65 protein-coding genes and 1 pseudogene (2 of these 66 running past the window's edge) are annotated in these 57671 nt (G+C 39.5%); 55 read left to right on the top strand and 11 right to left on the bottom strand.

Features of this window, described 5'->3' with window-relative positions; translation table 11 throughout:
* The 10 genes from ascB to T546_RS0115405 form a co-directional block, all read left to right on the top strand.
* On the top strand, positions 1-591 hold the end of the coding sequence (ascB, locus tag T546_RS0115450; protein ID WP_026892400.1) for a 6-phospho-beta-glucosidase. The gene continues 852 nt to the left of window position 1, outside the view; 591 of the gene's 1443 nt are visible here — the last part of the coding sequence; the start codon falls outside the window, past its left edge; the stop codon is at positions 589-591.
* 31 nt (positions 592-622) lie between these two features.
* Positions 623-1111 (top strand): PTS sugar transporter subunit IIA, encoded by a 489-nt coding sequence (locus T546_RS0115445; RefSeq protein ID WP_026892399.1) that lies wholly within the window; start codon positions 623-625, stop codon positions 1109-1111.
* Between the two features lie 251 nt (positions 1112-1362).
* A complete protein-coding gene (locus T546_RS0115440) occupies positions 1363-2754 on the top strand; it encodes an aldehyde dehydrogenase (protein ID WP_026892398.1) in 1392 nt (463 codons plus the stop codon).
* Between the two features lie 36 nt (positions 2755-2790).
* Positions 2791-3555 (top strand): sugar phosphate isomerase/epimerase family protein, encoded by a 765-nt coding sequence (locus tag T546_RS0115435; protein ID WP_026892397.1) that lies wholly within the window; start codon positions 2791-2793, stop codon positions 3553-3555.
* Positions 3556-3636: 81 nt separating this feature from the next.
* Positions 3637-4068 carry an Rrf2 family transcriptional regulator gene (locus T546_RS0115430; protein WP_026892396.1) on the top strand — a complete coding sequence of 144 codons (432 nt, stop codon included), beginning with the start codon at positions 3637-3639 and terminating at the stop codon, positions 4066-4068.
* Between the two features lie 103 nt (positions 4069-4171).
* A complete protein-coding gene (locus T546_RS0115425; RefSeq protein WP_026892395.1) occupies positions 4172-4780 on the top strand; it encodes a DsbA family oxidoreductase in 609 nt (202 codons plus the stop codon).
* 12 nt (positions 4781-4792) lie between these two features.
* Positions 4793-5431: an NAD(P)-dependent oxidoreductase gene (locus T546_RS0115420; RefSeq protein ID WP_026892394.1), complete on the top strand. Its 639-nt coding sequence runs from the start codon at positions 4793-4795 to the stop codon at positions 5429-5431.
* 309 nt (positions 5432-5740) lie between these two features.
* Complete coding sequence (locus tag T546_RS0115415; protein WP_330371935.1) at positions 5741-6346, top strand: DUF4256 domain-containing protein; 606 nt, start codon at positions 5741-5743, stop codon at positions 6344-6346.
* Between the two features lie 263 nt (positions 6347-6609).
* A complete protein-coding gene (locus T546_RS0115410) occupies positions 6610-7128 on the top strand; it encodes a hypothetical protein (RefSeq protein ID WP_026892392.1) in 519 nt (172 codons plus the stop codon).
* Between the two features lie 13 nt (positions 7129-7141).
* Positions 7142-7783, top strand: a complete 642-nt coding sequence (locus T546_RS0115405; RefSeq protein ID WP_026892391.1) for a hypothetical protein — start codon at positions 7142-7144, stop codon at positions 7781-7783.
* A 280-nt stretch (positions 7784-8063) separates the two neighbouring features.
* Here the strand turns inward: T546_RS0115405 and T546_RS0115400 are convergent, their stop codons facing one another.
* Entirely contained in the window at positions 8064-8831 is a 768-nt protein-coding gene (locus T546_RS0115400; RefSeq protein WP_026892390.1) for an EFR1 family ferrodoxin, read from the bottom strand.
* Between the two features lie 137 nt (positions 8832-8968).
* Here T546_RS0115400 and T546_RS0115395 point away from each other — a divergent pair, with 137 nt between their 5' ends.
* From T546_RS0115395 to T546_RS0115350, 11 genes are all read left to right on the top strand, one after another.
* The gene (locus T546_RS0115395) at positions 8969-9310 is read left to right on the top strand and encodes a winged helix-turn-helix transcriptional regulator (RefSeq protein WP_026892389.1); all 342 of its coding nucleotides are present in this window, start codon (positions 8969-8971) and stop codon (positions 9308-9310) included.
* Between the two features lie 38 nt (positions 9311-9348).
* Positions 9349-10047, top strand: coding sequence for a response regulator transcription factor (locus tag T546_RS0115390; protein ID WP_026892388.1), 699 nt, complete (start codon positions 9349-9351; stop codon positions 10045-10047).
* Complete coding sequence (locus T546_RS0115385; protein WP_207641325.1) at positions 10044-11441, top strand: sensor histidine kinase; 1398 nt, start codon at positions 10044-10046, stop codon at positions 11439-11441. The genes T546_RS0115390 and T546_RS0115385 overlap by 4 nt, the downstream gene beginning before the upstream one ends.
* A 67-nt stretch (positions 11442-11508) precedes the next feature.
* Positions 11509-11637, top strand: coding sequence for a histidine phosphatase family protein (locus T546_RS26360; protein WP_084326457.1), 129 nt, complete (start codon positions 11509-11511; stop codon positions 11635-11637).
* A 35-nt stretch (positions 11638-11672) separates the two neighbouring features.
* Entirely contained in the window at positions 11673-12209 is a 537-nt protein-coding gene (locus T546_RS0115380) for a GNAT family N-acetyltransferase (protein WP_242842245.1), read from the top strand.
* A 156-nt stretch (positions 12210-12365) separates the two neighbouring features.
* Positions 12366-12908, top strand: coding sequence for a cysteine hydrolase family protein (locus T546_RS0115375; protein WP_026892385.1), 543 nt, complete (start codon positions 12366-12368; stop codon positions 12906-12908).
* Between the two features lie 101 nt (positions 12909-13009).
* Positions 13010-13591, top strand: a complete 582-nt coding sequence (locus tag T546_RS0115370; RefSeq protein WP_034599507.1) for a type 1 glutamine amidotransferase family protein — start codon at positions 13010-13012, stop codon at positions 13589-13591.
* A 1-nt stretch (position 13592) separates the two neighbouring features.
* The gene (locus tag T546_RS0115365; RefSeq protein ID WP_026892383.1) at positions 13593-14339 is read left to right on the top strand and encodes an alpha/beta fold hydrolase; all 747 of its coding nucleotides are present in this window, start codon (positions 13593-13595) and stop codon (positions 14337-14339) included.
* Positions 14340-14457: 118 nt separating this feature from the next.
* On the top strand, positions 14458-15054 hold the full coding sequence (locus T546_RS24700; RefSeq protein WP_051629882.1) for a GNAT family N-acetyltransferase: 597 nt from the start codon (positions 14458-14460) through the stop codon (positions 15052-15054).
* Entirely contained in the window at positions 15051-15383 is a 333-nt protein-coding gene (locus T546_RS0115355; RefSeq protein ID WP_026892382.1) for a hypothetical protein, read from the top strand. The genes T546_RS24700 and T546_RS0115355 overlap by 4 nt, the downstream gene beginning before the upstream one ends.
* Before the next feature lie 85 nt (positions 15384-15468).
* Positions 15469-16140, top strand: a complete 672-nt coding sequence (locus T546_RS0115350; protein ID WP_026892381.1) for an epoxyqueuosine reductase — start codon at positions 15469-15471, stop codon at positions 16138-16140.
* A gap of 802 nt (positions 16141-16942) precedes the next feature.
* On the opposite strand, the gene T546_RS0115345 is transcribed toward T546_RS0115350, so the two are convergent.
* Together T546_RS0115345 and T546_RS0115340 are read right to left on the bottom strand one after the other, a co-directional pair.
* The gene (locus T546_RS0115345; RefSeq protein WP_026892380.1) at positions 16943-17167 is read right to left on the bottom strand and encodes a DUF4318 domain-containing protein; all 225 of its coding nucleotides are present in this window, start codon (positions 17165-17167) and stop codon (positions 16943-16945) included.
* Between the two features lie 304 nt (positions 17168-17471).
* A complete protein-coding gene (locus T546_RS0115340) occupies positions 17472-18143 on the bottom strand; it encodes a hypothetical protein (RefSeq protein ID WP_026892379.1) in 672 nt (223 codons plus the stop codon).
* Positions 18144-18269: 126 nt separating this feature from the next.
* Here T546_RS0115340 and T546_RS0115335 point away from each other — a divergent pair, with 126 nt between their 5' ends.
* Together T546_RS0115335 and T546_RS0115330 are read left to right on the top strand one after the other, a co-directional pair.
* The gene (locus T546_RS0115335; RefSeq protein ID WP_026892378.1) at positions 18270-18479 is read left to right on the top strand and encodes a hypothetical protein; all 210 of its coding nucleotides are present in this window, start codon (positions 18270-18272) and stop codon (positions 18477-18479) included.
* Positions 18480-18618: 139 nt separating this feature from the next.
* Positions 18619-19173: a GNAT family N-acetyltransferase gene (locus tag T546_RS0115330; RefSeq protein WP_026892377.1), complete on the top strand. Its 555-nt coding sequence runs from the start codon at positions 18619-18621 to the stop codon at positions 19171-19173.
* A 181-nt stretch (positions 19174-19354) separates the two neighbouring features.
* Here the strand turns inward: T546_RS0115330 and T546_RS26465 are convergent, their stop codons facing one another.
* Complete coding sequence (locus T546_RS26465; RefSeq protein WP_207641324.1) at positions 19355-19546, bottom strand: putative quinol monooxygenase; 192 nt, start codon at positions 19544-19546, stop codon at positions 19355-19357.
* 110 nt (positions 19547-19656) lie between these two features.
* On the opposite strand from T546_RS26465, the gene T546_RS0115325 reads away from it, so the two are divergent.
* The 14 genes from T546_RS0115325 to T546_RS0115245 all read left to right on the top strand — a co-directional run bounded on the left by T546_RS0115325 (position 19657) and on the right by T546_RS0115245 (position 33541).
* Positions 19657-20274 carry an alpha/beta hydrolase gene (locus T546_RS0115325; RefSeq protein WP_034599504.1) on the top strand — a complete coding sequence of 206 codons (618 nt, stop codon included), beginning with the start codon at positions 19657-19659 and terminating at the stop codon, positions 20272-20274.
* Between the two features lie 194 nt (positions 20275-20468).
* Complete coding sequence (locus tag T546_RS0115320) at positions 20469-21032, top strand: HD domain-containing protein (RefSeq protein ID WP_026892375.1); 564 nt, start codon at positions 20469-20471, stop codon at positions 21030-21032.
* Positions 21033-21252: 220 nt separating this feature from the next.
* Positions 21253-21564: a DUF3601 domain-containing protein gene (locus tag T546_RS0115315; RefSeq protein ID WP_026892374.1), complete on the top strand. Its 312-nt coding sequence runs from the start codon at positions 21253-21255 to the stop codon at positions 21562-21564.
* A gap of 409 nt (positions 21565-21973) precedes the next feature.
* Positions 21974-22351 (top strand): nuclear transport factor 2 family protein, encoded by a 378-nt coding sequence (locus T546_RS0115305; protein WP_034599501.1) that lies wholly within the window; start codon positions 21974-21976, stop codon positions 22349-22351.
* Positions 22352-22473: 122 nt separating this feature from the next.
* Complete coding sequence (locus T546_RS0115300) at positions 22474-23244, top strand: nucleoside phosphorylase (protein ID WP_026892372.1); 771 nt, start codon at positions 22474-22476, stop codon at positions 23242-23244.
* 333 nt (positions 23245-23577) lie between these two features.
* On the top strand, positions 23578-24021 hold the full coding sequence (locus tag T546_RS0115290; RefSeq protein ID WP_026892371.1) for a hypothetical protein: 444 nt from the start codon (positions 23578-23580) through the stop codon (positions 24019-24021).
* A gap of 105 nt (positions 24022-24126) precedes the next feature.
* Positions 24127-24675 carry a GNAT family N-acetyltransferase gene (locus tag T546_RS0115285; RefSeq protein ID WP_026892370.1) on the top strand — a complete coding sequence of 183 codons (549 nt, stop codon included), beginning with the start codon at positions 24127-24129 and terminating at the stop codon, positions 24673-24675.
* Positions 24676-24800: 125 nt separating this feature from the next.
* The gene (locus T546_RS0115280; RefSeq protein WP_026892369.1) at positions 24801-25628 is read left to right on the top strand and encodes a pentapeptide repeat-containing protein; all 828 of its coding nucleotides are present in this window, start codon (positions 24801-24803) and stop codon (positions 25626-25628) included.
* Between the two features lie 151 nt (positions 25629-25779).
* A complete protein-coding gene (locus tag T546_RS0115275) occupies positions 25780-26487 on the top strand; it encodes a hypothetical protein (RefSeq protein ID WP_026892368.1) in 708 nt (235 codons plus the stop codon).
* A 150-nt stretch (positions 26488-26637) separates the two neighbouring features.
* Entirely contained in the window at positions 26638-28089 is a 1452-nt protein-coding gene (locus T546_RS0115270) for a DEAD/DEAH box helicase (RefSeq protein ID WP_026892367.1), read from the top strand.
* A gap of 52 nt (positions 28090-28141) precedes the next feature.
* Positions 28142-28666 (top strand): YehS family protein, encoded by a 525-nt coding sequence (locus tag T546_RS0115265; RefSeq protein WP_026892366.1) that lies wholly within the window; start codon positions 28142-28144, stop codon positions 28664-28666.
* A gap of 50 nt (positions 28667-28716) precedes the next feature.
* Positions 28717-30201 carry a DEAD/DEAH box helicase gene (locus T546_RS0115260; RefSeq protein ID WP_026892365.1) on the top strand — a complete coding sequence of 495 codons (1485 nt, stop codon included), beginning with the start codon at positions 28717-28719 and terminating at the stop codon, positions 30199-30201.
* A gap of 511 nt (positions 30202-30712) precedes the next feature.
* Positions 30713-32455, top strand: a complete 1743-nt coding sequence (locus T546_RS23710) for an RICIN domain-containing protein (protein ID WP_084326451.1) — start codon at positions 30713-30715, stop codon at positions 32453-32455.
* A 474-nt stretch (positions 32456-32929) separates the two neighbouring features.
* Entirely contained in the window at positions 32930-33541 is a 612-nt protein-coding gene (locus tag T546_RS0115245; protein WP_026892364.1) for a hypothetical protein, read from the top strand.
* A 98-nt stretch (positions 33542-33639) separates the two neighbouring features.
* Here T546_RS0115245 and T546_RS0115240 read toward each other — a convergent pair whose 3' ends face one another.
* Entirely contained in the window at positions 33640-34983 is a 1344-nt protein-coding gene (locus tag T546_RS0115240) for an FAD-binding oxidoreductase (protein ID WP_026892363.1), read from the bottom strand.
* 262 nt (positions 34984-35245) lie between these two features.
* On the opposite strand from T546_RS0115240, the gene T546_RS0115235 reads away from it, so the two are divergent.
* The 6 genes from T546_RS0115235 to T546_RS0115210 all read left to right on the top strand — a co-directional run bounded on the left by T546_RS0115235 (position 35246) and on the right by T546_RS0115210 (position 38695).
* Complete coding sequence (locus T546_RS0115235) at positions 35246-35527, top strand: YciI family protein (protein WP_026892362.1); 282 nt, start codon at positions 35246-35248, stop codon at positions 35525-35527.
* Between the two features lie 96 nt (positions 35528-35623).
* Complete coding sequence (locus T546_RS0115230; RefSeq protein WP_026892361.1) at positions 35624-36544, top strand: helix-turn-helix domain-containing protein; 921 nt, start codon at positions 35624-35626, stop codon at positions 36542-36544.
* Between the two features lie 15 nt (positions 36545-36559).
* Entirely contained in the window at positions 36560-37114 is a 555-nt protein-coding gene (locus T546_RS0115225; protein WP_026892360.1) for a GNAT family N-acetyltransferase, read from the top strand.
* A 112-nt stretch (positions 37115-37226) separates the two neighbouring features.
* Positions 37227-37682, top strand: coding sequence for a MarR family winged helix-turn-helix transcriptional regulator (locus T546_RS0115220; RefSeq protein WP_026892359.1), 456 nt, complete (start codon positions 37227-37229; stop codon positions 37680-37682).
* Positions 37660-37938: a transporter suffix domain-containing protein gene (locus T546_RS26460; protein WP_034599499.1), complete on the top strand. Its 279-nt coding sequence runs from the start codon at positions 37660-37662 to the stop codon at positions 37936-37938. Before T546_RS0115220 ends, T546_RS26460 begins: the two co-directional genes overlap by 23 nt.
* Before the next feature lies 1 nt (position 37939).
* Positions 37940-38695, top strand: coding sequence for an EFR1 family ferrodoxin (locus T546_RS0115210; RefSeq protein WP_026892358.1), 756 nt, complete (start codon positions 37940-37942; stop codon positions 38693-38695).
* Between the two features lie 33 nt (positions 38696-38728).
* Here the strand turns inward: T546_RS0115210 and T546_RS0115205 are convergent, their stop codons facing one another.
* On the bottom strand, positions 38729-39394 hold the full coding sequence (locus tag T546_RS0115205) for a CatA-like O-acetyltransferase (protein ID WP_026892357.1): 666 nt from the start codon (positions 39392-39394) through the stop codon (positions 38729-38731).
* 813 nt (positions 39395-40207) lie between these two features.
* Here T546_RS0115205 and T546_RS23700 point away from each other — a divergent pair.
* The 4 genes from T546_RS23700 to allE all read left to right on the top strand — a co-directional run bounded on the left by T546_RS23700 (position 40208) and on the right by allE (position 45632).
* Positions 40208-41689, top strand: coding sequence for a glycoside hydrolase family 43 protein (locus tag T546_RS23700; protein ID WP_051629880.1), 1482 nt, complete (start codon positions 40208-40210; stop codon positions 41687-41689).
* 132 nt (positions 41690-41821) lie between these two features.
* Positions 41822-43405 (top strand): glycoside hydrolase family 43 protein, encoded by a 1584-nt coding sequence (locus T546_RS23695; RefSeq protein WP_242842244.1) that lies wholly within the window; start codon positions 41822-41824, stop codon positions 43403-43405.
* A 26-nt stretch (positions 43406-43431) separates the two neighbouring features.
* A complete protein-coding gene (locus T546_RS0115190) occupies positions 43432-44700 on the top strand; it encodes a glycoside hydrolase family 30 beta sandwich domain-containing protein (RefSeq protein WP_084326449.1) in 1269 nt (422 codons plus the stop codon).
* Between the two features lie 140 nt (positions 44701-44840).
* Positions 44841-45632, top strand: a complete 792-nt coding sequence (allE, locus tag T546_RS0115185) for a (S)-ureidoglycine aminohydrolase (protein WP_026892355.1) — start codon at positions 44841-44843, stop codon at positions 45630-45632.
* Between the two features lies 1 nt (position 45633).
* Here the strand turns inward: allE and T546_RS0115180 are convergent, their stop codons facing one another.
* From T546_RS0115180 to T546_RS0115155, 5 genes and pseudogenes are all read right to left on the bottom strand, one after another.
* The gene (locus T546_RS0115180) at positions 45634-46917 is read right to left on the bottom strand and encodes a sensor histidine kinase (RefSeq protein ID WP_166429826.1); all 1284 of its coding nucleotides are present in this window, start codon (positions 46915-46917) and stop codon (positions 45634-45636) included.
* Between the two features lie 4 nt (positions 46918-46921).
* A pseudogene (locus T546_RS26455) lies at positions 46922-47628 on the bottom strand (response regulator transcription factor).
* Between the two features lie 78 nt (positions 47629-47706).
* The gene (locus T546_RS23685; RefSeq protein WP_051629877.1) at positions 47707-49101 is read right to left on the bottom strand and encodes a CotH kinase family protein; all 1395 of its coding nucleotides are present in this window, start codon (positions 49099-49101) and stop codon (positions 47707-47709) included.
* A 10-nt stretch (positions 49102-49111) separates the two neighbouring features.
* Positions 49112-49783 carry a DUF4956 domain-containing protein gene (locus T546_RS0115160; protein WP_026892352.1) on the bottom strand — a complete coding sequence of 224 codons (672 nt, stop codon included), beginning with the start codon at positions 49781-49783 and terminating at the stop codon, positions 49112-49114.
* 23 nt (positions 49784-49806) lie between these two features.
* Positions 49807-50478 (bottom strand): polyphosphate polymerase domain-containing protein, encoded by a 672-nt coding sequence (locus tag T546_RS0115155; RefSeq protein WP_026892351.1) that lies wholly within the window; start codon positions 50476-50478, stop codon positions 49807-49809.
* A gap of 245 nt (positions 50479-50723) precedes the next feature.
* Between T546_RS0115155 and T546_RS0115150 the strand changes: the two genes are divergently transcribed.
* The 8 genes from T546_RS0115150 to T546_RS0115115 all read left to right on the top strand — a co-directional run.
* Positions 50724-51296, top strand: coding sequence for a GNAT family N-acetyltransferase (locus tag T546_RS0115150; RefSeq protein ID WP_026892350.1), 573 nt, complete (start codon positions 50724-50726; stop codon positions 51294-51296).
* Between the two features lie 7 nt (positions 51297-51303).
* On the top strand, positions 51304-52236 hold the full coding sequence (locus T546_RS0115145; protein WP_026892349.1) for a helix-turn-helix transcriptional regulator: 933 nt from the start codon (positions 51304-51306) through the stop codon (positions 52234-52236).
* Entirely contained in the window at positions 52233-52859 is a 627-nt protein-coding gene (locus T546_RS0115140) for a DJ-1/PfpI family protein (protein ID WP_026892348.1), read from the top strand. The genes T546_RS0115145 and T546_RS0115140 overlap by 4 nt, the downstream gene beginning before the upstream one ends.
* A 237-nt stretch (positions 52860-53096) precedes the next feature.
* On the top strand, positions 53097-53945 hold the full coding sequence (locus tag T546_RS0115135) for a MurR/RpiR family transcriptional regulator (protein WP_026892347.1): 849 nt from the start codon (positions 53097-53099) through the stop codon (positions 53943-53945).
* Positions 53946-53947: 2 nt separating this feature from the next.
* On the top strand, positions 53948-54841 hold the full coding sequence (gene murQ / locus T546_RS0115130; RefSeq protein ID WP_026892346.1) for an N-acetylmuramic acid 6-phosphate etherase: 894 nt from the start codon (positions 53948-53950) through the stop codon (positions 54839-54841).
* A 38-nt stretch (positions 54842-54879) separates the two neighbouring features.
* Complete coding sequence (locus T546_RS0115125; RefSeq protein ID WP_026892345.1) at positions 54880-56313, top strand: PTS transporter subunit EIIC; 1434 nt, start codon at positions 54880-54882, stop codon at positions 56311-56313.
* 3 nt (positions 56314-56316) lie between these two features.
* Positions 56317-57381 carry a MupG family TIM beta-alpha barrel fold protein gene (locus tag T546_RS0115120; RefSeq protein WP_026892344.1) on the top strand — a complete coding sequence of 355 codons (1065 nt, stop codon included), beginning with the start codon at positions 56317-56319 and terminating at the stop codon, positions 57379-57381.
* Positions 57382-57553: 172 nt separating this feature from the next.
* Positions 57554-57671, top strand: the 5' portion of a protein-coding gene (locus T546_RS0115115) for a tyrosine-type recombinase/integrase (protein WP_026892343.1). It continues 770 nt past the right edge of the window; only the first 118 of its 888 coding nucleotides appear in the window; the start codon lies at positions 57554-57556; its stop codon lies beyond the right edge, outside the window.

The following is a 57671-nucleotide window of genomic DNA, read 5'->3' as shown; positions in this document are numbered from 1 at the left end:
TCAAACAGAATGTTTGAAGAGATGGGCATTTCAATCACCATGGAAGAGGGAGATGCTGACATCCTAAAGGAAGGAACGGTTGACTTCTACAGCTTCAGCTATTACATGAGTACCTGTTCTACCGTTGACAGTGAAGCCCTGAAAGCCGCCGGAAATGTGGTCATGGGCGTAAATAATCCCTATTTAAAATCAAGTGACTGGGGCTGGCAGATTGATCCTAAAGGCTTGAGATATCTCTTAAATGAGCTGTATGGCAGATATCAGATTCCTATGATGGTAGTTGAGAATGGACTGGGAGCGGTTGATAAAGTAGAAGAGGATGGCAGCATCCACGATCACTACCGAATTGATTATCTTCGTGAGCATATCAAACAGATGGAGGAAGCCATTGGGGACGGTGTGGATCTCATTGCGTTTACTCCATGGGGCTGTATCGATCTGGTGAGTGTCTCCACCGGTGAGATGAAGAAGCGGTATGGATTTGTATACGTGGATAAAGATAACGATGGAAATGGTACCTTAGACCGGATTCGTAAGGATTCCTTTTACTGGTATAAAGAAGTGATTGCAACAAATGGGGAAACGCTATAATATTACCTTATAAAAAGACAAAGGAGATAAGATGGGATTATTTGATAAATTAACAAAGAAATTTTCCAATACCACAACCGTTTACACTCCTGTTCACGGGGAAGTGATCTCTCTTAAGGACATCGCAGACGGCATATTTTCGGAAGGGATTCTGGGAAAAGGGGTTGGTATCAGACCGGCGGATGGTGTTGTATATGCTCCCTTTGACGGAAAGGTAGTCCAGATCGCAGACACCAAGCATGCCATCTGTATCGAGAATCATGCTGGCGTACAGCTCATGATCCATGTAGGGCTGGACACTGTCAATATGGAGGGAAATGGATTTGAGCAGCAGGTAAAGGTTGGCGATACGGTTACCTGCGGGCAGCAGATCATGACATTTTCCATAGATGAGATTCAGAAAGCAGGATACCCAACAACTGCAGTGGTGGTAATTTTAAATTCCAATGATTACAGCTCCATTGAACTATTAGGGGAAGGTCAAATGACCAAGGCAGACAAGCTGATTCAGATTTCATAAGAGAATATAATTATAAAGGCCAGGGAAGCAAAAGAACGTTTCTCTGGCCTTTATTTATGCAATTTCATGAATGCGATGGTACGTCGAATCAGGGAGAAAGTTCGCTATTGACATGGGACAGGTTAACGGATAGGATAAAAGCAATAAAGAGTCATGACAGCATGAGCGTTACACTGCAATCGAATACATATTTTTCAGTTTTTGACTGATACTGGCTTATAAAGCGATTACTGTGAAAAAGGAGAACGAATATGGAAACATTTGATTCAAAAAGTTTAAAGGAGCTCTTGCGCATGCAAAAAGAGTTCTATCATAAGGGGCATACCCATAGCATTTCCTTCCGAATCAATCAGCTGGTAAAGCTGAGAGCAGCCCTTCACCGGTATGAGGATGCCATTAAAGAGGCGTTATATCAGGATTTGGGAAAAGGGGAGTTTGAAGCCTATGTAACGGAAATCGGATTTATTTACCACAGCATCGGCTACATGATGAAGAACCTTGGTAAATGGGCCAGGCCTGAAGCCGTAAAAACGCCCCTCCATCTTCAGCCTTCCAAAAGCTATATTTTAAATGAGCCATATGGAACCGTACTAATTATTGGACCATTTAACTATCCGTTTCAGCTCCTGATTGAACCGTTAATCGGTGCCATAGCAGGGGGAAACTGCGTTATTTTAAAGCCATCGGAGCATACCCCTCACCTGTCTTCCGTCATAGAAAAGCTTATTGGTGAGACATTTCATAAGTCATACATTCGTGTGGTCCAGGGAGGAGTCGAGGAGACCTCACTACTCATTCATGCGCCCATGGATTATATCTTTTTTACCGGAAGCCCAGGAGTGGGGAAAATTGTCATGGAAGCGGCAGCTAAAAATCTGGTACCAGTCACATTGGAGCTTGGAGGGAAAAGTCCTGTCATTGTGGATTCCACCGCCAATTTAGACCTGGCTGCGAAACGAATCATCTGGGGGAAATTCTTAAACGCGGGACAGACCTGCATTGCGCCGGATTACGTTTTGGTAGAGGAAGGTGTAAGGGATGAGCTGGTTCAGAAGATGAAAGCTGTCCTCTTGAACTTCTTTGGCAGATCGCCTTTGAGATCCAAAGATTTTGGCAGAATCGTAAATGAAAAACAGTTTGACCGTCTTGTCTCCATTCTTAATAAGGACAGGGTCCATATTCTTCATGGGGGACATTATAAGAAGGAGAAGCTGTTTATCGAGCCAACGCTGACAGAGGCGGTTTCCTGGGATAACGCTGTGATGAAGGAGGAGCTTTTCGGGCCGATTCTTCCCATTATGACCTACAAGTCTCTGGATAAGGCAATTCGTATGATACAGCAGCACCAAAAACCATTGGCCCTTTATCTCTTTACCAGAAATAAACGGGTGGAACGGAAGGTATTTGCCCAGGTTTCCTTTGGCGGAGGTTGCGTCAATGATACCATTTCCCATGTGGCGAACCATCATCTTCCGTTTGGGGGAGTAGGAAATTCGGGAATGGGAGCTTATCACGGAAAATACAGCTTTGATTTATTTACCCATAAGAAAAGTATCATGAAGAAAAGCACCCTGCTGGAGACAGGTCTTACCTTTCCGCCGTATAGGAATAGGCTGAATCTGATTAAAAGGATATTAAAGTAGCAGGAAAAACAATTACAAATGCGGGAGGTAACGTTTATGTTTACGATTTATGACTGGTTTGGCTATGAATTACCGATCAAAGAACGGTATCGGCTCATCAAGGAGGCTGGTTTTGACGGGGTTCTTTTATGGTGGAGTGAAGGATTTGGCCGAAATCATTACCTTGACGCACCAGAAATGGCGCGGGAAGCCGGTCTTTTTATAGAGAACATTCATGCTCCAATGCAAAACCAGGATCATATCTGGCTGGATAATCTGGACGGGGAAGCGTTGACTGACTGTTATTTAAAATGCATTTCAGATTGTGCAGAATTTAAGATTCCCACCATGGTGGTGCATCTGCCCAATGAGAATAAACCTTATAATCAGCTGGGACTGGATCGGATTAAGAGAATGGCTGAGAAGGCAGAAAGGCTGGAGGTCAATGTGGCGCTTGAGAATTTATGGAATCTTTCTAATCTATCCTATATGCTGGAACAAGTGGATTCTCCCCGCATTGGATTTTGCTATGACTGCGGCCATCACTACCATTACTATCCGGACAAGGATTTGTTATCCATGTATGGGCCGCGGTTAAAGGCTCTTCATTTACATGACGATAATGGAAGCTATGGCATGCATGGGATACCCTTTGATGGCTCCATTGACTGGGCTGTTGCCATGAAAAATATTGAAAAAACCGGGTATACAGGCCCCACAGCCATTGAGGCCATGTACTGGGATTACGAACATTTAACCGCCAGAGAATATTTACATAGGGCTTATGAAAGCGGAAAACGGCTGGAGGCTCTAAGAAAATAAAAAATTAAAAAAGAAAATTTAAAATCTGATACTTGACAAAAAAAGCTGTTGTAACTATAATGGTTACATGAGGTGATGCAAATGAAAATCAGTAGCCGGTTCACAGTAGCGGTTCATATCTTGTCTCTCATTTCCATTCAAAAGAATGTGTTATGCACTTCTGAATGGATTGCTGGAAGCGTGAATACCAATCCGGTGGTAATCCGAAGGATTATGGGAATGCTGAAAAAAGCAGGCATGGTCAGTGTTACCTCTGGAACGGGAGGAGCCTCTCTGATCAAGAATCTAAATGCGATCACCCTCCTTGATGTTTACAAAGCTGTGGAGGTCGTAGAGGAAGGGGAACTGTTTCAGTTTCAGGAGAATCCCAACCCCGATTGCCCGGTAGGATCAAATATCCAGGGAGTCTTAGAACTGATACTAATCAGTGCCCAGGAAGCCATGGAGCAGGTTTTGAAAGAAGTGACCATGGAAGAGCTTGTGAATCATTTAAGTAAGAAAATTGAATCGTAAAAAGTTCAATTTTTTTTAAAACCTTGTTGTAACAATTTCGGTTACAACAAAACGACAGATACATTAATTGCTTGATTTAATCATAGATAGGAGATGAATGGATATGAAGTTGAAAGTAAAGGTGTACTCAGATTACGTCTGTCCCTTTTGCTATTTAGGGAAAGATCAATTTGAAAAAGCGATGGAAGGAAAAGAAGTTGATGTGGAATGGATGCCTTACGAACTGCGCCCAAGACCTACTGAGCAGCTGGACCCGGCAAATGATCCAGATAAATTACAACTATGGGACAATGCCATAACCCCCAGAGCAAAGGCCTGGAACATTGATATGAAGCTTCCCAATGTTTCCCCTCACCCTTATACAGACCTGGCACATCAGGGATTTCTATATGCCAGGGACATGGGAAAGGGAGCAGCTTACAATAAACGGGTATTTAATGCCTTTTACCAGGAAGATAAAAATATTGGTGAGATAGAGGTTTTGGCAAAGCTTGCAGCAGAAGCAGGACTTGATGAGGTAGAGTTTAAGGAAGCTTTGGTATCAGGAAAGTACCGAAAGGCCCATCAGCAGGCATTGAAACATGCTTATGAAGAAGCCGAGATCACAAGCATTCCTACATTTTTGATAGGGGAAGAGCGGATAGAAGGTGCTGCCAGTAAAGAAGTTTTTGAACAGGTAATAGAGAGTGAATTAAAGAAAATAAAATCTTAGGAGGTAATTATTATGAAAATAGGAATCATTGGTGCTACAGGTAAAGCAGGAAACCTTATTACAAAAGAAGCGTTAGATCGAGGTCATGACGTGACCGCAATTGTAAGAAATGCTTCAAAAGTGAAAGATACTACGATACATGTTCTGGAAAAAGATGTTTTTGATTTAGAGAAAGGTGATTTAGAGGGCTTTGATGTTGTTGTGAATGCATTTAATGCAGCGCCTGGAGAAGAGAACCTTCATATCACAGCTGGGAAAAAGCTTATCAGCATACTTGAGAATGCAGGAGATACCAGATTGATCGTAGTGGGCGGAGCAGGAAGTCTGTTTGTAGATGAGGATAAGACCCTTCGCCTTATCGAGACTCCTGATTTCCCGGAAGCATACGTTCCTACGGCGAAAAATATGTTAAGCAATTTATTGGATTTACAAAATACCAATGGACTGGATTGGACCTATATCAGCCCATCTGCATTCTTTGATTTTCAGGGAGCAAGAACTGGAAAATATGTAGCTGGAAAAGACAATCTTCTGGCTAATTCCAAGGGAGACAGCTATATAAGCTATGCAGATTATGCCATTGCGGTAGTAGATGAAATAGAACAGCCAAAGCATAGGGGAGAACGATTTACGGTTGGGTCAGCAGACTGAGCGGCAGCTGATAAGGGATGATTTTCTTGAAGTGACTATTAAGAGTTTCCGATAAAATAAAAAAGGCAGCCTTTCTGATGGTTTATATTTTATAAATCGAATCAGAGGGCTGTTTTTTTGTTTTTATAAATGTGAGGTGGTATCTCGCAGCACTCTGCAATCTATCCGTATCTTTTCAGTGGTTTCTGGGGTTATAAAATAGTGTCATATGATTAAATCATGGTTAACGGTACAAACTATATGATAAATTGCTGAGGCTATATATAAGGAACATCAAAGCTTCGGTTGAAGCAATGGCAACAAGTAAATGTGGAAGAATTGCGCTTGCAGCTTTCTTTCATCATTCCTATGGAGGAAGCTATTATGGAGTTATCGCCTCAACAGCGTGAAGAACTGCTTAAAACATTAAAAACCCGATTTGAAAAAAATAAAGATTTTCATCAAGAAATTAAATGGGAGCTGGTACAGAAAAAACTGGAAGCGAATCCAGAAAAACTATGGTCACTAAACGAGATGGAGTTAACCGGAGGTGAGCCAGATGTTGTCGGTTATAATGATATTACAGGTGAATACGCATTTTTCGACTGCTCCTTAGAAAGTCCGAAAGGGCGCAGAAGTATTTGTTACGACCGTGAGGCATTGGAATCAAGGAAAGAACATAAACCAAAAACCAGCGCCATTGATCTGGCTCATGAAATGGGAATAGAGATTCTAACTGAGACGGAATATCGGGAGCTTCAAAAGCTTGGCACTTTTGATACGAAAACCAGCAGCTGGGTGAAAACACCAGATCATATAAGGAAACTGGGTGGAGCTGTTTTTTGTGATCGCCGTTACGATACTGTTTTTTTATACCATAATGGGGCAGACTCCTACTATGGTGTAAGAGGCTTTCGTGGGTCTCTACTGATTTGATTAATAAGTGAGCATGATATTTACAAATATTATGCTCATTATTATTTATTCACTTATAAATTTGATAATTACATGATTAACCGGAATAATTACTAGATGCGTATATTATGTAAAAATGTGTTAGAGTAATTTAAATAGACAATACGTGATGTAATTGGTTTTAAAGATTTCTTAATGGAAATTTATATAAAAAGAGGTGATTCCATTGAATATTGTAATATCGTAGCCATACATATTTCATATAATGAAAAGGAGGAATCATTATGTACAAAGTAAATAAAATAATAGCTCTATGTTTGACGACCATTATGGCTCTGGGAGCGACTGCGGCTCTGTCACCAACGGCATATGCTTACGAGAATAACAATATTAGCAATACAACAACTAAAAAGCAGCTTTTTGCAGTACCAGAAGGTGGTTGGTCCACAATTACTGCAAAAGTAGATTATATCGAATATTATGTTCCTAGTGGCTCTAATAATAAATTTACAAGCCGTGTATCAATGGCAGTTTATAAAACGGCTGCGGCTACATCTACTCCATATGTGACGGTGGGGAATGTTAAGCATTCAAATGATAAAGCATTTAAGAAGTGGAGTGAAATTTCAATTATATTTGATTCGTCAAAATGGGATTCTGGTTTTGGTAAAGAAAATACTGATTCAGTAACTTATTCGGCAACAACAAATGTAACGGGTAAATTAGCATTTTTAGTATCGTGTGATGGTGCAATTCCAGCAACCTCAGCTGGTTCTGTCGATTTAAATTTGAAAACTAAGTAAAGGAGTAATAATCATGGGAAAAAAAATAAAATTTATACTAAGTGGTTTTGTCATTGTTTCTCTATTAATAATTTTTGCACTTCCTGTTTTTGCTGAAAATGGATTAGGCTCTTTTATGTCTGATTGGGGAAAGGTGTTAAAAGAGTATGCTATAAATAAAGATAATACATCATCCGATCTATTTGCAAAAGGAAATACAGCGACAATAACGAATGAAGAGGTAAAACAGGCAACTGACTTTTATATCCTGTCAGGTATGAATAATGAGGAGGCAAAAATACAGGCGATCAACTATGTTAAAGAAAGAGAAGCATTATATGAAATGGCAATACGCAATGGTTATGTCGTAACCGATGATGAGGTGTTGGATTATCTTAACCAGCTGAAAGAAACAATAAACACTGCAGATAATAAAGAAGATGCTTATGCAGTTATGAAATCATTTGATTCAGAACAAGATTATTGGGATTATGAGTTTACAGTATATCAGAAAAATTTACCCATTCAAAAGTATGTTGAGAGCTTACAAGACCAATATGAAAGTAAGACTACATTAAAAAGAGGAACAACAGAATTTTTAAATGATTTTAATTCATATTTTAATAATTATAAAAAAAGTTTAGTGGAAGCTGAGAATTATCAGATTGTAGAATAGTATAATACATGCAATGAAATAGGTAGGCATCTTGTATAGAATAATAATATACGTAAGATGTGACAAATTTCACTTAGTATTAGCTAACTTTAAATTAAATGCAAAACGAATCATGAAGAATTCACAAGCTATTGGTTGAAGAAAATTAGGCTTTTGATATTTTGTTAGTATCTGATGAACGATATATTGAAAAAGCAGATAGTCAAAATAAGATGCGATTGAAAAGCAGGCACCTAAGAATGCCTGCTTTTTACTTTATCAAATGATGATTTTAACAGACTTAAACATTTGGGTTATAATACTGCCCTCTTTTTTCCGTTCGATCTCCATACTGAATGGCCCCAACCGGGCAGCGGTGTAAGCATGCCATACATTTCGTGCAGTCTATTCCCCATGTAGGATATTTGTTTTTTAACAGAATATTTTTGGTCGGGCAAATTTTTTCGCATAAGCCACAGGAAATACAATTACTTGTAACATGAAATTTTTTGGTTCCTAAGCAAAAACGATTAAAATAAGGATTAAAGATATAAGTTCTTAACCAGGGAAAGCTGCCGCGATAGCAGTCAAATGTATCCTTTGTTTTGTTGGTGATAAGACTGCTAATATCTTCAACCCTTTGTTTCGCCTGCTCCAGCTTTTTATCTTTCAACTCTTTTGTATCTAAATCATAATCGATAACATAATTATTGGGCATAAAGACAGAAAAACCACTGTTTAGCTTGATTTTTCTTTTTTGCAGGTTTGATGACAAAACGTTCATGGTCAGCCCTGCATGGTCCCCGCAAGTACAGACGGAATATGTATAGTAGTCATTACGATTGGTAATCACAAGATTATTTATAAACTCCAATACTATTTTAGGAGGCGCCCAGGCATAGACTGGAAATACAAAGCCAAGCATTTCATCCTGCTTTAAGGTAAATGAGAACGGCCCACGTTTTTCTTCCATAAGCTTGGGAATAAACAATATTTGATCGTCTTGAAGTTCAGCCAGCTTCTTCGCCACCCATAAGCTGTTCCCAGTACCAGAAAAATAAAATATCATACTTCTCTCTCCTTTAAATATCTATGTTTTAGTGTTACTATAATTTAGAGGCCCTGACATAATATTATATATTAAAACTGCATGTTACAAGTACGCACAATTTTGTGCCCGCAAAATATTATATTGAGGTGGTTAAAATGGATACCAGTGATTGGTACGATGGCTCATGTGAGCTGGTTAATGCGTTTAATTATATTTGCAAGAAATGGAGACTCCCTATTCTGTGGTATTTATCTCAAGGGAATTTTCGGTATTATGAGTTAAAGAGGCAGCTTTACGGTATTACCAATATTATGTTAACCCGCTCTTTGCAGGATTTAGAGAGCCATGGAATGATCTGGAGAAAACAGTACTCAGAAAATCCGCCACACGTGGAATATGGATTAACAGACCAGGGGAATAAAATTATTCCGGTGCTGAAAGTCCTGGAAGAATGGGGAGAAATGCAAGTGGAATTTGAAAAAAGAGTTAGTTCATAGACTTAATATACCATTCGTGCGAAAAGGAAGTTGTGATTATGAAAAAAATACTTGTAATTGACGATGAGGCTGCAATCAGAGATTTGATAGAACTTATTTTAAAAAGAGAAAGCTACCAGGTGAAAACAGCAGAAAATGGCACCTTAGGACTGAAGGAGCTAGGTACCTTTCAGCCAGACCTGGTGATTCTTGATTTAATGCTGCCAGACTATTCCGGCTACGATCTATGCCGGGAGATTGTAAAGACCTCCACCATTCCAGTCATCATGTTATCGGCAAAGAATGAAATCATTGATAAGGTGCTTGGTCTTGAGCTTGGGGCGGAAGATTATCTGACAAAACCCTTTGATAACAGGGAACTTATCGCAAGGATCAAGGTTGTACTAAGAAGGTATGACTCAAGCGACCAGAACTCAAATAGCTCTATGGTTCCAGTTCGATACAAAGATCTGGAGATTGATTTTGAAACGAAACGAGTGTTAAAAGGAGAAAGTCAGATTGCTCTCACTGCAAAAGAATTTAAAATACTTGAAACCCTATCCAAAAGACCGAAAAAGATATTCACCAGAGACGAGCTGTTAGAAATCGTATGGGGATATGATTATTCCGGTGATAGCCGCAGTGTGGATATGACAATTATGCGCCTTAGAAAGAAGCTGGAAGATGATACGGAGAACCCAAAGTATGTGAAAACCGTCTACGGATTCGGTTACCAGTTTGGAGGTGAAGCCGAATGAAATATGCAACCAGGCTTCTCTTAAGTATACTGTTTTTCTCTATTCTATCCTTTTCCGTTATTATTTACTGGGTGAATAAAGCCATAGACCACTATAGCTTTGTGACCATAGAAAAGCAGCTTATGGAAAAGGCAGATATGTGTGAGCTCTCATTTCGAGAAATACTTACAAGGTATGATAAAACTGCAAACGAGCCGGATGCTTCCCAGGTAGCAAAAGATGTCTTACAGGTATTAAAGGCTTCTGGAAGAGAGGTAAGAATCTATGATAGCAATCAGAAGCTTCTTGGACTGGCTGAAAATGGAACTCCAGTCTACAACGGTTCTCCTAAGATTTTTGAGGAAAATATCAGTAAGGCCCTGAAAGGAAATTATTCCTATACGGTCACAGATCAGGGATTGATATATTTTGCAATCCCTATTCAAAATAAATATTATGAAAATGCTTATGTATTTGAAATCGTTGAGGATATCTCATATTTTTACGAAATCATGGATAAAATCCGCTCCATCTTAATCATCGGAGCCGTCGGTTTTATTATTCTCATGACAGGTTCAAGCGTATTCATTGCCCGCAGGACCACAAAGCCCATCAAGTACCTTCTGGGAGCAACCGAGAAGTTCTCCAGGCAGCAATTTGACCAGGTATCGTTAAACCGAAAGGACGAGCTTGGAGTTCTGGCAGAAGGACTAAATCAGATGGGAATGAAATTAAATGACTATATTCAGTACCAGAAGCAATTTGTATCCAATGTATCACATGAGTTAAAGACCCCTCTCGCCGCAATTCGCGGATTCTCCCAATATTTATATGAAGGAGAACAGGAAGATGAGGAATTAAAAAAGGTTTATTCTCATCTGTTAAATGAATCAGACCGCTTAACAAAGCTAATCCAGGAACTGCTCATTCTCTCCAAGTTTGACAAGGCCGCTCCGGAGCTTCAAATAGATAAGGAAGATGTATCCCAATTAACGTTACAGATATTAGAAGATATGAAGCCAAAAGCGGAGAAAAAAGACGTATTGATAAAATGGAATTTAGACAGGGAAATTTATGTTAATGGTAATAAAACACTTATTACACATGCAATCGCAAATGTTGTGGATAATGCAATAAAATATTCTAATGCCGGTGGACAGGTGGCAGCGGAGACATTTATTTCTGATCATAATGCAGTCATAAAAATTAGTGACCAGGGAATCGGCATTCATCAACATGAGATTGCGCTGGTACAGGAACGCTTTTACCGGGCTGGGAATTCTAACTTTGCCAATGGCTCCGGGCTTGGACTTTCTCTTTGTAAGGAGATTGTGGAGAAATTTAATGGGCAGCTTATGATTGAGAGTGAGGTTGGAGTGGGGACCAGTGTTTCTATTGTGCTGCCTTTGGCATAGTGGTATATGGTTTGTAGCAAGCTTAATGGTACTCTAAATAATATAAGTATGAGGTAGAAGTATAATTATGGTATATCTTGTTCGTCACGGTCAAACTGATTGGAATTTGCTAAGGAAATTTAATGGCATTACAGAAACAGATTTAAATGAAACAGGAATCTGTCAGTATTATACTGGTAGTTCGAAAGGTTTCTAGTAATATAAATTAAGAAAAAAGGGGAGGGCACAACTATGATGAACAGAAAATCTATCCTGGCAGAAACGGAAAGGTTAATCTTGAGAAGGTATGAGGAAGACGATTTACAGGATTTATTTGAATATTTGTCAAATCCTAAGGTTGTAAAATATGAACCATATAAAACTAAGACTTTAAAAGAAACCGAAGATAATTTGAAGTGGAGAGTTTCATCAGATGAAATGATAGCTGTAGAGTTAAAGTCTACCGGCAAGATGATTGGTAATGTATATTTAGGAAAACGTGATTTTGAATCATTGGAAATAGGGTATGTTTTTAATGAGGATTTTTGGAACAAGGGATATGCAAAGGAAAGCTGTGAAAAGCTCATGGAACTGGCATTTCAAAAAGGTATCCATAGAATTTACGCGGAATGCGATCCTGACAATCAAGCATCGTGGAGATTATTGGAGAGTATGGACTTTGCCCGGGAAGGATATTTGAAGAAAAATGTGTATTTCTGGAGGGATAGCAATGGTAAGCCAATTTGGAAGGATACATTTATCTATTCAAAGCTAAACAAAGAGGACTAAATAAATCTCATTTACATAATAACATACACATAAGATTCTAAGACAAAAAATAATATTGACAGCTAGTACAATTATCTATATCCTTTAAATTAAAGCATCTTTCAGTGAAATAAAGGACAAAGTTCAAATGGCATGAGACATACGGAGGTAAACGATATGGTATTACTGGTTGTTGATACACAAAAATTACTTGTTAATGATCAATTATATAATTTTAGTGCCTTTACGAAAAATATTGAGAATTTAATAAGTGCAGCAAGAGAAAACAGTATTGAAGTCGTTTACGTGGTTCACGATAATGGAGCAGGAAGCAGCCTGACCAAGGGCGAGGAAGGATTTGAGATTTATGAAGATTTCAAACCCCTGGAACAGGAAAAAATATTTACAAAAGAAGTTAATAGCTCCTTTAGAGGAACCGGTCTCTTAGAATATTTAAAAAATAAAAATGAGAAAGAAATTATTGTGGTAGGGCTTCAAACAGATAAATGTATTGATGCCACGGTGAAATGTGGTTTTGAGCATGGATTCCATATGATAGTACCTGCTTACGCTAATTCAACCATTGATAATGAATATCTAAGTGGGGAAAATAGTTATAAGTATCATAATGAATTCATGTGGAATGAAAGATATGCGGAATGCATTTCCATAGATGAGGCATTAAAGAAAATAAAGAATCATAACACAATCGAATCATAGCAAACATAGACTACTAGCTGCCTAAATAAGTTAGTAGTTTTTTATTAATCAAAGCAGTAAAAGAATAGCATCTTAATGCTAAATAATAACAGGGGGTAATTATGAATCTTATAAAAAACGAAGTACTTATACTACTAACACATCAATGGTGTGATTGGGAAGGAAGCTATGCAATTGCGGTAATAAATTCTTTTTCGGATTATGTAGTAAAAACCATTGCCATTGATCATATGCCCAAAACTTCAATGGGAGGTATCAGAGCCAGTGTAGATTACAGTATCGAAGAGTATGATAACTTTCATAACCTGGCCCTTGTTATCCTTCCCGGTGGTCTTTCCTGGGAAGAAAACCAATATGAAGAAATTGCATTATTCGTGAAAAAACTTAAAGCATGTAACATTCTCATTGCAGCAATCTGTGGAGCGACCTATTTTTTATGTAAACATGGATTCCTTGATTCTGTGAAGCATACAGGAGATTCACTAGACTATTTTAAAGGTGCAGAAGGATATAAAGGAGAACATTTATACATTCCAGCCCAAGTGGTGGTTGATGGTGGCATCATCACTGCGAATGAAACAGCAGCTGTAGAATTCGCCTATGAAATCTTCAAACTGCTTCATGTTGACAGTGAGGAAGAAATGAGCCAATGGTATCACAATTTTAAAAATGGAGCTGTTTGACATGGTATTTAAAGAGTTCGGAAATATCAATGCGCCTACAATTATTTTACTTCATGGCGGCGGTCTGTCCTATTGGTCTTGGGAAGGTGTTATATCTTTATTAACACCTGAGTTTCATGTTGTTACTCCTATTCTTGACGGGTACGGCGATAATGCCAATAAGACATTTGTAAGTATAGAAGATTCCGCGGACCAAGTGATAAACTATGTGAAGGAACAATGCAACGGACATATATTTGCAATTGGTGGTTTATCCATAGGTGCCCAAATTGTCACGGAAGTGTTATCCCAAAATGCCAATATTTCAGACTTTGCCGCCATAGAAAGCACCTTGGTCTGTCCCATATGGGGAACCAGGCTTTTAGCAGTTCCCATGTGCAACCTTAGCTATGGACTGATAAGAAAGCGTTGGTTTTCAAAATTACAGGCAAAGCAGCTATGTGTCCCCGATGTGCAGTTTGAAAGATATTATACCGAAAGTATAGTAATATCAAAACAGACCTTAATAAATACAATATTCAGCAATGGGACATACAAAATGAAAGAAGAAATTAAGAAAACATCAGCAAAAGTTCTTGTTATTGTTGGGGAAAAAGAAATTACCGTCATGCAAAAATCAGCACTAATGCTACACCGGGCAATACCAAACAGTCATCTATACATTGCACCGGACATGAAACATGGTGAATTAAGCCTTACGCAGCCAGAACAATATGTTGAGCAACTAAAGCAATTGTTTTCTCAATGAGTATATACTAGAGTTGATACACGGTTTCATTGATTGAAAGAAAGAGCCATATTATTACCTTCGAATAAATAAATGGTTGTATTTCATAAGTTTATCTGACCGTGTAAAGGAGGTTAATTTGAAATCTTTCAATGATTATTTTGATAGTGTCCCCTATTTAGAGTCCCAACGATTTATTCTGCGACCATTTTCTCGCCTCGACATGGCGGAATATTTTGATATCTTAAGAGATGATCAAGTGCAAAAATATCTTGGAGGGGGAGTCCCACTTTTTGATAAGGAGCCACATATATCAAATTGGTTAAATAATATAAATGGCAGACTGTTAAAAAGTAAGACCGTTTTTACCTGGTGTGTGGAAGAAAAAAGTACAGGGAAAATAGCTGGAAGAGTGGACCTTGGAGGATTTCAAAAGAAGACCATGGCAGAAATATCGTATCATTTCGGTAGAAGTTTTTGGGGATATGGAGTTGCTACAGAGGTAGTTGAAAAAGTCACATCGTTTGGCCTTGAGAATCTAAAATTACTGCGTATACAAGGTTTAGTCCGGGTAGAGAATACAGCTTCCATTCATGTACTTGAAAAGAATGGCTATAAAAAGGAAGGGGTATTGCATTGCTATCCTTTCGGCAAGGAATTTCATACGGTTGTAATGATGGCTATAGTATCTCCGAGAGTTGATGAAAAGAAAATAGAAGGAGGATACTACATGTGAATGTATATGAGTTAACACCAGCTACCATTCCAGCAGTTGCGCTTCTTATGAGTACGATAAAACCTGACTGGTGGGATTATGAAGGTGCTTATGAGCAATTGAGCAATGTCGATGCAATCATCAAAATTAGAAGTGGGATTAGTTCTGTTGGATTTAACATTCACCATCAAGAAATAAAAAACATACCAGAAGCGATTGAAGGACTTACATGTGATCGTATTGATTATAAATGGTATCTTAAGAATGGATTTCGAGTCATTGGGATTCAGCCCAATGCCTATGAGAGAGGATTTCATCTTATTATGCTTGGCAAAGAACTTGTTCTTTGAAGACTTAATATTGATTGTTAGTAAGTATTTTGGTATTCTACTCATAAATATTATTTATACAATCGGCATGTGAGGAGATTCAGGTATGAAGAAACAAATAAAAGAATTGATATTGGGCTTAGGCGCAGATGTATGTGGTGTTGCTAATATTGACCGTTTTTCTGAAGCACCTGTGGGGTTTCACCCAAAAGATATCTTTCCGGATTGTAAATCGGTCTTTGTATTTGGAATTGCACTTCCAAAGGGATTAACAAAGGTTGAGCCGAGATTGATATATGGTTATTTTAATAACAGCACTTGCCCTGAGGTTGATGGGGTTGCGTTTAAAGCAGCAAAAGAAATTGAGAAGCTTTATGGTGGATATGCTATACCGATTCCCTCAGACGCTCCTTATGAATATTGGGATCCAAATAAAATGGAAGGACGTGGTTTGGTATCAATGAAACATGCCGCAGTACTTGCCGGGCTTGGAGCACTGGGTAAAAGCACATTACTTCTAAATGAAAAGTATGGCAATTTGCTGACCTTGGGTGCAATCCTTACCGATCTCGATCTTGAATCCGACCCGCTTGCCAAGAATATCTGCATTAATGGCTGCAAGCTATGTATTCAGAGTTGCCCAGTAAAAGCCCTGAATGGTGATCATGCAGATCAGGCCAAATGCCGGCCAAATACATATGGAACCAATGCTAGAGGTTTTGATGTTGTCAATTGTAATAGATGTAGAACAGTATGCCCAATGCGATATGGAAATTAAAACAGTAGAAAGTTGAACTTGTGACTGAATAGTCTATTTTAAAAATAGAACTAAGCCAATAAAATAGAAAACGACTAACTATCAGTATTGAGTTGGTAGTTTTTTATTGCCAGAAATCGGTTAAACTGAAATTTAGCGAGATAGAAGTAAGTTTAATATATTTATTTCATATAGACAGAGAGAGTGGCATCTGCATTTACCTGTTACAGATTTGTTACGGTATTACAATTTATTCGTATAGTAATAGATAAGTTGAATCTAGTCTTGAGTCAGTAGTGGTTAATATGGCACGATATGTCGCACTAGAATCTAAATTATCAAAAGACGAACTTCTACCCCGTGGCCCAACTATAGTGTAAGATTCTATATCAACCCATTTAGCATTTGTGTATTTTTGCAAGGTCAATGTTGTAGTTCGATCATTTGGGGTTGACGTTCTACTAAAACTATAAGATAGCCTGTCTGAATTTAATACAAAAGTCGGCGTTGTAATTGAAGCTGAACTACTAGTATATTTTACAGTCTGATATATAGTTCTTTGTTCGGAAGCGAGGGCTGTTACAGATCCCAATATAACTAGAAGTGCACATAGCAAAAATAAGATTATTTTCTTTTCTTTCAGCAAAATTACCTCCTTGATAATTATGTAATATTAGATGCCACTAATTAATTATATTCTAATTATAAATAAGTTATTACAGAAATATGGGGCGTAGATAGTAAATATTGATATTCTAATCATGTATCTTTATATAAATTAGTATTTTATTGTGAGAATAATTCCATGGATTGTTTAAAAGTACTACTGACTTTCTTTACAGTGAATAGAGTAACCTCCGCGCAGCATAGAAATTTCAGCAATATAAAACGTACTATCTAAGCGAAAAGTTATAGGCATTTCAGTACTTATTAACTCTAGCTTTTCTCCAGAGGATTGTGCATAATTTTCTATGCATGAACAGATTACATTTACGGATGGATATGTTAATGAATCTTCCAAATCAATATAGAAACCTTTTTTAAACATAAGAAGCTCCTTTCAGCGAAAGCGAATTATTCTCACATAATGATTATACAGTAATAAGAAAATATGTTAAATATAGAATTAGTATTTTCATAAAAAAGAAGGGGTGAACTCAAAGGTATCCTATCCTGTGTGGAAAAAACAATTATTGGAGAAGGAAAAAGAGGCAGTTAAGAGGGAAGCTATAATCATGAATTAGGATTAGAAGAATTAGATTATAGAGTTTAAAGACAAGACAGAATAGGATTTAATACAAAAAAGGATGACAATGGCCATCCTAAAAATATAAATGATATAGGGTTATAAATTAACATAATAAGCTTTTTAAAGCAAATTGTAGTATTTGCAATGTAGTATTTTTACGAGGCTTTGCTATATCAAGTCTTTCAATTTCCCTTTTTTCAAATTCTGAATATAGTATATTGTCTTTTGGAAATGTAGACATATCACAATCTTTCTTATTTCCATAGTACCTATAAGTCCAACAGGGAATTGGTCTAACGGAATAAATAAGACATTCCTTATTAAAAGAAAGAAAAGGACATTCTAAATGTAAATCAAAATATTTTTTTTGCATTTCTTTTTCTTGATTTAAATAGTTTAAAACTGTTAGTGGATTATTAGGAAAACCATAATTAGTGAGCATTATACATTGTTCAGCAACAGTTGACTTTATTCTATCTAAAAGTGTTTTTTCCATGTTACTTAAAGTATTAGTAAATGCTAGAGCCTCAACAGGTGTAACACCTATTAGCATTCTACAACATGAAGAACATCCTTTAGAACAACTACAGTTCAATCCACAGGACTGTTCAATTTTATCTATTTCGGCAGTACAGTATTCTATTTCTTTAGCATACCATTTTGATAGCAAAAGCGGATTAGGGGAATTTGGTATAGATTGTGGAAAAGTTAAGTTATTCGCAACATTATTAGATAATTCAATAGCAGTATAAATAGTGTCTTCTAGTTTTTTCATTTGTGAGTATTCCTTTCTTGTAACAATATGATATTAGGGAATCAAGGCATTGATATAAATTATCATTATAATATAAAGTATTAATAATATCTACTAAGTAAATTAGTATTTTTAGGAGATAAAGAGATGGAATTTATAGCAATTAACTTAGATGATTTTCACAAGTTCAAGAACGATGCAAAAACCACCGCAGGAATGATTTTTATTAAAGCGGAGAATATCAGCAAAGCGAAGTTTTTTATGGAACACAATCATCCCGAATCACCGTGGGCGGTAGTGTGCAAGGAAATTTTCGATGCCAATATTGTCATAAGACAGAAGTATTTAGTGCAGTAAACTGATATTTGTTAGCTATAATACCAAGCCCAAAATAGATTTTAATGTTATTTGGAACCATTAGGAATTAATATTGTTATTTATTAAGATATTTCATAGTCTATGAATGAAAAATCATTTGTATTAGGAGAAGTTAATTATGCAGCAAGCAACACAAGTAATAGAAACACATAGGCTTATATTAAGACCTTTTAAAATTAGTGATAGTCATGAAGCCTGGGCTAACTGGGCTTCTGATCCTAAGATACAAGCTGAATACGGGGAACCAGTTTATTCAACAATAGGTGAAGTTACGCAGTTACTAGCAAGTTGGATAGATCAGTACGACAATACAGATTTTTTCAGATGGGCTATTATTGAAAAACAAAGTCAAAAAAATATCGGACAAATTGCTTTTTGTAAAGTATATAGTGACTGCCGCACAGCCGAAATGGAATATTGTATTGGGGAGAAATACTGGGGAGTTGGATATGCAGGTGAAGCATTAAAGAGTATTATTGATTATACCTTTTTAAATACCGAGTTTGTTAAGCTGGAAGCTTATCATAGAAAAGATAATATAAAATCAGGTAGAGTGTTAGAAAAATCAGATATGAAAATCGTAGATAATGTTGAGAGATTCATAAGGAATGACCAATTGCCACACGGTGAGATTTGCTACGCTATTATCAAAGATAATTACTGCACTAAATGAGAATAATGGGAAGTCAATAAAGTTTAAAATAATAAAAAATATTAACTATTAGAATTAATCTGATAGGTTTTTTTGCATTAAATTGAAATTTCCCAGAGTATTACATAAGGAGTGCAGATGTTAAAGAGATTTTTGAAGATCAATCAACATCTGCACTATAATTAAAAAAATTTTATATATATTAAAACTGGTAATTTTTTTCAAAGAAAGAAAGTTGTTCAACTAAGGTGATGAAATGTGGTGTCCTAGTATGACGCTGTAAAGCTTCCATATCATCCCATTCTTCAATTAAAGTTAAGCTATTGGGGTTATTTAGCTCTTGAAATAATTCATAAGAGATACAGCCAGTTTCTTTTACGTTTTCAGCAACCAAGAGCTTATAGATTTACTAAGTATTTTGTATTGAGAACTTAGTATTGATAGATATAAGAGGTTATTTATAATTAAGTAAAGTATATCCGAATTAAATAAGGAGAAATATTTATGAAAGCTATTATATATATACATGGAAAAGGCGGTAACTATTTAGAAGGTGAACAATACAAAAAGAATTGTAACAACTATGATATTTTTGGCGTAGATTACAAGGATTACCTGCCGTGGATTGTACAAGATCAGATTAAGGCTGTATATGAGAATTTAACAATAGATTACGAGCATATATCAATTATTGCGAACAGCATTGGTGCTTACTTCGCAATGTACGCACTACAAAACTATAGGATTGAGAAAGCATTATTGATTTCTCCAATTTTGGATATGGAGCGTTTAATTCTTGATATGATGCAGTGGGCAAATGTGACTGAGGATGAACTTTGTAAAAGGGGACAAATTCCCACTGAATTTGGCGAAACTCTATCGTGGGATTATCTAAACTTCGTCCGCCAAAATCCTATCAAATGGGATATTCCCACTGATATCTTATATGCAGAAAACGATAACCTCACATCTCGCGCGACAATTGATACCTTTGTAGTAAATCATAACGCCAATCTTACTGTAATGAATGACGGCGAACATTGGTTTCATACGAATGAGCAAATTGCCTTTTTAGACAATTGGATGAAGAAAGCAATTGAGCATATTCAGTTTTATAATTAAAAAAAGAACTAACTATCTATATAATGGATAGCCCCCAAAAATTAGACCTAATAATCTAACGATTGGAGGCAAAGACTTCGTTGCAGTAATTGAAATCAAATTCAGTAGCTAACATTGAAATCTTCATATTGATAGTTAATAGTTTTTGATATATTATACTATTTGAATTAATAAACAAATCAAATGAGGTTAACATGCGAAAAGATATTATTGATTACCTATGTGAAGAAGTAGAATATAGATGCAAATTGCCAACGAATCATTTTGGGATAGGCTGTTTTTACCATATTCAGGCGGTTGTTAAAAATGCAGAAATGTTAGCAGAAAGTTATGACGCGGACCAAGAAGTGGTAATAATTGCAGCTTGGTTACATGATATTGCCTCCGTAACGAATTATGAATTATATGAAGATCATCATATACATGGCGCTGAGATAGCAGAAGATATGCTGCAAAAGTTTGGATATCCACCTGATAAAATTAAGCATGTGCAAAAGTGTATTAGAAATCACAGAGGCAGTGTATTAAACTCAAAAACAACAATAGAAGAAATATGTGTTGCAGATGCAGATGCTATTTCTCACTTTGATAACGTTCCAAGCTTATTATATTTAGCATATGTAAATAAAGGATTAAGCATTGATGAAGGAAGAGAATTTGTAAAGAATAAATTAACCAGAAGTTTTGAAAAACTCTCTGATAACAGTAAATTGTTATATATGAAGAAATTCGATCAAGTCATGAATATACTCGTTTGATATCTCTTTAACATCTAACTATCAGTATAAAGCTGGTAGTTTTTTATTGTCAGAATGAAGTGATTGAATCTATAAAAATGAAATCTGTTAGCTTTAAATTCTACACTTCAAATTAGTATCCACAGATTTACACACATTGTTAATATGATATTGATAGTTATTAAGCTAAATGGTATTCTACTCATGGAGATTATTTATAATAAAAGGTTGAGGTGTAAATATGACTGGGCCACAAAAAATTGGTTTTTGGAGCAATCTCAAGGCTGTAAATATAGGAAAACAAAGACAACTCCTAAAAGAGGGTCGTAAATACCGTGTAATTAAAAATTTTACTGATTATGATGGCACAAAACACAATATCGGTGAAATATGGACGTTTTTGGCATACTCATTTAATTCTTATGATAATGGTGTGCAGTGGTTTATTACTTTTGATGATATCCAGGAATGGTCTATCCCTTTGTGGTTAGATGATAAGCAGCAGAAAGAAGTGGATTGTTACCCAGAAACATATATAGAAGTATATGACTAAAATTAGAAAAATTATATTGATATTGCGAAGCCAATAAAAGTGAATATAAAGAAAGCTATTAACTATCAGTGCTACGCTGGTAGTTTTTTGTTTTATTGAACTAACATTTGTTAGCCATAAATCTACAATGAAAAAAAGAATTTGAAAGAAAAAATAATGAGGTAAATGATTTTTAACGGCCACAAGTATCACTTTGGTGGTGATGCAAGTCTGGATATGCATTTGGATGAGACAGCTGAAGGTGTAAGCGAGACGAAGAAAGATAACGCTGTATTGTATGACGATGAGATGAATTAGGAGTTAGTTAATCATATTACATTCATAACTTATTATTGATAGTTGATAGAGATTGCTGTATCCTAAATATATAAATTGGTATTTTCTTAGCATATGAGCTATGGAGGTGACTATGAGTTTGAATGAAAAAGAAGCTGTTATTAAAGAATATTTTGATATGTGGGTATCACGTGACTTTAAGAATATAGATAATATTTTTGATTGTGATATCTATTATAGCGAATGTTACGGGCCAGAGTATCAGGGTATTTCTGAAATACATCAATGGATTGACAAAATGTTAAAAGAGCAAGTAGTAATAGAATGGACTATTAAACGATTCATTCATCAAGCAGATTCAGTTGTTGTAGAATGGTTTTTTAAGCATAAAATGCAAGATAAGATAAGTGGCTTTGATGGCGTATCAATTATTGAATTTACAGAAGATGGAACAATTTATTCAATTAAAGAATTTGCTTCGGAGGCAATACATACAACGCCATTTAGATAGTTTTTTGATTTGCTGAATTTCAAATATTCTATAAGTGATTAAATGAACTACTAACGATTGAAATATTAAGTTAGTAGTTTTTTACAAAGCAAAATTATTTTATATTATAGGAGGTAAAATTTATGTTTCATCAAAGAGAATTCCCAATATTGGAATTTGATTCGAATACAAAAGCAAAAATAGAACCCTCAAATATAATTACAAAAATAGATGCTCCCGAATACTGCGTGATAACCTTTTTTGGTGATGTTATAAATGATTTGCTCCAATCAGACAAACTAAAACAAATTGCTACGTTCTACACTGCGACTATCAATCTACCAATCTATGAGACTGTATATAACGGAACCCCTATTGCAATCATGCAAGGCTTCCTTGGAGCCGCCGGTGCAGCAGCACAATTAGAGGAACTTATTGCAATGGGATTTTCAAAGTTTATTGTTTGTGGAGCCGCGGGAGTGCTGCAAAAAGATATCCAGGTAGGTCATTTAATAGTTCCATATTCAGCGGTTAGAGATGAGGGCGTTTCATACCACTATGTAGAACCATCAAGAGAAATAGAATGTAATGAACATGCGATTAAAGTAATTGAAAAAGTCTTACAAGTAGACAATATTCCATATATTAAAGCAAAGACATGGACGACAGATGCATTTTACAGAGAAACAGAAGAGAAAATGGCACTGCGGGTTTCAGAGGGTTGTGTTACTGTTGAAATGGAAGCTGCCGCATTTTTCGCAGTATCAAAATTCCGCAACGTTATCTTAGGTCAAATATTGTTTGGTGGTGATGACTTAAGCGGTGTTGAATGGAACTCACGTAAGTGGTGTAATCGTGAGCAAATAAGAAAAAGTCTTGTTGAATTATCATTTAAGGTATGCTTACAATTATAAATTTAGACTTCAAATATGGATTGAAATCAGGCCAATTGCCACAGATAGAGCTCTTAGAGTTGATTGTTAATGAAGTAGATGGTACCCTATTAATAAGATTAACTAGAAATATGGGGGTAAATAGACTATGGAATCTCATTCAATTGTGCTGCTGTGTGTTGTTGGCCTATTTGCATTTAACGAGATAGCTTCATTAAGAAAAGTGATTCGAGAACAAGATAAACGTATCAGTCAATTAGAAGAATTGGTAAACAAGAATGATTTATAAATAACTTGATATTTAATATAGTTTAGAATTACGGACAAAGAATCATAAGCTGAAAGGAGAAAACTTTGGATTTTTACAATAAAATTGATGAACTATTGAACAAGCCTTGTTATGTCATTGATATACTGCCAAAGAGGGTGGAAAGAGATAATGGTGGACAGTATTTTGCAGTAGAAGATTATTACCAAAGAAAGACAGAGTCGATTAAAATTTTCCAGAAGTTTAAAGATATTATGCTGAAGCTAAATTGTTACTATGATTTTCAAGTGTGCTATCAAGATAAGTGTAGTGTAAATCCATCACCTGATAAATTAGCTCAGTGGATTATGCAGTGTGGTATAAGCAAAAATAAACATTTAAACATTTATATTGAAAATGAGGATGCTTTGATTACAGTAAATAATGGGCACCTGTATTTGGGTCTATATAATCTTAATGAGGATTTAATAGCTCTGGCTAGGGAACTAGCCAGGTCAGAAGGACTTTTTGTTTGGAAAGCGGAGAGTTGAAATTTGTTTTAATGAATGATTGGCTCCTTACTCAGATTCAAAAACGATGTACTTTGGAATTTATCATTATATATTACAAAATAAAGGTTATGAAAGGATAGAACAATGGAAGATTTTATCTTAGAAACCGATCAGCTTTTATTAAGAGAAATAACCCCTGACGACTTTGAAGCTTGGCATCAGATATTATCCGACCAAGAGACAATGCAATATTATCCTAAAGCATTTGATCAGGACAAAACTAGAAGCTGGATTAAATGGAATCTTGATAATTATAAAAGATACGGCTTCGGATTATGGGCAGTAATTTTAAAGGATACGAATCGCTTTATTGGAGATTGTGGGATTACCATGCAAAATATTCATGGTGATGGCAATTTGTTTCCTGAAATTGGCTATCATACAGACAAGAAATTTTGGCGTAACGGATATGCCACTCAGGCCGCAAAAGCCTGTTTAAAGTATGGTTTTGAGAACAAGAATTTTGATGAAATGTTTTCTTATCAAAAGTGGATAAACGTTCCATCAAGAAAAGTAGCAGAAAAGATGGGAATGACATTGCGGGAAGAGTATGCAGATGACGAAAATACAAAGACAAGCGTGTATTCCATTACAAGAACAGAATATTACGGCCATATTCATTGTCAGCCGTAGACGGGAACTGGATTTTATTCACAAAACACCAGATGATAACGATCCCTTCTGCTATATGACACGACATTAAACGTGATATTAAAGTAGAAACAAGAAGTAAAGAACGAATCAAATGGAGTAAATTCATGATAAAAATACATAACGAAACAACAATAACATTACAATCAATGAAATCGGATTGCTCAAAGTGTAGTGGATTATGTTGCATAGCATTGTTTTTTTCTAAAATGGATGGATTTCCAGAAAACAAACCAGCGGGAAAGCCGTGTAAGAATCTTCAGAAAAATTTTCAATGTGATATCCATGAGGAACTGATTAACAAAAAACTGAAAGGCTGTATCGGGTATGATTGTTTTGGCGCCGGGCAGCAAGTGACACAAACCATTTATATGGGCCAGACCTGGCAGGATACATCTTGTAGCACGAAGGAAATATTTGATGTATTTCTAAGAGTATTTCAACTGTATCAAATGCGTTACTACTTAATGGAATCCATGACGATTATACCAGCAAAAGAGCTACAGAAAAATATCATTGCTCTGATAAATGAAAATGAAATGATATGCAATTCTAATCCTGATACCATTCTTTCCTTTGATACAGAAGAATATAGAAACAGGGTAAATATTATTTTAAAACAGGTTTGCAGCTTAATAACAAAGAGCCTAAACAGTGAAAATAAAAATACTCCCTCCGATTATCTGGGGAGGAGCTTTAAATATAAAGATTTAAGCGGATTGGATTTGAGCACAAAGCTATTAATCGCAGCTAATTTCAATCATTGTTCGTTCTATGGCACCATCTTTTTGGGAGCCGATACGCGGGATGCAGATTTTAGTCACGCGGATTTAAGGGATGCCGTGTTTTTATCACAAGGACAAGTAAACGCTGCCAAAGGGAATCAAAATACAAAACTGCCAAAACATCTTGATTACCCTGTTACATGGAAATAAAAGTCCTTCATCCAAAGGGTATGTAAATAATTGCCACTCCGCATAATGTTACAAGAATGATACAAGTTTGTTATGACTCTAATAATATTACCATTTATAATGACCTTGTAAAGAAGAAAACCAGATACAAGCTTTGTAAGGAGGAATGACAATGAACGTAATAAAAAAATATGTAATGATAACCGGATTTCTGGCAATGAGTGCAATGGCCCTTAGCGCCTGCGGTAGAAACCAGGATAAAACAGGGGAGCCAACCACAGCCAGTACGCCTGCAGACACCTCCAAAGACTCCTCAAAAGAGACTGAGACACAGCCGTCCTCAGAACACGGAAATGAAACCACCACTGATAAGGTTATAAAGGAAGGTTCCATAGAAAAAGAGGGAAATGTTATTTTAAAACAGCTTGCCTTTGTATACCAGGATAAGACCATCTCCCTTTCCGACATTGTAGACGATCAGAAGATGGAAAGCCTGCTTGGTAAAGCAACTGAAATCAAATCCCACACCTATTCTCCTGATGACGGAAAAAATATGGATCCGTTGAATGGTAAGACAGAAAAACAGTATCTTTACCCTGGTCTTGTGATTAAAACCATAGATGGGGCTGAGAATAATAATTCATTTATATTCAACATCGAAATTACCGATCCCAAGTATCCGACGGTAAGGAATATTAAAGTTGGCGATAGCTATGAGCTTTTGAAAGAGACATACCCGGAAGGAACCTTATTGGGTGGAGAAATAAGTAACGAAGAAGATGATTTTCGGTATGAGCCTGCAAACTATGTGGACGTTATGAAGTTTCATATTAAAGATAAAAAAGTGGAAAGCATTCAAATCTATACCTTGATTGATTAAGCCAAATAATGAGTCCCCTGATCCCAGATCAGGGGACATTTCACATTTTTTCCCCTATGGGGAAACGTTGTGCTATAATAGCATAGCAAATGGAGATAGTAAGGATGCAGGTATAATCGCATTAAGTCAAATGGAATGAGAGGCATTAGAATGGTTCAAAAAGGTTTTGGTATTTTTTCTTTAAGCGAGGACATTATTAAGGCACTAAAAGTATTAGAGTATGAGATACCAACTGAAGTTCAGGAACGTGTCATTCCATTGGTGTTAGATAAGGCAGATCTAATGGCAAAAGCCCAGACAGGCAGCGGTAAAACGGCGGCATATGCAATACCAATCTGTGAAATGGCAGAGTGGCTTGAAAATAAGCCACAGGCTCTTATTCTGACTCCCACAAGAGAGCTTGCCGTTCAGGTAAAAGAAACATTTACCCACATTGGAAGATATAAACGAATCAAGGCGGCTGCAATCTACGGCAGACACCCATTTTCCATAGAGAAGACGGAGTTAAAACAAATGACTCATGTGGTGGCAGGAACCCCAGGGCGGGTTCTGGATCACATTGAAAAAGGGACACTTCCTCTCAATAAGATCAGCTATCTGGTCATTGATGAGGCGGACCGGATGCTGGATATGGGATTTTTAGATCAGGTGGAGTCCATTATCAATGCGCTTCCCAAGGAACGGGTGACCATGTTGTTTTCCGCGACCATGCCTGATGAAATAAAAAAGATAGCAGTACAATCCATGAGAACACCAGTTTTCATTGATGTGAATGAGGAAAATCTAACCACAGGGGATATTGAACATTCCCTTTATAGGACGAAAGAGGAAGAGAAGTTTGATCTGCTTATGGATGTGACCATCATGGAAAATCCAGATAGCTGTATCATTTTCTGCGGCACAAAGGACCGGGTGGATACCGTTTGTGACCAATTAAATCGTAATGGGTACCAAGCCAGAAAGCTTCACGGTGGCATGGAACAGGACGATAGGCTCCTTACCATGCGGCGGTTCAAGCGTGGGGAATTCCGGTATCTGGTAGCCACCGATGTGGCAGCAAGAGGGATTGATGTAGAAGATATTTCCCTGGTCATTAATTATGACATTCCATTGGAAGAGGAAACCTATGTCCATCGAACGGGAAGAACCGGGCGTGCCGGACAAAAGGGAAATGCGGTGTCTTTTGTGACAGCGACCCAATCCCGTTTTTTAGAGCAAATAGAAGCTCTCATTGGCTTTCAGATACAGGAAAAGCCGAAGCCGGATAAGGAACAGGTATCCCAAAGAAAGCCATTTTTTGAAGATAAGATCAGTACAATCCCTGAAATCAGGAAGGCAAAGAGCGATCAATTGAATCAGGGAATAATGAAGCTTCGTTTTAACGGGGGAAAGAAAAAGAAGCTGCGGGCAACGAATTTTGTTGGGGTGCTTTCTAATCTGGACGGTATGACAGCAGAGGATATTGGAATCATAACCATACAGGACACCCTTACCTATGTGGAAATTTTAAATGGAAAAGGACCTCTTGTATTAAAAGCAATGAAGGACACAAAAATTAACGGAAAGCAATTAAAGGTAATGAAAGCATTGGAGAAATATTAATTGCATGATATAGTAGTGATACAGATTAAATTAGAATGCAAAAGGGGATTTCATGGAAAATATCGATATTTTAAAGAGATTAAGGTATGCTTTGGATATTAAAGATGCTGATATGGTTGAGATATTCCGACTGGGCGGAGAAGCAGTTACAAGGGAAGAAGTAAAAAAGATGCTGTTAGGCCAAAATGCCAGTGACAGTGCCACAGAAGGGACAGCCGGATCAGAGACTTCTGATGATAATAGTAAATGGGACAACCATATGCTGGAGTCCTTTTTAAATGGATTTATTACCTTTAAAAGAGGAAAAAAGGAAGCAAATCCAGGAGAATCCGAAAAGCAGCCTTTCATGATAAATGATGACAAAGACGTAAATAATGTTTTACTGAAAAAGTTGAAAATAGCACTTTCCCTTACGGGAGAGGACATGCTGGCTGTATTTAAAGCCGGTGGAGTTGAGCTGTCAAACGGTGAATTAAGTGCCGTGCTCAGAAGACAGGGACAGCGCAATTACAAAATATGCGGTGACCGGTATGCAAGAACCTTCTTAAAAGGTCTTGCACTCAAATACAGAAGATAGCAATGATAGGAAACATAATTTTACAAAATAAATAAAAGCAAGGAGCAACTATGCAATTTAAAGAACTAAATGTGATACCTGAGATATTAAAGGCTTTGGAGAAGGAAAACTATTCCGTTCCGACACCAATACAGGAAAAGGCAATCCCAATTGTTTTAAGCGGCAGAGATTTACTAGGATGCGCCCAGACCGGTACAGGTAAAACGGCTGCATTTGCTATCCCCACATTACAGCTGCTAAATGAAGAAAAGACACCCAAAAAGGCTAACCGCAATATAAGGGCCCTGGTCGTAACACCAACCAGAGAGCTTGCCATACAAATATATGAAAATTTCTGTATCTATGGTACTTATACAGATATGAAATCCTGTGTCATTTTTGGAGGCGTATCACAAAAGTCACAGGAGGATAAATTAAAACAGGGAGTGGATATTTTAATTGCTACACCTGGAAGATTAAATGACTTAATCAATCAAGGTCTGGTGGATTTAAGACATTTAAAGATATTTATATTAGACGAAGCAGACCGGATGCTGGATATGGGCTTTATCCATGACGTGAAAAAAATTATAGCCAAAACACCGGCAGAAAAACAAACCTTATTCTTTTCCGCTACCATGCCGGCTGATGTGGCAAAGCTTTCTGCTACCATGCTTAAAAACCCGGCTAAGGTGGAGATAACACCGGAATCTTCCACGGCTAATACCATAGATCAGTATTTATATTATGTAGATAAACATAATAAAAAGGATCTTCTTCTTCATATCCTGAAGGATGAAAGCATAGAATCCGTTCTTGTTTTCACCCGCACAAAGCATGGAGCTGACCGGCTGGTAAGACAGTTAGCAAAGAGTAAAGTAACAGCAAAAGCCATTCACGCAGATAAATCTCAGGGAGCACGCCAAAGTGCATTAAGCAGTTTCAAGGAACGTAAAATCCGAGTACTCATTGCAACAGATATCGCTGCAAGAGGAATTGATATCGATGAGCTGTCCCATGTAATCAATTTTGATTTACCTGATACTCCGGAAACCTATGTGCACCGCATTGGAAGAACAGGACGTGCGGGATTAAATGGCATTGCCATTGCATTTTGCGATTTTGATGAGAAGGAAAATCTCGGGAATATTGAGAAGTTAATCAGAAAACATTTAAAAGAGGTAAAAGAACATCCTTACCCATTAATGAACAATTTCCCAGCGGTAAAAACCACACAGCCAAGGAAAGATTCCTCAAAGGCAAAGAATTTTTCCTCAGATAAAGCTTCTTATTCAGGGAAGGCTTCATCTGCAAGAAAGGATTCCTATTCAGGAAATGCTTCATCTACAAGAAGGGATTCCTATTCAGCAAAGGCCTCTTCCACAGCAAAAGCTTCTTCTGGTTCCACTAGAGAAGAGAAGGTAAAAGCAGCCATTGATCCAAGCAAGAAATACAGAATGGCGGCAGATGGTACGCTGAAAGAAAAAAAGAGCTACTTTAAGACTCCAAGAAGAAATAATAAGGGCGGGGAACAATCCAGAAAAATAGCAAAATAAACTGGAAAAGTACAGATTACAAGCGGTTAGAATACGTTCTCATATGAATCTCAATCCTTGAAAATCTCATCGCTCAAGTAAAGCTAAATCATATATATAAATCTTAAACGCCAGGAGTAATTAATCCTGGCGTTTTTGTTTATATAAAACTCATATTGTGTTGACATGTGGTTTTGCTTTCGATATTAACAAACGCCCCAAATTATCCGCTGTCCAATGTCCTTTATAGTATGTACATTATATACAAAACAAGTGTACATATATAAAAAAGTAACATTTGTACATATATATTTCACAAAAAACCATACAAAATCACTAAAAATAGTGATACACTAAATCAACGAACAATGTTGAACGGAATATGGGGGGAATGAAATTAGTTCTGCTTTTGGAGGTAAACAGGGAAAGGAGGTTACGGGGTATCTGTGATAGGAAAGGGAGCGGAGCGAGATTTTCATATAACAACTAAGATGAGGGGATTCAATCAAACAAAAGTTGAGGAGGTATTAGTATGATTAAGTTGAAACGATTAACGGCCTTGGTGCTCTGTGTCATGGTGATGTTATCCATGATACCGGAGATACCGGCTATGGCTGCAAATTCATTTACCGTAGATTGTTCCAGTGTGCTAAGGGATGTGACTCACTGTGCCAATGGTTCTCTCTATGGTATCACAGAAAGCATACCGGCTGATGTCAATGGCCTTGTGGCACCATTAAAGCCTTATGTCATGAGGAATCCTGCCAGAGGCGGAAGCCAGAACCAGCATCCATATGGTGATGCCATTCTGGTATCCAAACGACTGGAGTCCATTCCCAGTGCAAAGGTCTCCATTGACTTGGCGGACATGCTTCCAAACTGGCCTTATAAGTGGCCGGGCATGACCAGCTGGCTGAACCAGGTGAAATCATTTATCAACGATAAGAAAGCCTCAGGACGTAACAATTATTATGGCTATGAAATCTGGAATGAGCCTGGCGGAACCTGGAACGATGCCAACGGAAGCTTCAATGATATGTGGAAACAGACCTACGATGTGATCCGTGCCAATGATCCGGGAGCAAAGATCATCGGACCTTGTGAAAGCTACTACAACAATAGCCGTATGAAAGAATTTCTTACCTTCTGTAAGGCCAATAACTGCGTGCCTGATATTATGAGCTGGCATGAACTCTCAGGCGGCCCCCAGACAATTGCTCCCAATATCAAAGCTTACAGGTCTTTAGAGGCTTCTCTGGGAATCAGTCCATTGCCCTTAAGTATCAATGAATACTGTGATCCGGACCATAATCTGGAAGGACAGCCTGGTTCTTCTGCTCGTTTCATTGCAAAGTTTGAGCGTTACATGGTAGAGAGCGCCTGTATCACATGGTGGTTCGTACCAACTCCCGGAAGACTTGGAAGCCTTCTTGCAACCAATTCCCAAAAGGGAGCCGGCTGGTTCTTCTACAAATGGTATGGAGATATGAGCGGAAAGATGGTGAATGTCACACCTCCAAACGATAACAGCAATCTGGTAGATGGAGCCGCATGTGTGGATTCCAATGGAAAATACATCAGCTTCATTTTCGGAGGACCTAATGATGGCACCATCAATACTACCTTTAAGAACCTTCCTTCCTTTATCGGTTCCACTGCTTCTGTAAAAGTGGAAAAGGTGGATTGGGTAAGCAAGGATACTGTATCCAATGGGACAGTGGTTCTTTCCAATACCAATTATAATGTGGTGAACGGACAGATATCAGTCAGCTTATCCGGCTGTAACGCCAGCTCCGGCTACCGGATCTACATTACACCAGGTTCCGGAACGGTTCCAGGTAATGGAATCGTATCAGGAGGAACTTATAAGCTGGTGAACCGGGCCAGCGGCAAAGCCCTTGATGTAAATAACAGCTCCACCGCAGACGGTGCCGATGTGATCCAGTGGGGTTACAGTGGAGGCAATAATCAGAAATGGGTGCTTACCGATACCGGAAGTGGATATAAGATTATCAATGCCAACAGCGGCAAAGCTCTTGACGTCTACAAAAGCTCCTTAGATGACGGCGCCGATGTCATCCAGTGGACAGACAAGGGACAGAGCAACCAGAAATGGAACCTGGTTGACCTTGGAAACGGCTATTATCAGGTGGTGAATGTAAACAGCGGCAAGCTCCTTGATGTTGAAAATGGCTCCATATCCGACGGAGGAAATGTCATTCAGTGGACCAGCAACAATGGGTACAATCAGCAATGGCAGATTACCGCACCTTAAATCAGGGAGATGATGTTCAACTTATCCCTGGGATGTAATTTATAATTCTTATCATATTTATTATTAAGATGTTTTTATAGCAATGGCAGGATTTTTAACGAAAGTTATCATCCTGCCATTGCTATTTTATTGGAATCTTGGGTGCAGATAGATATGTAAGGGTACTCAGGAAAGGATTCCCTGTTTTGCTATCAGTTATATTTTATTTAATAGAAAAGTTATAATTGCTGAATTGTATTTGATGATTGTTATAGTGTATAATGCAGATAACCTTCTTTTAATATCATACGAGAAGTCACACTTAACGCTGACATGCCTCATAGTATAATAAATACAATGAACATAAGTGGTACAAGGTCCTTGTAATGACTTTCTATCATGGGACCTTTTATTTAAAATGCTATAGGCTGTTTTTCAGTCTCTTATATTCATCGCTTGAATTTTATGTATTGCTGTAAAGAAAAGAGGAGAACTATGAAGAAAGAATTATCCTATTTTAGAATAGAAAATGCCTTTGGCGGTAACCAGGATTGGTTTCGTGATCCCATGATGCATCTTGGAGGCTGCGGAGCTGCGGCCGCTTGTGATGTCTGTATTAACGAAGCCCTTCATGGAAGCAAGAACCACTTATACCCCTATGATGTTCATAAGCTTGAAAAAGAAGACTATATCAGATTTGCCATGAAGATGAAGCCTTATCTAAGGCCACGGATGCATGGAATTGATACTCTGGAAATATTTATCGACGGCTTTCAAAAATACTTAAAAAATGCAGGAGAAGAGGAGATGAAGCTTTCCGGCTGTCATGGAGATACTTCTGTGGAACAGGCAGTTATGGAAGCGAAACATCAAATCGACCAGGGAATGCCAATCCCTTATTTGCTGCTTCGCCATAACAACGTGAATTTTAAGGATCTGGTATGGCACTGGTTCATGCTTGTAGGTTATGAAGAACTGGAAGATGAGTTTTATGTAAAAATTGCAACCTATGGGGGATATCGCTGGCTTAATTTTAAGGAGCTTTGGGACACAGGCTTTCGGAAAAAAGGCGGAATGATACTGGTACAAGTTCCTGATAAGCTATAGTAGGAAAACAGTTTAAAGCAATAATTTGATAGAACGGGCAGGTAATCCAATCAATCGGTTACCCGTCCGTTTTCGTTAAAACAATTCTTCTTTTTACTCTATAAACAGGCTGGAGGTATGCTTTGGGGATATCGAAAGATATTCTCCGGATCGTATATTGCCTTTACACGGGTCAGTCTTTGATAATTGCTGCCATAATAGGCCTTAGGCCAATTACAGATGGAAAGATCAGGTGTATTTACATAAACTCCTCTGGTAAATGGCTGCATGGCTTTACGAAAGCTTTCTACCCAGCGGATCCCAGGCCCGGCTCCTTCCGGCGTATCCCAGGTAGAAAAATAGGAGATATTCGAAAGGGCTTTCCGGTAATAATAAGCAGTGGCCTGGTTTGGAACATCGGCTACAGCACCACCCAGTCCATGGAAAAATACGGAAACCGATGAGGTGGGCGGTTCACTGATAAAGCGTTCTATGATATTAAGTGCTGCATCTGGAAGCAATTGATAAACAAAAGGTCCCACACTTTTAAATGGCTCCGGGGAGCCCGGCTGAGTGGCTGCGATTCTCGCTGCTGCCTCCAGCCACGGAATTTCTTCGATAAAAATATCCTGGGGAACTGCTGAGTTTAGGAGTGGCTGGAGCAAGGTCCTAAGCTCTGTTTCAGTGCCTAGAAATACTCCCTGCATCATAAGCAGAGTGCTGTCCCCGGCTGCTATGGTGAGTAAGGGAGTGAGCCGTCTTTCCGCTTCTGGAAGTGTGTATGTCTGCCAGCTTTTCAGCACTGGTTTTAAATCGCTGATGGGCCAGCTTATTTCAGCATAAGCGACTGTTTCTAAGGGGCGGGTACGGAATCGGAAAGAAGTGCAGATTCCAAAGTTACCGCCTCCTCCCCCGCGCAGTGCCCAGAATAAATCCGCATTTTCATCTCTGCTTGCATGGAGTACGCGGCCGTCTGCATTTACCATTTCTGCTTCCAGTAAATTATCAATGGCCAGGCCCCAGGGACGGGATAAGCTGCTTTGGCCTCCGCCAAGGGTAAAGCCTGCTATGCCTGTGGTGGGACAAAGTCCAGGGGGAACCACCAGGCCCTGCTCTCCAAGGAGCTGAGCCATCTGATAATCCCGAAGGCCGGTTTGGATGGTAGCCGTTTGCCTTGACCGGTCAATTTCTGCCCTCTTCATCTCGCTGACATCAATAACAATTCCAGCATTGCGAACGGATAATCCCTCGTAATTATGACGTCCTGAGCGCACCCGAATGGGAATGTCTCTGCAGCGTGCCCATTTGATGGCATTGATAACATCTCTCGTCTCCTGTGCAAAAACAATTACGAGTGGATATCTATCGAAAAAGGTATTAAATACCTGGCGTGCCGTGTTGTACTGAGGATCTTCCGGTAAAACGATTCGTCCCGTAAGATTGGGACTTTTTTCAAGATACATAGGAGCATCTCCTCACATTAAAAGTATAGTACAGCATACCAACATCGGATTAAAATTGTTACATTATAAATGCTGTATTATTCTTTATTATATGAATGAAGAACAAGGGTTGTCATCTCAGAATATGGTCTGAATTTCTCATTCCATAGAAAAAGTTGTGTCAAAGATAATGTAACATGTGGTATGATTGAAAAAATATTTGCTATTAAGTTCTGAGAAAACCATTGGTAAAAATAATTATGGCGGAAAAGGAGTTTACATTATGGTGTATGTTTACTTAATGAAGAATCAAAAGCCTCTTAATGAGGAGGTCGTAAAAGGGCATGTAGAGCATTTGAAGGAATTAAAGAGACAGGGAAAGCTTGTCCTTTGCGGACCATTTACCGATTATCCGGGAGGCATGGTGGTATTTACTGCAGAAGACATGGAGGAAGCGACTAAGATTGCTGAATCGGATCCATTTATGGCACTGGGCTATAAGACCTGTGAGGTCAGGACCTTGGAACTGGCCAATGAAGAAAATAATTATCTCTTAGGGGAATAGAGGGAAATGATACTCTTGCTTGTGCAGAAGTTGTACAAAGAAAGGAAAGCAATTTTTAAGGGCCTGTGACATAATCAGCTGGGAGGGGGGGAACCAATGGAAGTACTCAATCAGACTCAAAAAGTCATTGATCTGTTGGAAGAAGATATCAAAAATGTGGATTACGGTAAAATAGCAAAGCTCACAGGAATTCCCATTGGGCTTTATCAGCGGATTTTTGCGTATATCTGCAATATTTCACTCTCGTCATATGTACGCAGGCGGAGATTAACGTTATCAGCGGAGATGCTTTTAAGAAAAGAAAAAAACATAACCCAGGTGGCAATGGAGTGGGGGTATGAAAACAGTTCTGCCTTTACAAGGGCATTTAAAGAGCATTTTACAGTACCGCCTGCCAGCATTACACGGGAGATTTATTTAGAGCATGCTACATTTCCTCTCTCCATGACCAATCGTGATACATATTACGTTCTGGAGGGAAAAAGAGTGATGGCGGATATGAAAAGACTGGAATATGAAGAGACCGAAGATGTGCTCCTCATTGGAATCAGCAGCAGGGATTATAAGGTGACTACAAAAGAGCTGTGGGGGATTTTCTGGGAGCAGGGCTTTGATAAGGTCCTTTATGAGTTAAGGGAAAGCTATGTTGGCATGGATGACTGTATTGGGCTTGGGTATATGACTGATTTTGCAGACGATACCGGGCTTGGGGAGACGTATATCGTTGGGAAGTATTTTAAAGTGGGGACTCCCATTCCCAAGGGTATGACGGGAAAAATCATAAAGGGCGGGACCATTGCAAAAGCACAGATTGCTGCAAAGAGTCTGGATGAAATCATTAACAACGCATATATCCTCATTTCCAGTATGGTACAGAAAAATGGATACAGCCTTCTCTATGACGATTTCTACTGGTTGGAGTTTTATACGGTCAGCCGGTTTTGTGAGCCGTTAGAACAAGGGGCAGAGGAGTTGATCCTTGATTTTCATATGCCTTGTATGAAACAAAAGATTTGACAGGGAGAGGTAAACATGGGAAATCCATATGAGAAGTTTCCCCACATTGTCACAGATAGGGTGATACTTCGAAAAATTGAAGAATCTGATTTAGATAGTTTGTTTGAAATTTATAACAATGAAAATGTATTTACTTATATTCCCGGAGATGTAAAAAAGAATAAAGCAACGGTTCTGAATATGATCGGCCATTTTGAACGGGACTTTGGGAAGAAAAAAGAGATATTTTTAGGAATCTGCCTTCCGGAAGCACCTGAAAAGATTGTTGGAGTGGCAGAAATGTTTGATTATGATGAGAAGGTCAATATGATTACCGTGGGGTACCGTTTGAATGAAGCTTACTGGGGCAAAGGTATTGCCTCCCAGGCAGTGAATGGTATGGCGGATTATTTATTCCAGACCATAGGAATCAACCGGATACAGGCCTTTGTAATGCCAGCCAATGAAAAATCAAAGCGGGTCTTGTTAAAAAGCGAGTTCAGGGAAGAAGGAGTTTTAAGACAAGCGCAATATTGGAAGGGCATTGGCGTTGTTGATCTTATCGTGTATTCCAGGCTGAGTACAGATTAGAAAAGAGATTATGGAAAAACGTGCTATTGACAGCACGTCTTTCTTATGATAATTTAGTTAAATAAATTTAATTAAAATGCTTTAATTATAAAACTTGTGATAGGAGAAGAGCATGCAAGAAAAACTATCTGCTTTAGTAAATATGTTATGGCAGGATTGTATCCGGAATTTAAATACAGTAATGAAGGAAGATGAAATCAATAAGTTTTCCAATAACGACTATTATTATTTAATGGTGATTCATTCCCTGCAAAAGCCCAACCTTACCCAGATTGCAGAAGCCTTGTCATTAACAAAGCCTGCAGTATCTGTCATCATCAGAAAGCTTCTGAATCTGGATTTAATTAAGAAAATGCAGTCGGAAGAAGATAAGAGAGTCTTTTATGTTGAGCTTTCAAAGAAAGGAAAAAGCATTTTACAGGGAGATCAGGCTGTTTATCAATGGGTATCAGATACCATAGAAGAGATTGCAGAAGATGAAAAGGAACTGGAGGTTATGGACCGCATGTTATCAAAGTTAGTGGAAAAGCTGGAGGAGAGAGCTGTTGAGTCTAAGGAAAATAAGTAAGAAAAAGAGAGATATAATCGCTATCAGTTTGATTATCATGTCCTTTGTTCTATATTTCATCATGCCATTTAATCTCTGCCTTCCATGTCCGCCTGCTTCAAAAGCAGCGATCACTGGGACCATGATGGTGGTCAGTGAAGTTTTTTTCTGGATAGGCGGCTTGATGATAGGCCGGGAGGTAGCTTTGAAAATCAAAAAGTCTTTTCATATTATGAGTCTAATCACATGCATAAAGGGTGGCAGGAAGGAGAATTAGGATGATATTTTATTTTAGTGGGACTGGTAATTCTAAACATATAGCGGAGAAAGTGTCAAAAGAAACAGGGGACAGCTTGGTTTTTATGAGTAAGTCCAGGCTAAAGGAAGACATAACCTATGAAATTGGCGAGCAGGAGTCCATTGGATTTGTATTTCCTGTTTATTGGTACACGCTTCCTACGATGGTGGAACGCTTTATAAAACACCTTCGTCTATCTGGTTATAGAGGGCAATATGTGTATGCCATCGCCTCCTATGGCTTCTCCGCAGGAGGTATCATGGACCGGCTTAAAAATATGTTGGAAGAAAAACAGTTGAAGCTGGATGCCGCGTTTGGCGTCAAGATGGTAGATAATTACGTAGTTGGATATGACATCGTAAGCAAAGAAAAGCAAAGAGATCTTTTAAAGAATGCCGAAGCTGAGATTGAAAACGTCTTATCTTTGATTGTAAAGAAAGAACGTATCAAGAAGATAAATAAAGGAAGTCTGGCGTTTGTATCTCCACTTACGGGATACGCTTATCGAAGGACTGATCACACGAAAAAATTCTTCGTGACTGAGTCATGCAATGGATGCAGACAGTGCGAACGGAACTGTCCCTGCAATACCATTGAGATGGTAGATGGAAAGCCTGAATGGAAAGAAGACTGCACCTTTTGCCTTAGCTGCCTGCACGGATGCAGGCAGAAGGCTGTTCAGTACGGAAGATTTACAGAGAAAAGGGAGAGATATCAGTACAGACAGCAGGCTTAAGATGGCAAAAGGATTAATCATTCATTAAACCAATCAATCCAACCATTTTAGAGGCTCATTCATCAAAGCCTGCAACTCATCTAAAAAGCATTTTACATGCCAGCCGTCTGTTGTGGCATGATGTACCGATATGGAAATCGGCATAGTAATTTTGTCCCCATTGGCGGTAAATTTACCTCCTTCAATGGTTGGGAAATAATATGGCTTGTTTTCATAGCTGTGAAGGGAAAAATGTTGAAAATCAATCCACGGCAGACAAGACACGGAATAGCAGTTCGCTGGAAGAGATGAAACTGGCTGAGCCAGTACTCCACGATGATCGCCGTACTCTTTTTCATTGTCCAGGTATCCGGCATAAAAATCTTTAAATAATTTGGAATAAGGTGTCCATATCTGAGAAATGGTTTTATTATCATCATGAAAGGTTGGGTACAGTGGAGTAAGAGTATCCCAGTAGCCAAGTACCTCATCCTTAATCGCAATCTTAAATTCCATGTGCTGATTTAATATTGTGGTGACTGCCCATACAAAAGCAGGAAAGAATTTTAGCTGACGCTCTTCCAATGCTTTTTTCATAATCGTGATATCTAAAGTAGCTGTCAGTGAAAACCCGGTAGGCGCCATCTGGGTAAAATAATAAAACATCTGGCCTCTTGACCAGGATTGTAAATCCACAGGGGTAAATTTGTTGTTTTCCATTGTTTTTAATCTCCTTATCAGCATTCCGTGGAAAGGAATGACTTCGTTCCAATTATAATGCCCTAAAAATCAGCTGACAATAAACGCTTCGTAGAGTCCGATATTCATAGCTGCCTGATTCTTATATAAGTCTGTAAACACAAGACAAAAATAGATATGATATAATGAATAAAAATAATTATGTTTTAGGGGGCAGCAGCATGGTCCCGAAGGGAATCTGCAATACCATTTTATTATGAATATGAGAATGAATCAAAAAACACGCCTTGAAGCCAAGGCGTGTTTTTGTGTGCTCAATTCTACCAAAGCTAGATATTACCTAAGGATTTGAAGCCCATAATCCTATCTCGTTTTAATATTTACTGTATTTGCAAACTCATTCAATACAAAGAAGATTTTTTCAAAATTGTAAACTTAAATGACTTTCCCTTCAAGATTCTAAACTTTGTCAGGATTACTTCTATATTAAAGAATCTTGTAATATAAATGGAAACGCCTATGATTAATACTAGAGTCTGAAATAGCATTTAAGAGTGATTCTACGGCTTTTAAAATAGATTTAAATTATTTTATTTTCCCGTTTACAAATCTCTCTTAATTATCTTTATATAGTATAGACTTGCAAATCTAAAAAGTAAAAGGTAACCGAAGCTAAAACAATGGCATATAAAAGTATAGGTTCTCTTTCAAGCCGGCAGGGAGAACCATAATGCCGCCTATCACCAAGAGAAGCGTAAAAAAACAACACGTTTCCGGTGAACAAAATTATGAAAAAAATCAAATGGAGAAGAAAAAACAGGAGGTAATTATTTTATGGGTAATGAAAAAGCTATGCTTGCTGCAAAATCAACAATTGCAAAATCAGTGGGGAATTCTAACCCACTCATTGACCATCATTTGGGAGCCGATCCCTATGCACTGACTTACAACGGCAGGGTTTACATCTACATGTCCAGCGACAATTATGAGTACAACAGCAATGGTACGATTAAGGACAATAGCTTTGCGAATTTAAAGAGTATTTTTGTCATATCTTCTGAGGACATGGTAAACTGGACCGATCACGGAGCAATTCCGGTAGCTGGGGCAAACGGCCTAAATGGGGGACAAGGTATAGCGAAATGGGCAGGTAATTCCTGGGCACCTGCGGCAGCAGTAAAAAATATCAACGGTAAGGATAAGTTCTTCCTTTACTTTGCAAACGGAGGCGCTGGAATCGGTGTACTCACGGCAGACAGCCCCATCGGGCCATGGAGCGATCCTTTAGGAAGAGCTCTGGTAACAACCAACACACCTGGTATGCCTGGAGTTGTATGGCTGTTCGACCCTGCGGTATTCGTCGACAACGATGGAACCGGATACTTATACTGCGGCGGCGGAATTCCTGGAGATCCAAGGCCAACACAGGCACAGCAGGCAAATCCCAAAACGGCCAGAGTGCTTCGTTTAGGCGGTGATATGATCAGCGTTGTGGGAAGTGCCTCTACCATTGATGCACCCTTTATGTTTGAAGATTCGGGAATGCATAAGTACAACGGGGTTTACTACTACTCCTACTGTATCAACTTCTCCGGCACTCACCCGTCAGACAAGCCTGCAGGTGAAATCGGATATATGACAAGCAAAAACCCAATGGGACCATTTACCTACAAAGGCCATTTCCTGAAAAATCCGGGCGTATTCTTCCGGTCAGGAGGCAATAACCACCACTGCGTATTCCTGTTTAAGAACCAGTGGTATGTGGTTTACCATGCACAGACCGTGAGCCAGGCTTTATACGGCTCTGGAAAAGGATACCGTTCCCCTCACATCAACAAGCTGATTCATAACAGCGATGGAAGCATTCGTGAGGTAGCAGCCGATTATGCTGGCGTGGCACAGCTTTCCAACTTAAACCCATATCAGAGGGTGGAAGCAGAGACCATTGGCTGGAACGGCGGAATCTTAACCGAACGGTGCTATGCATCCGGCGGTCCTTCCTACAACCAGAACGTAACAGGAATTAATAACGGGGACTGGATTGGATTAGGAAATGTTGATTTTGGTTCCCAGGGAGCAAAAAGCTTTAAGGCCAATGTGGCTTCCACTTCAGGCGGCAAGATTGAAGTACGCCTTGACAGCACAGGCGGCACCCTTGTCGGAACCCTTACGGTGCCGAACACAGGCGGTACACAGAACTGGAGAGAGGTAGAAACCTCCATAAGCGGTGCCACTGGTGTGCATAAATTATTCTTTGTATTTACGGGAAATGGAAGCGGAGACTTATTTAAGTTCGACTACTGGAAATTCTCGTAAAGCAGTGTGAAATAGAATTGAGTTTTGGTTACAGCGTGCGGCTGAAATAATGAAAATAGAGTATAAAATCAGCCGCCGTCTGTAGCCGTCCAAAAAGACAAGAAGGTCTTTTTTGTAAAAGGGGGTTTACCTATGAGCAATCAAATAAAGGAAGCAGAAATGAAACCAGCATGGCAGTCAGATAATGGCGACGGTACGTATACCAATCCCATTTTAAATGCAGATTATCCTGACATTGCAGCGGTACGGGTGGGAAATGATTTTTATATGGTCAGTTCTACCTTTGTATCCTTTCCATCTATTCCAATCATGCACTCCAAGGATCTTGTGAACTGGGAAATCATTGGATACGTCACCCAGGATTTAAACGGAACCGGGAAATCCTACAATTTAACAGATAACTTTGAGGACTATGGTCATGGTTGCTGGGCGCCTACCATCGCTTATCGTAACGGTGTATTTTATGTAGGCATCTATCAGGCACAGGGCAGATTTATCCTGTGTACTGCTACCAATCCAGCCGGTCCTTATACGAAAAAAGTCTTTGACCGGGGATTTCATGATCCGGCACTGTTTCTTGATGATGATGGAACGGGCTACATTATTTCAGAAGCAAACGATGTAAGAATCAGCAAGCTGAGCGGTGATTATAAGTCCGTGGTAAGCAGTACGGTCAGTACCCGGATTGAAGGGATCACCGGTAAATATCTGGTAGAAGGGACCCATGTGATCAAGAAGAACGGGTATTATTATATCTTTCGTAATTCCACACCACCCGAAGCCTACACCTACTGCCTGCGTTCCAGAAATATTTATGGACCTTATGAGATGAGAATCCTTTTAGACGGACCAAGAATTTCAGGAGGAAGCCAGATCCATCAGGGCGGCCCTATTGATACCCCTACGGGGGAATGGTGGTTCTACCTGTTCCAGGATTGCAACGGCGTTGGCCGGAGAGATATTTTAATTCCCATGCAGTGGCAGAATGACTGGCCAGTCCTTGGCGTTCCGTCAACCGTAAAAAATGTGACCATAGGAGGAAAGAGTTATCCAATCGGCAGCGTGCCAATTACCTATAAAAAACCAAATGTAGGCGCTTCTTACCCGGTGGTGTCCATTCCCGCCAGCGATGAGTTTCAATCCAATACACTGGGCGTACAGTGGCAGTGGAATCATTACCCGGATAACAGCAAATGGTCCTTAAGCGAACGCTCTGGTTATTTAAGGCTTCGTGCAAAGACGGCTAAGAATTTATGGAGAGCAAGCAACACCCTTACCCAGAGAGTCCAGGGCCCTGACTGTCAGGGAACCATTGAGCTCGACACGGCCAATATGAAGGATGGAGATCAGGCAGGACTTTGTCTCCTTAATATCCCTTACGGTTCCATTGGCGTTGTAAAATCCGGGGGAGTGAAGCGGATCGTAGCCAATATCAATGCAAAAGAAGACGGTCAGGGTACCATTACCAATGGGCCTGTGGTGCAAAGTAATATCATTTATTTGAGGGCAAATGCCAACCTGCTAACAGACAAAGCAACCTTTTCCTACAGTACCAACAACGTGAACTTTACTCAGCTCGGGGGCCAGCTAAATATGCCCTTTGACCTTGGCTTTTTCCAGGGAGATAAGTTTGGTATCTACAATTTCACAACGGCCTCTTCGGGCGGTTATGTAGATGTCAGCTGGTTCCGTTTTGATAGCTCAGGGAAAAAATAAAATTATAAAAAATGGAGGAAATATAAATGGATCAGAAAATTTTAGATGGACAGAATGTAGATAGAATCGGGGAAGAAAATTTAAAAGAAGATATGTTAAGAACAAGCCTTGCAGCAGCGTCAAGTGATGCCTATATTAATTTATCCGCACAGAAACAGCTTATCCGCGGCTTCGGCGGTATGAACCACGTTGCCTGGATCGGGGATTTGACAGCTGCACAGAGAGAGACTGCCTTTGGCAATGGCGATAAGCAGCTTGGATTTTCCGTTTTAAGAATCTTTATTGATGAGAATAAGAACAACTGGAGCAGAGAAGTGGCAACCGCAAAGAAGGCGATTGAGAAAGGTGCCATTGTATTCGCTTCCCCATGGAATCCGCCTAGTAATATGATAGAGACCTTTACCAGAAATGGCGTAGCCAATCAGAAACGGCTTCGTTCCAATATGTACGGCGCCTATGCCCAGCATTTAAATGACTTTGTAACTTATATGAAGAATAACGGAGTTAATCTGTATGCAATTTCTGTTCAGAATGAACCGGATTATGCTCAGGAATGGACCTGGTGGACACCGGCTGAAATGCTTAATTTCATGAAGAATTATGCAGGAAGCATCAACTGTAAGGTCATTGCACCAGAATCATTTTCATATGTAAAAAATATGTCAGACCCTATTTTAAACGATTCCGCAGCACTTGCCAACATGGATATCCTGGGAGCCCATCTCTATGGTACTCCAGTCAGCAATTTCCCTTATTCCCTGTTTAAGCAAAAGGGATCTGGAAAAGAGCTTTGGATGACAGAAGTGTATTATCCAAATAGCAACGCTAATTCAGCCGATTCATGGCCGGAGGCCCTGGAGGTTTCCGTTCATATGCACAATGCCATGGTAGAAGCAGAATTCCAGACCTATGTCTGGTGGTATATCCGCAGAAACTATGGTCCTATGAAGGAAGACGGAACCATTAGTAAACGAGGCTATAACATGGCCCATTTCTCCAAGTTCGTCAGACCAGGCTACGTGAGAGTAGATGCCACTAAGAGCCCAGGCAGCAACCTTTATGTATCTGCTTATAAGGGCGGTGGAAAAGCCGTAATCGTAGCTATCAATAAGAATACCTCTTCTGTCAGCCAGAAGTTCACCATTCAGAACGGGAATGTAGGTTCCATTGCTTCCTGGACGACAGACGGAAGCAAAAATCTTTCTTACGGTTCCGGCTATCAGGTATCCAGCGGTTCCTTTACTGCCCAGCTTCCTGCAAGAAGCGTTACTACCTTTGTGGCTGATTTAAAATAAGAAGAAAAGAAAATAAATAATAAAGATCCGGGTTGGAATAACTGTATTCCAATCCGGATTTTTCTCTTGCAATTTCTCCCTCATATGCTATGATTTCATGTAAATAACGGCGTACGCTGCACAATCTTAGGAGGGATATCATGAGTTACTTAAATGGAAATACAGGATACCGGAAGGATATATTAACCACTCGCTCTGTCATCAAAAAAGGCAATTATGCAATCCTGGAACCAGATGGGCTTGTGAAAAATACCATTCCAGGCTTTGAACAATGTGAGATTACCATCCTTGCTTCCCCACTTCTTGGGGCCTCCTTTGTGGATTATTTAGTAAATGCAGCGCCTGGCGGTGGAAACAGACAGGGATTTGGAGTTTCCGGAGAAGAAATCTTCTTCTATGTATTTGAGGGAACGGTCAAGGTATGGAATGAGAAAGAGGAAGCTGTGGTTACAGACGGCGGCTATATCTACTGCCCGGAGGGAACCAGGCTGCATTTTGAAAATACAGGAGATCGGGATGCCAGATGCTTCCTCTATAAACGGCTGTATCAGAGAATTGAAGGGTATGAGGCCCATACGGTAATCGGAAATATCAATGATGTGGACTGGGTTCATTATGAAGGCATGGATGATGTGCTGGTAAAGGATTTTCTTCCTTCGGCAACCAACTTGGGCTTTGACATGAACTTTCATATTCTTGCATTTAAGCCAGGGGCCTGTCACGGATACATTGAGACTCATGTCCAGGAGCATGGAGCCTACATCTACTCCGGGGAAGGCATGTACGTCCTTGACAACGATTGGATTCCTGTTAAGAAAGGGGATTATCTATTCATGGGCGCCTATTGTCCCCAGGGAGCATATGGAGTTGGACGGGAAGATATGTTTGCTTATATCTACTCTAAGGATTGTAATCGGGATGTAAGACTCTAGCTTATACCGTCTGAAACCATAGTTCCAGCACATAATTTTGATTATTTTGGTTTACCAGGCATTTACCGCCCATTTCCTCCATCATAGTACAGATATTCTGAACGCCAACGCCTGTGCTGTCCATACCTTTTTCTTTGTTTGCGATCTTATTGGAGAACTGCAGCACCAGCCAGCCTTCTTGATGGAGAAGGCTGATGGTGACTGTTTTTTTTTCATCAGCATACTTGATGATGTTTGAGCTTACATTATCCAGTATTCGATTTACATAATCGAACAATAAGGATACACAGACATTTGGCCACTGTATGGTTGTTATCACATTAAATTCTTGTTGTGACAGATAGCCTGACATATCGGATAACATGTCCTCGAAAAAAAATCGTGCCTTTTGAACTGGATTAGGGAGCAGCTTTTCTTCCTCTGATAAAAGAAAACGTTGGAAAAGCTGATCTGACATTCGTTTGATCTGGGTGGCTTTTGTCCAGGCTTTTTCTATATAGCTTACGTATTGTTCCCGATTAGAGTAGGAACCTTTTTGCAGAACATCCAAATATAAAAATAAGGCTGTCAGGGGAGTTCTCAGGTCATGGGAAACGCTTACCACCAAATTGTTATTTGCCTGTGCGGCAGCCTCTTCTTTTTGCATATTTTCCAATAAAGAGATGCGCATTTCATTCAGTCCTTGAGCTAAGGATGCCAGCTCATCATTGCCCTTTATGGTGATGTCATAGTCCAGGCCGCCTGTTTCCAGTATTTGGATTTCTTTTTCCAGTTGAATAATATAATCAATTTTTTTCTGAACAAATTTTACAAAGATGCCAAGAAACAGAAGTATGGAGAGAATTGCTTCGATAACCGTTGTTTTTATATAATACTGATAATCAAAATATCCAGATAAATATACCGTAGCAGATTCTCCGGAGAATGAAATAGTTCTGCTGGCACCAGTGCGGTAGAAGCTTGCCATCTCCTCCTCAGACTGGTCGTTTAGGGAGTCAAATATTATCTTTTCATTCTGACCTATGGCGAGTGCAACATAGCCCATTTTTTGTTTTTGAAGCCAAGACTTTATCTTTTCTGTATCGGTAAGTTTGATGCTTTCCTGTTTTACAAAGCTTTCAAACTTGTTTAAGCATTTTTCATTGGAGCGTGAGATGTAAGAAGAGTTTTGAAAGTACTCATCTAACAGCGTGTTTCCTGCTGAATTTAACATCAGGTAAAATAAAGCAGCAAGAAAGCCTGCAAGAGCCAGTGCCAGGAGAGATTCTGTTTTTAAACGTTTCATACCTCTATTCAAATCTATATCCCTTTCCCCATATGGTTTTGATATGCGTTGGACTATCATGGATCTTCTCGATCTTAACTCTTAATTTACTGATATGAACCATAACAGTTCCATTGGAGGAATGGAAATACGGCTCATTCCAGACACTTTCATATAAATTTTGTGCAGAAAATACTTTTCTTGGATGCTGCATCATTAACAGAAGAATCCTGTATTCCAATTCTGATAATTCTACCTCTTTGTCGTCCACCCAAACTTCATTAAAATCTTTGTTTATACGGATATTGCCAATTTCAAGGAGTTTATGTTCCGGCAGGTCCAGTCCGTTTTTTTCCTTCCCCGATAAATTTGATATCGTCTGATCTGTGCTTTTACCCTGCCAAGAAGCTCAGAGTAAGAAAAGGGCTTTGCCAGATAATCATCGCCACCAGCCATAAGTCCGATGAGCTTATCGGAATCGCTTGATTTTGCAGTCAGAAATATGATGGGCACGAAAGAAAATTTCCTGATTTCTTCGCAAGTCCTGATTCCAGACATTCCAGGCATCATGACATCCAGTATGACAAGGTCAACATATTCATTTAGCAATGAAATACCCGTTTCCCCATTCTCTGCCTCAAAAACTTTATAATGCTCGCTTTCCAATAAAATCCGAATTCCCTCTCGGATATCAGCATCATCTTCAATAATTATAATCGTAGCTTTTTTCATTTCAGCCCTCTTCTTAACTCTTTATTACATGCATTTTACCATATTTCCATTGAGAATAAAATTATTGTTACTCCATAATTAGTTCATTAATTTCTTATTTTTCATATCATTAATTTGAATGTCTGATGCGTCAATCAAAGCTGCTTTGTTCGCAGCCTGATCGCTGATGGTAGAAGGTATAGTTCCGTTTAACTGTCCCCTGATGCTTTCTGTCCGTAATTGACAGAAGCGGTTTAATGTATTGACGGCCTTTTGATACTCTTCGTAGGTGCAGAATTTACTTGGGTCTTTCTCAACATGAGGGGAGATGAGCAATGCGGTTTGTTGGATTCGTTTGGCAATATCAGAAGAATCAAGAAATTTCTTGTAATAGTCCTGATACATTTTTTGATACTTACTATCTTTCATGATCCAGCTTTGCATGGGGCGGTCTTTTAGAGCTTCATTGATTGGCACATTAACCGCCAGGGTGGAGTCTTCGTGAGAAAATGTACCAAAGGACATATTGTAGTCCCATGGAATCATGGATAATCGACCATCTTTTTCATAGAGATAATAATTGTGAGCATCTTCGCCGGTGTAGCTGTCCCCATTGACCACAAAGTTATGAACAACAAAATAACGTATTACCTTTTCTGTATCCAAGACCTTAGTAAAATGATTCCCTAAATTCAGCTCCCTGATGGCTGAGATAAAACGCTTCTTATCCTTGGAAGATATCTTTGTTTTAGCATGATCAAAGAAGAGGGAATAGCTCTTTGGATCGTCATTGATATATTGCAGATTCACATCAGGAGTGAATCTCTCCTCCTGGTCATCTGGCTGAAGCTCTTCCTCTTTCCCATCGGCCTCTTCTTCTTTGCCCTCAGGTTTATATAAATTGCCGTAGTTAATACCATAATTTCGTTTCAAAAATGATTCTTCCGGGCCCTCAACTGCCAGATAAAGACCCCATTTTTCTCCGTTTACCAGGATGTTGGTATAACTGCTTAAGGGACTGCTGACACCGAAGTCTCCCATCATCTGATAGGCTAAGTAATCCATCATATAAGTACTGTCATGAATCATGTTATTTAATGATATTTTATCAAGTCCATGATAGTTGAATGCCTTTTCATAATGGTCAAATTCAACCTTAAAGCTATATCTGGTACTGCCCGCGTCTGCCGCATCGGTCAGAGATGATGAGCCTTTGGCGCGGATTCCCACGTTAGCATACGTTTCTCCATCAATGATAATGGTACAGGCGGAATATTTTTTATCCTTAGCAGAAGCGATAAACTTATCCCAATCGTCCATCACAATGTTAATGGTGTGAACGCGGGAATCGTCAAACAGGCGCTTTTCATATTCCATGGATTTATCCTGAGATTTCAGTCCCAGTTTATCACCGTTATACAATGCGCCTGTAATGAGAAGAGCCAGAATTAGAAAGGTAAGGGAAAGTTTCCCTAAATGCTTGTTTGTAGACATTCTGTTCCTCCTATCCCATATAATCTCCATTGTAGCTTACTAATACAGCGCTATGTACCCCTTCTATTTCCGATAATTCATTGACAAAATCCGTATTATTATCCTTTAAACGAACCTCTAAATTAACTTCAATGGCTCCTTTTCTTACGGTCTTGCTTTTAACGATGCATTTCGATGTTTTTGTATTTAAGTATTCCTTGGCCTTTGTTTCTACATGGTAACTGTCGCATTGGAGTACTACAATATATGGATTGGTATAAATTTTCTTATTTACAAAAATAAGAAGTACTGAGCCGATAACAATGCTTCCGATCACAGCTAAAGGTATCAAACCGGCAGCCAGGATAATGCCTACTGCAATGGACCAGAATAAGAAGGCAATATCAAGTGGTTCCTTGATCGCCGTTCGAAATCTTACGATTGAGAGTGCACCTACCATTCCAAGTGAAAGCACTACATTAGAGGTCACAGCCAGGATTACAATGGTAGTAATCATTGTTAAGGCCATTAAGGTGACTGCAAAGCTGGAAGAGAAGAGAACTCCATTGTAGGTTAATTTGTATATGTAGCAGATAAACAATCCAATGCAAAAGGATAGCAGCAATGCCACCAGCATATCCAATAAACTAATACTTGTTACCTTGTCCACAAAGCTTGATTTAAAAACATCACTAAAATTCATACATATACCCCTTTTCGTTTTCATTAGCCGTATAAACGGCAGACTGCGTATTTAGAAAATGCAAAAACTCTCCGCCCGGTAAGCTGAACGGTATCGCGTATGACTGAAGGAAGAAACTCATCCCATTTTACCTCCATTACAATCCCGCAATCCCCTGCTGGAATCGTGGGACAGTGGGGATTGAGAAAATCAATGGAGTGGAGGCCGGTACGAATATCGTAGTCCAGAGTAACCCGTACATTTCCTGGCTTAAAGATAAAGGGCTCCCTGATGTAATCTACAATTGTTTTTGGCCGCAGCCCACAGGTGGTCATTTTAAAATATAATTCCTGGATTAAAGGTTCCTCCCTGGCTTTCATCCACTCAATCTGCCCGTTCACCACACCCTGTGCTTCCTGCCTGGAAAGAGAAGCGCTTTGTTTGTTTCCAAGCCCTCCAATCTTACTTTTCTTTTCAAGGTGAATGAAGTCCAGATTGTCATTATAGTAGCGGATACGGAATTTTTTCCGTCTGCTTATGCCATCAATCTTATCCCGCAATGCCTGATCCTGAAAATTATCAAAATACAGGCTGCGGATTTTATAGGTTCCATTGATCGCATGGGAATCTGGAGTTGCAACCGCAAGGAGACGTTGGCGGATTGCTATCATGTCACTGTAAGATATTTCATGTTTCCATTCATGTCTAAACTTCAATAAACTTCCTCCTTTATTCTTATTTTAATGATAAGAATATTTTAGTTCATGGTTATTAATAGTTTCTAAATCGTTTCTAAAAGACTCTTAACTGGATTTGGTAAGGTGATTGGGATGGACATGAAAATTTGCATCATTTATAATAGTTAGTAGCGGATATGGATCAGTAAAGGTAAAGAGATATCACTATGACATACAGGTGTCATAGACGTTTTGATATATTAATCTGAAAGGAGGAGTTTACTATGGAGGATGTATATAAAAGCTGTCCGGTTATGGAAAATGACAAGTATATTCTTACCCTTGTAACCATGAAGGATGCACCTGATTTATTAAAGGTCTATGGGGATGAAAGGTCAGTCCCTCTATTTAACAGCGATAACTGCCATGGGGACCGGTTTTATTACAGCACCTTAGACCGCATGGAAGAGGCAATCCGTTTCTGGATTTCAGAGTATGAGAAAAAGCGGTTTGTCCGCTGGGTGATTTTTGCGAAGGAAAAAAAGGAAGTGGTGGGGACAATAGAACTGTTTCACCGGGATTCTGTGGATTATTTTCATGATTGCGGCTTATTACGACTGGATCTTCGGAGTGATTATGAAAGGAAAGAGGTGATTGCGGACATACTTTCCTTAGTGGTGCCAAACACCTGGAAGCTGTTTGATTGCAGCTTGATCGCTACCAAGGCAGTTATAGAAGCCAAAGAGAGAATCCAGGCGCTGTATGCACTGGGATTTTTACCGACGGGCCACAAGCTGATTGGTCATGATGGGACAGAATATGGTGATTATTTTGTTCTTACGAAAACACAGGAGTGAATTGTACATGAAAATTGACCGACTGTTAGGCATAACCATTTATTTATTAAACCATGGAAGAACAAAGGCATCTGTACTGGCAGAGCATTTTGAAGTTTCTACCAGGACCATTATGAGGGATATGGATGCCCTGTGTATGGCCGGCATCCCGGTCTCTTCTAATTTTGGAACTGACGGCGGATTTGAAATCATGGAGACCTTTGAGATGCAGCGGCAGGTGGCAGGAGAGATGGATTACAGCTTTGTTGTCAGTGCCTTACAAAGTCTCTCCTCTGCTTATCATGATAAGGAGCTGGAAGCCACCTTAGAAAAGATGCAAAGCCTGTCTTCTTCCCCCGAATCCCCTATGATTCTGGATTTAAGCGTGGTTCACGAAAACAGGGATACCAATGAGCTTCTCTATCTTTTAAACCAATGGATTCAGAAAAAGGTGAGAATTTCATTTGCTTATACCAACGCCAAAGATGAAAAGAGTGTGGTGGAGGCAGAACCGGTTTGCACGATTTATCAGTGGTATCATTGGTATCTCATTGGTTTTAGCTTAAAGCATCAGGAGTACCGGATGTATAAGGTGACGCGGATGGATCATCTGAAAGCAACGGGAGAGGTAAATGAAAGAGACCATGATATCAATGAGGTTAAGGCATTTTTAAAAAGCAGAGAGGATAGCCGGAAACGAATTAAAGTACGCCTTTTATGCCAGGACAAGCTTAGATCCAAATGCCGGGAATACTTAGGGGCTTCTATTACAAAGGAATATGAAACCGGTGAGTTTGAATGCGAAGTATTTACTCTGGAGGATGAGACGTTTTGGTATGGACTTCTTTTATCCTTTGGTGGGGCGGTTAGAGTTTTGGAACCAAAGTCTTTGATTGAACGAATTCAGAGGGATTGTGGGGATATCTTAAAACATTATGAAAGAATTGAGGAAAACGAATGAAACACGTATATATATATCTATTAAATACCATGGCGGACTGGGAAACAGGCTATATTCTACAGGGGCTGACGGCTCAGGCCATGGTAGGTGAGGTTAAGTACCAGGTAAAAACAGTGGGACTCACAAAGGAACCTATAAGGACTCTTGGAGGGATGACCATGGTGCCTGACTGCTCCATAGAGGAAGTTAGTTTGGACTCTGTTGGAGCTTTATTACTTCCTGGAGCCGAGACCTGGAAGGAAGAGGTGCATAAGCCGGTTCTTGACCTGGCACTCCTTTGTATTGACCGGGAGATACCGGTTGCTGCCATCTGCGGAGCCACCCTTGCGCTGGCAGACATAGGCGTTTTAAACAATCGGACCCATACCAGCAATTCCTTAGAGTTCTTAACCGGACTTTCACCGAAATACGCGGGCAGCAACTTTTATGTCAACGAAATGGCAGCCAGAGACGGAAACGTCATTACCGCCAGCTCCGCAGGAGGTCTGCTCTGGGCAAGATATATTCTGGAGAGCTTAAACATCTATTCCAAGGAAGTAATCGATGCCTGGTACGGCTATTTTTCAACCGGAAAACTGGAATATTTCATGGAATTAATGGAAGCATCTCAAAATCAAAAATAGACCAAATATGAAAGCTTTTTCTGATTCCGCATCAGCGGAAAAGGAGAAAGCTTTTTTCTGCTTTTCAGTAAGAAAATCACCCCCTTTTTTCTTACGAAAAAGTATCATATAATGAAAATAAGTTTCATAGGTTTGGACAAATATTGAAACTTTAATACAAAAAGGCTAGAATGAAATTAACATAAATTGTGAGATATGAACCATATTTCTTCTGGCTTTGCAGAGAGGATGAGGCTTATGAAAGGACTGCTTGTAAGAATCGAAGACTATCTCCAATATGCGGGAGAAGCAGAAAAGGAGTTGATGATCCGGCTTCAGAGAAATCCGGAATCTGTGCTGAGAAAGAGCATTAAGGAGATCGCAAAGGAGACCTACACCTCCCCGGCTACTATTGTCAGGCTTTGTAAAAAGCTTGGCTGCAACGGGTATAAGGATTTTCAAAGCACCCTGGCCTATGAGGTGGCATTGTTTCGGGAGAGCAGGGATATTGCATTTCAGACCATTACACCAGAGGACTCGGTGGAGAGCATTATCTATAAGGTCACGAAGAAAAACATCGAATCCCTGGAGACCACCAGAAAGCTTTTGGAGCCAAAGATTATCACCGAATGCGTGAAGCTTCTGGAATCCAGCAGAAGCGTTTGCTTATTCGGACTTGGCACTTCACTTTTAGTAGCAAAAGACTTGTACTTAAAGCTTCTCCGGGCTGATGTCATCTGCAATGTATGCGATGACTGGCATGCCCAGTTCTTAACAGCAAAGAACCTAAAGAAGAACGATCTTGCCATTGTCATCAGTTATTCGGGACTGACGGAAGAGATGCTGACCTGTGCCAAGGAAGCGAAAGCCAGTGGAGCAAAGGTAATTGCCATTACCAGAGCCGTGGAATCAAAGCTGGCAGCGGAAGCTGATTTTGTGCTTCCCATAGCCGCAACAGAGCTGATTCACAGAAGCGGGGCCATGTCATCGAGAATCTCCCAGTTAAATGTGGTCGATGTTCTTTTCACCGCTTATGTCAACCGAAATTACGAATTCTGTATGAGACAGTTTGGAAGAACTCATATACAAAAGGACGGAGGAACGTAACCATGATAGATTTATCAAAATTAACTACAGAGCTTCGAAACCCGGAAACCATGAACCTGGATCAGATGACTCCACTGGAGATTGCAAGCATCATGAACCAGGAGGATGGAACTGTGGTGTCGGCCATCAAGGAGGTCATACCTTCCGTTGCCATAGCCATAGAGTGGGCCACGGAAAGTCTGAAGTCAGGAGGCAGAATCATATACATTGGAGCCGGTACTTCAGGCCGCTTAGGCGTTTTAGATGCCGTGGAGTGTCCTCCCACCTTCGGGGTTTCCAAGGATCTTGTGGTGGGCCTCATTGCAGGCGGGGAAAAGGCATTTGTAGAGGCAGTGGAAGGAGCGGAGGACAGTAAGACTCTTTGTGAAGAGGAGCTAAAGGAAATCGGTTTACAAGAAAATGACATTGTTATAGGTCTGGCAGCTTCCGGCAGGACCCCTTATGTGATTTACGGTCTTAAGTATGCCGGTTCTATCGGCTGCAAGACGGTAGCCATTGCCTGTAACCGTGGTTCTGATATTGGCAGGGAAGCGAAGCTTGCCATTGAACCGGTTACGGGTCCTGAGGTACTTACCGGCTCTACGAGACTGAAAGCAGGGACTGCCCAGAAAATGATACTTAACATGATTTCAACAGGCAGCATGATTGGAGTCGGAAAGGTGTATGAAAACCTTATGGTCGATGTAAAGCAGAGCAATGAAAAGCTGGTGGTAAGATCCCAGAACATTGTTATGACAGCCACTGACTGCAGCCGTGAGCGGGCAAAAGAGGAACTGGAGAAGGCGGACGGCCATGTTAAGACAGCCATTTTTATGATTCTTTCCGGGTGTAATGCTGCCACTGCCAGAGAAAGGATGGAAATAGCCGGAGGGAATATCCGAAAGGCTTTAAAATAGATAGAAGAGCAGAGCAAAAATCTAGAGGAGGGTGAATTATGGATTACAAAAAAATCAGTGAAGCGCTCATAGAGCTTTTAGGAGGAACGTCCAATATTACATCCAACGCCGCCTGTATGACAAGGCTTCGCATTGGGTTAAAGGACACCTCAAAGGTTGAGATTGAAAGGATTAAACAGGTGGAAGGTGTCCTTGGGGTGGTAGAGAGCGACACGCTTCAGATCGTATTTGGACCTGGTAAGGTAAACAAGGTTTTGGATGAATTCTATCAGCTGACAGGGCTTCCAAAGGGTCAGGCACAAGACGGGGGAGAGGTACAGAGCATTGATGATGTTGCAAAAGAGAATAAAGCACTGCAAAAAGCAAAGTACGATAAACCGGTTCAGCGTTTCTTAAAGAAGATCGCCAATATTTTCGTGGCACTGTTACCGGGAATCATCGCAGCAGGTCTTATTAATGGAATCTGCAATGTAATCAACGTATCCACAGGCGGATCTCTTTCCGGAGTCTGGTGGTATGCCTGCATCCGTACCATGGGCTGGGCACTGTTTGCCTATCTGCCTATTTTGGTAGGTTATAATGCGGCAAGAGAATTTGGCGGTTCCGGCGCCCTGGGCGCCATAGCAGGAGCTATGTCCATTGTCAATCCTGCTATGCCTTTACTGGCAACGGTAAAGGACGCTCAGATTATCCTGCCTATCACAAACACTGTATTTAACCCGGCTTCCGGCGGCCTTTTGGCAGCTCTCATCGCAGGTATGTTCTTTGCAGTCCTGGAAAAGCGGATACGTAAGATTATGCCGGATCTGATTGATACCTTCATCAGTCCCCTTTTGGTGCTGATCATCGGTGGCATAGTAGCCCTTTTGGTGATTCAGCCAATTGGAGCAGGTCTTACAAAAGTAATCTTTGCAGTTTTAAGCTTTGCATATGAAAAGATGGGCGTAGTAGGCGGTTATATTTTATCCGCAGGATTTTTACCCTTAGTAGCCGTTGGACTCCATCAGGCACTTACCCCCATTCACTCCATGTTAAATGATCCTGCCGGAGCGACGGCAGGTATCAACTATCTGCTTCCTATCCTTATGATGGCAGGTGGAGGCCAGGTAGGCGCAGGTCTTGCCTTATACTTAAAAACAAAGAATAAGAAGTTAAAACGCTATATTAAGGATTCCATTCCTGTAGGTATTCTTGGAATCGGAGAACCTCTGATGTATGCGGTAACACTGCCTCTTGGACGGTCCTTCCTTACTGCCTGTATCGGCAGCGGTTTTGGCGGAGCACTGGCAGCCCTTCTTCATCTTGGTACGGTTTCTCAGGGCGTCTCCGGTCTGTTCGGACTCTTAATTGTCCAGCCGGGACAGCAGCTTGGATTTATCCTTTCCATGCTGACCGCTTATGCAGGCGGATTCCTTGTTACTTATTTCTTTGGCGTAGATGAAGACAGAATTAACGAAGTATACGGAGAATAAACGATGAAAACTGGAATCTCACTTTATTTCTCAAGCGGTATGGAGAAAAACAGAGGGATGATAAAAAAGGCGGGAGAACATGGAGTACAGTATGTTTTTACCTCCCTCCACATTCCCGAGGAAACTGGGGTCAACTACCGCCAGGATATTATAAATCTTTTAACTCTTTGCAAGGAGCATCATTGCAACGTAATTGTAGACGTTGGCCCTGAAACCTACAAAAAGCTTGGAGTAAATAGCCTTGATGAGCTAGGAGACCTTGGAATTACTCATGTAAGGCTGGACTATGGCTTTTCAGCCAGAGATGTGGTGGATATTTCCAAACGGTTCCATGTCGTATTTAACGCCTCTACCATTACAGAGGAAGAACTGGCTGAATGGAAGCAGTACGGGGCTGATTTTACGAAGTTTGCTGCTTGCCATAATTTCTATCCCAAGGAATTTACCGGACTGTCCCTGGAACGGGTGAAGGAAATCAATCTGAGGTTAAAGTATCTGGGATTTATGACCATGGCATTCGTGCCGGGAAACTTAGAGCTTCGGGGACCGCTGATGGAAGGGCTTCCTACGGTAGAGGAACACAGAAGGCGTAAGGATGACGTTGTTTTAAATATGCTGGAGCTGTTTTTTGACGGGTGCTGCGATGTGGTGCTTATCGGTGATGTGGATATTAAGGGTAGTGAGTGGGAAGGCCTCAAGAACTTAAACAATGGGTATGTAGAACTGGAGGCTGACCTTCTTCCCCCTTATGAATTTGTGAAAAGCACCATACATCATGACAGACCGGATTCCAGCAGCTATTTATTCCGGTCTCAGGAATCGAGGCAGTATGGGCAGGAGATTCTTCCGGATAAGGACCAAGAAAATAGAGTCAGAAAAGCAGGAAGCATCTGCATCTCCAATAAGGATTATTTAAGATATATGGGAGAGCTTGAAATCGCAAGGGTGGAGCTTCCCCTGGATCCAAGACTGAACCTGATTGGTCAGATAAGGGAAAAGGATATGAAATATCTGCCGTATGTCTTAAATGGTCTTGGAGTGAAATTAATTAAGCCAGTTGAAACATAAAAGTATCCTTCCAAAGTAGTTTCTTGAATTTAAACGATTTGCATTAGAGAGATCGTAATTGTACCAAAAAAGTCTTTTTTCTGTATTAAAATGACATATTTCTCGAATACTGGTATAATGTCAGCAATTTCATTACATGGCATTATGCCTGAATAGAAATATGGAGGGAAATATGAAAAAGAATGAAGGGCCTGTAAGAACAATTACGGAGGAAGCTATAGAGAACTACTGCAGATGGCTGCAATGTCAGGAAAAAAGTAATGCGACCGTCAAAAGATACCGCTATTATC

The sequence above is a fragment of the [Clostridium] aerotolerans DSM 5434 genome (assembly GCF_000687555.1).
Lineage (GTDB): Bacteria > Bacillota > Clostridia > Lachnospirales > Lachnospiraceae > Lacrimispora > Lacrimispora aerotolerans.
The sequence above is the reverse complement of the archived record's forward strand: the minus strand, read 5'-3'. Positions and strand labels throughout refer to the sequence as shown.

Coding starts and splice junctions, on each gene's coding strand:
- T546_RS0115445 (WP_026892399.1), top strand. CDS start 623: ATGGGATTATTTGATAAATTAACAAAGAAATTTTCCAATACCACAACC.
- T546_RS0115440 (WP_026892398.1), top strand. CDS start 1,363: ATGGAAACATTTGATTCAAAAAGTTTAAAGGAGCTCTTGCGCATGCAA.
- T546_RS0115435 (WP_026892397.1), top strand. CDS start 2,791: ATGTTTACGATTTATGACTGGTTTGGCTATGAATTACCGATCAAAGAA.
- T546_RS0115430 (WP_026892396.1), top strand. CDS start 3,637: ATGAAAATCAGTAGCCGGTTCACAGTAGCGGTTCATATCTTGTCTCTC.
- T546_RS0115425 (WP_026892395.1), top strand. CDS start 4,172: ATGAAGTTGAAAGTAAAGGTGTACTCAGATTACGTCTGTCCCTTTTGC.
- T546_RS0115420 (WP_026892394.1), top strand. CDS start 4,793: ATGAAAATAGGAATCATTGGTGCTACAGGTAAAGCAGGAAACCTTATT.
- T546_RS0115410 (WP_026892392.1), top strand. CDS start 6,610: ATGTACAAAGTAAATAAAATAATAGCTCTATGTTTGACGACCATTATG.
- T546_RS0115405 (WP_026892391.1), top strand. CDS start 7,142: ATGGGAAAAAAAATAAAATTTATACTAAGTGGTTTTGTCATTGTTTCT.
- T546_RS0115400 (WP_026892390.1), bottom strand. CDS start 8,831: ATGATATTTTATTTTTCTGGTACTGGGAACAGCTTATGGGTGGCGAAG.
- T546_RS0115395 (WP_026892389.1), top strand. CDS start 8,969: ATGGATACCAGTGATTGGTACGATGGCTCATGTGAGCTGGTTAATGCG.
- T546_RS0115390 (WP_026892388.1), top strand. CDS start 9,349: ATGAAAAAAATACTTGTAATTGACGATGAGGCTGCAATCAGAGATTTG.
- T546_RS0115385 (WP_207641325.1), top strand. CDS start 10,044: ATGAAATATGCAACCAGGCTTCTCTTAAGTATACTGTTTTTCTCTATT.
- T546_RS26360 (WP_084326457.1), top strand. CDS start 11,509: ATGGTATATCTTGTTCGTCACGGTCAAACTGATTGGAATTTGCTAAGG.
- T546_RS0115380 (WP_242842245.1), top strand. CDS start 11,673: ATGATGAACAGAAAATCTATCCTGGCAGAAACGGAAAGGTTAATCTTG.
- T546_RS0115375 (WP_026892385.1), top strand. CDS start 12,366: ATGGTATTACTGGTTGTTGATACACAAAAATTACTTGTTAATGATCAA.
- T546_RS0115370 (WP_034599507.1), top strand. CDS start 13,010: ATGAATCTTATAAAAAACGAAGTACTTATACTACTAACACATCAATGG.
- T546_RS0115365 (WP_026892383.1), top strand. CDS start 13,593: ATGGTATTTAAAGAGTTCGGAAATATCAATGCGCCTACAATTATTTTA.
- T546_RS0115350 (WP_026892381.1), top strand. CDS start 15,469: ATGAAGAAACAAATAAAAGAATTGATATTGGGCTTAGGCGCAGATGTA.
- T546_RS0115345 (WP_026892380.1), bottom strand. CDS start 17,167: ATGTTTAAAAAAGGTTTCTATATTGATTTGGAAGATTCATTAACATAT.
- T546_RS0115340 (WP_026892379.1), bottom strand. CDS start 18,143: ATGAAAAAACTAGAAGACACTATTTATACTGCTATTGAATTATCTAAT.
- T546_RS0115335 (WP_026892378.1), top strand. CDS start 18,270: ATGGAATTTATAGCAATTAACTTAGATGATTTTCACAAGTTCAAGAAC.
- T546_RS0115330 (WP_026892377.1), top strand. CDS start 18,619: ATGCAGCAAGCAACACAAGTAATAGAAACACATAGGCTTATATTAAGA.
- T546_RS0115325 (WP_034599504.1), top strand. CDS start 19,657: ATGAAAGCTATTATATATATACATGGAAAAGGCGGTAACTATTTAGAA.
- T546_RS0115320 (WP_026892375.1), top strand. CDS start 20,469: ATGCGAAAAGATATTATTGATTACCTATGTGAAGAAGTAGAATATAGA.
- T546_RS0115315 (WP_026892374.1), top strand. CDS start 21,253: ATGACTGGGCCACAAAAAATTGGTTTTTGGAGCAATCTCAAGGCTGTA.
- T546_RS0115305 (WP_034599501.1), top strand. CDS start 21,974: ATGAGTTTGAATGAAAAAGAAGCTGTTATTAAAGAATATTTTGATATG.
- T546_RS0115300 (WP_026892372.1), top strand. CDS start 22,474: ATGTTTCATCAAAGAGAATTCCCAATATTGGAATTTGATTCGAATACA.
- T546_RS0115285 (WP_026892370.1), top strand. CDS start 24,127: ATGGAAGATTTTATCTTAGAAACCGATCAGCTTTTATTAAGAGAAATA.
- T546_RS0115280 (WP_026892369.1), top strand. CDS start 24,801: ATGATAAAAATACATAACGAAACAACAATAACATTACAATCAATGAAA.
- T546_RS0115275 (WP_026892368.1), top strand. CDS start 25,780: ATGAACGTAATAAAAAAATATGTAATGATAACCGGATTTCTGGCAATG.
- T546_RS0115270 (WP_026892367.1), top strand. CDS start 26,638: ATGGTTCAAAAAGGTTTTGGTATTTTTTCTTTAAGCGAGGACATTATT.
- T546_RS0115265 (WP_026892366.1), top strand. CDS start 28,142: ATGGAAAATATCGATATTTTAAAGAGATTAAGGTATGCTTTGGATATT.
- T546_RS0115260 (WP_026892365.1), top strand. CDS start 28,717: ATGCAATTTAAAGAACTAAATGTGATACCTGAGATATTAAAGGCTTTG.
- T546_RS23710 (WP_084326451.1), top strand. CDS start 30,713: ATGATTAAGTTGAAACGATTAACGGCCTTGGTGCTCTGTGTCATGGTG.
- T546_RS0115245 (WP_026892364.1), top strand. CDS start 32,930: ATGAAGAAAGAATTATCCTATTTTAGAATAGAAAATGCCTTTGGCGGT.
- T546_RS0115240 (WP_026892363.1), bottom strand. CDS start 34,983: ATGTATCTTGAAAAAAGTCCCAATCTTACGGGACGAATCGTTTTACCG.
- T546_RS0115235 (WP_026892362.1), top strand. CDS start 35,246: ATGGTGTATGTTTACTTAATGAAGAATCAAAAGCCTCTTAATGAGGAG.
- T546_RS0115230 (WP_026892361.1), top strand. CDS start 35,624: ATGGAAGTACTCAATCAGACTCAAAAAGTCATTGATCTGTTGGAAGAA.
- T546_RS0115225 (WP_026892360.1), top strand. CDS start 36,560: ATGGGAAATCCATATGAGAAGTTTCCCCACATTGTCACAGATAGGGTG.
- T546_RS0115220 (WP_026892359.1), top strand. CDS start 37,227: ATGCAAGAAAAACTATCTGCTTTAGTAAATATGTTATGGCAGGATTGT.
- T546_RS0115210 (WP_026892358.1), top strand. CDS start 37,940: ATGATATTTTATTTTAGTGGGACTGGTAATTCTAAACATATAGCGGAG.
- T546_RS0115205 (WP_026892357.1), bottom strand. CDS start 39,394: ATGGAAAACAACAAATTTACCCCTGTGGATTTACAATCCTGGTCAAGA.
- T546_RS23700 (WP_051629880.1), top strand. CDS start 40,208: ATGGGTAATGAAAAAGCTATGCTTGCTGCAAAATCAACAATTGCAAAA.
- T546_RS23695 (WP_242842244.1), top strand. CDS start 41,822: ATGAGCAATCAAATAAAGGAAGCAGAAATGAAACCAGCATGGCAGTCA.
- T546_RS0115190 (WP_084326449.1), top strand. CDS start 43,432: ATGGATCAGAAAATTTTAGATGGACAGAATGTAGATAGAATCGGGGAA.
- allE (WP_026892355.1), top strand. CDS start 44,841: ATGAGTTACTTAAATGGAAATACAGGATACCGGAAGGATATATTAACC.
- T546_RS0115180 (WP_166429826.1), bottom strand. CDS start 46,917: ATGAAACGTTTAAAAACAGAATCTCTCCTGGCACTGGCTCTTGCAGGC.
- T546_RS23685 (WP_051629877.1), bottom strand. CDS start 49,101: ATGTCTACAAACAAGCATTTAGGGAAACTTTCCCTTACCTTTCTAATT.
- T546_RS0115160 (WP_026892352.1), bottom strand. CDS start 49,783: ATGAATTTTAGTGATGTTTTTAAATCAAGCTTTGTGGACAAGGTAACA.
- T546_RS0115150 (WP_026892350.1), top strand. CDS start 50,724: ATGGAGGATGTATATAAAAGCTGTCCGGTTATGGAAAATGACAAGTAT.
- T546_RS0115145 (WP_026892349.1), top strand. CDS start 51,304: ATGAAAATTGACCGACTGTTAGGCATAACCATTTATTTATTAAACCAT.
- T546_RS0115140 (WP_026892348.1), top strand. CDS start 52,233: ATGAAACACGTATATATATATCTATTAAATACCATGGCGGACTGGGAA.
- T546_RS0115135 (WP_026892347.1), top strand. CDS start 53,097: ATGAAAGGACTGCTTGTAAGAATCGAAGACTATCTCCAATATGCGGGA.
- murQ (WP_026892346.1), top strand. CDS start 53,948: ATGATAGATTTATCAAAATTAACTACAGAGCTTCGAAACCCGGAAACC.
- T546_RS0115125 (WP_026892345.1), top strand. CDS start 54,880: ATGGATTACAAAAAAATCAGTGAAGCGCTCATAGAGCTTTTAGGAGGA.
- T546_RS0115120 (WP_026892344.1), top strand. CDS start 56,317: ATGAAAACTGGAATCTCACTTTATTTCTCAAGCGGTATGGAGAAAAAC.